The sequence below is a fragment of the Vibrio sp. ABG19 genome (genome assembly GCF_029962385.1).
Classification (GTDB): domain Bacteria; phylum Pseudomonadota; class Gammaproteobacteria; order Enterobacterales; family Vibrionaceae; genus Vibrio; species Vibrio ostreae.
The window spans coordinates 575,074-632,744 of sequence record NZ_CP071708.1 but is presented as its reverse complement, the minus strand read 5'-3'; the positions used below and the strand labels follow the sequence as shown (position 1 = coordinate 632,744).

At 50.6% G+C, this 57,671-nt stretch carries 45 protein-coding genes, 3 tRNA genes, 3 rRNA genes and 1 other annotated feature (2 of these 52 only partly in view); of the genes, 34 read left to right on the top strand and 17 right to left on the bottom strand.

Going from position 1 to position 57,671, the window contains the following annotated elements:
- The 6 genes from murJ to ispH form a co-directional block, all read left to right on the top strand.
- On the top strand, window positions 1-1,231 hold the 3' portion of the coding sequence (gene murJ / locus J0X00_RS09085; RefSeq protein WP_348984823.1) for a murein biosynthesis integral membrane protein MurJ. Its footprint begins 332 nt before the window's first position; only the last 1,231 of its 1,563 coding nucleotides appear in the window; its start codon lies off the left edge, out of view; the stop codon is at window positions 1,229-1,231.
- A 71-nt stretch (window positions 1,232-1,302) separates the two neighbouring features.
- Window positions 1,303-2,238 (top strand): bifunctional riboflavin kinase/FAD synthetase, encoded by a 936-nt coding sequence (gene ribF, locus J0X00_RS09080; protein WP_282477943.1) that lies wholly within the window; start codon window positions 1,303-1,305, stop codon window positions 2,236-2,238.
- Between the two features lie 63 nt (window positions 2,239-2,301).
- Window positions 2,302-5,148: an isoleucine--tRNA ligase gene (gene ileS, locus J0X00_RS09075; protein ID WP_136486270.1), complete on the top strand. Its 2,847-nt coding sequence runs from the start codon at window positions 2,302-2,304 to the stop codon at window positions 5,146-5,148.
- Between the two features lie 15 nt (window positions 5,149-5,163).
- Complete coding sequence (gene lspA, locus J0X00_RS09070; RefSeq protein ID WP_282477942.1) at window positions 5,164-5,667, top strand: signal peptidase II; 504 nt, start codon at window positions 5,164-5,166, stop codon at window positions 5,665-5,667.
- A gap of 342 nt (window positions 5,668-6,009) precedes the next feature.
- Complete coding sequence (gene fkpB, locus J0X00_RS09065) at window positions 6,010-6,441, top strand: FKBP-type peptidyl-prolyl cis-trans isomerase (protein WP_136486274.1); 432 nt, start codon at window positions 6,010-6,012, stop codon at window positions 6,439-6,441.
- Between the two features lie 28 nt (window positions 6,442-6,469).
- Window positions 6,470-7,432, top strand: coding sequence for a 4-hydroxy-3-methylbut-2-enyl diphosphate reductase (ispH, locus tag J0X00_RS09060; RefSeq protein ID WP_168797033.1), 963 nt, complete (start codon window positions 6,470-6,472; stop codon window positions 7,430-7,432).
- Between the two features lie 235 nt (window positions 7,433-7,667).
- On the opposite strand, the gene J0X00_RS09055 is transcribed toward ispH, so the two are convergent.
- Window positions 7,668-9,155 (bottom strand): carbon starvation protein A, encoded by a 1,488-nt coding sequence (locus J0X00_RS09055; protein ID WP_282477941.1) that lies wholly within the window; start codon window positions 9,153-9,155, stop codon window positions 7,668-7,670.
- A gap of 427 nt (window positions 9,156-9,582) precedes the next feature.
- Here J0X00_RS09055 and J0X00_RS09050 point away from each other — a divergent pair, with 427 nt between their 5' ends.
- Window positions 9,583-9,924 carry a DUF2799 domain-containing protein gene (locus J0X00_RS09050; RefSeq protein WP_218562737.1) on the top strand — a complete coding sequence of 114 codons (342 nt, stop codon included), beginning with the start codon at window positions 9,583-9,585 and terminating at the stop codon, window positions 9,922-9,924.
- Between the two features lie 22 nt (window positions 9,925-9,946).
- The gene (locus tag J0X00_RS09045) at window positions 9,947-11,737 is read left to right on the top strand and encodes a sodium:proton antiporter (RefSeq protein ID WP_282477940.1); all 1,791 of its coding nucleotides are present in this window, start codon (window positions 9,947-9,949) and stop codon (window positions 11,735-11,737) included.
- On the opposite strand, the gene murQ is transcribed toward J0X00_RS09045, so the two are convergent.
- Both murQ and J0X00_RS09035 read right to left on the bottom strand, forming a co-directional pair.
- On the bottom strand, window positions 11,734-12,675 hold the full coding sequence (murQ, locus tag J0X00_RS09040; protein ID WP_282477939.1) for an N-acetylmuramic acid 6-phosphate etherase: 942 nt from the start codon (window positions 12,673-12,675) through the stop codon (window positions 11,734-11,736). The genes J0X00_RS09045 and murQ overlap by 4 nt on opposite strands.
- Window positions 12,676-12,773: 98 nt before the next feature.
- Window positions 12,774-13,886 (bottom strand): anhydro-N-acetylmuramic acid kinase, encoded by a 1,113-nt coding sequence (locus tag J0X00_RS09035; protein ID WP_282477938.1) that lies wholly within the window; start codon window positions 13,884-13,886, stop codon window positions 12,774-12,776.
- Between the two features lie 136 nt (window positions 13,887-14,022).
- Here J0X00_RS09035 and nagZ point away from each other — a divergent pair, with 136 nt between their 5' ends.
- Window positions 14,023-15,012 (top strand): beta-N-acetylhexosaminidase, encoded by a 990-nt coding sequence (gene nagZ, locus J0X00_RS09030; protein WP_282477937.1) that lies wholly within the window; start codon window positions 14,023-14,025, stop codon window positions 15,010-15,012.
- 48 nt (window positions 15,013-15,060) lie between these two features.
- On the opposite strand, the gene btsR is transcribed toward nagZ, so the two are convergent.
- A complete protein-coding gene (gene btsR, locus J0X00_RS09025; RefSeq protein ID WP_136486290.1) occupies window positions 15,061-15,777 on the bottom strand; it encodes a two-component system response regulator BtsR in 717 nt (238 codons plus the stop codon).
- A 9-nt stretch (window positions 15,778-15,786) separates the two neighbouring features.
- On the bottom strand, window positions 15,787-17,463 hold the full coding sequence (locus J0X00_RS09020; protein ID WP_282477936.1) for a sensor histidine kinase: 1,677 nt from the start codon (window positions 17,461-17,463) through the stop codon (window positions 15,787-15,789).
- Window positions 17,464-17,703: 240 nt separating this feature from the next.
- On the opposite strand from J0X00_RS09020, the gene J0X00_RS09015 reads away from it, so the two are divergent.
- Window positions 17,704-18,777 (top strand): 3-deoxy-7-phosphoheptulonate synthase, encoded by a 1,074-nt coding sequence (locus J0X00_RS09015; RefSeq protein ID WP_136486294.1) that lies wholly within the window; start codon window positions 17,704-17,706, stop codon window positions 18,775-18,777.
- Between the two features lie 14 nt (window positions 18,778-18,791).
- A complete protein-coding gene (gene tyrA / locus J0X00_RS09010) occupies window positions 18,792-19,919 on the top strand; it encodes a bifunctional chorismate mutase/prephenate dehydrogenase (RefSeq protein WP_282477935.1) in 1,128 nt (375 codons plus the stop codon).
- Between the two features lie 122 nt (window positions 19,920-20,041).
- Here tyrA and J0X00_RS09005 read toward each other — a convergent pair whose 3' ends face one another.
- A complete protein-coding gene (locus J0X00_RS09005; RefSeq protein WP_136486298.1) occupies window positions 20,042-20,419 on the bottom strand; it encodes a PilZ domain-containing protein in 378 nt (125 codons plus the stop codon).
- Between the two features lie 148 nt (window positions 20,420-20,567).
- The gene (gene ettA, locus J0X00_RS09000; protein ID WP_136486300.1) at window positions 20,568-22,235 is read right to left on the bottom strand and encodes an energy-dependent translational throttle protein EttA; all 1,668 of its coding nucleotides are present in this window, start codon (window positions 22,233-22,235) and stop codon (window positions 20,568-20,570) included.
- A 363-nt stretch (window positions 22,236-22,598) separates the two neighbouring features.
- On the opposite strand from ettA, the gene sltY reads away from it, so the two are divergent.
- Together sltY and trpR are read left to right on the top strand one after the other, a co-directional pair.
- The gene (gene sltY, locus J0X00_RS08995) at window positions 22,599-24,545 is read left to right on the top strand and encodes a murein transglycosylase (protein ID WP_282477934.1); all 1,947 of its coding nucleotides are present in this window, start codon (window positions 22,599-22,601) and stop codon (window positions 24,543-24,545) included.
- Window positions 24,546-24,600: 55 nt separating this feature from the next.
- Complete coding sequence (gene trpR, locus J0X00_RS08990) at window positions 24,601-24,894, top strand: trp operon repressor (protein ID WP_218562744.1); 294 nt, start codon at window positions 24,601-24,603, stop codon at window positions 24,892-24,894.
- 91 nt (window positions 24,895-24,985) lie between these two features.
- Here the strand turns inward: trpR and yjjX are convergent, their stop codons facing one another.
- From yjjX to raiA, 5 genes are all read right to left on the bottom strand, one after another.
- Window positions 24,986-25,516, bottom strand: a complete 531-nt coding sequence (gene yjjX, locus J0X00_RS08985; RefSeq protein WP_136486306.1) for an inosine/xanthosine triphosphatase — start codon at window positions 25,514-25,516, stop codon at window positions 24,986-24,988.
- The gene (locus tag J0X00_RS08980; RefSeq protein WP_282477933.1) at window positions 25,488-27,833 is read right to left on the bottom strand and encodes an EAL domain-containing protein; all 2,346 of its coding nucleotides are present in this window, start codon (window positions 27,831-27,833) and stop codon (window positions 25,488-25,490) included. Before J0X00_RS08980 ends, yjjX begins: the two co-directional genes overlap by 29 nt.
- Window positions 27,817-28,851: a spermidine/putrescine ABC transporter substrate-binding protein gene (locus tag J0X00_RS08975; RefSeq protein ID WP_282477932.1), complete on the bottom strand. Its 1,035-nt coding sequence runs from the start codon at window positions 28,849-28,851 to the stop codon at window positions 27,817-27,819. The genes J0X00_RS08980 and J0X00_RS08975 overlap by 17 nt, the downstream gene beginning before the upstream one ends.
- A 177-nt stretch (window positions 28,852-29,028) precedes the next feature.
- Window positions 29,029-30,210, bottom strand: a complete 1,182-nt coding sequence (gene pheA, locus J0X00_RS08970) for a prephenate dehydratase (RefSeq protein WP_282477931.1) — start codon at window positions 30,208-30,210, stop codon at window positions 29,029-29,031.
- 13 nt (window positions 30,211-30,223) lie between these two features.
- Window positions 30,224-30,346, bottom strand: a sequence feature (Phe leader region).
- Window positions 30,347-30,452: 106 nt separating this feature from the next.
- Window positions 30,453-30,782, bottom strand: coding sequence for a ribosome-associated translation inhibitor RaiA (gene raiA, locus J0X00_RS08965; RefSeq protein WP_136486314.1), 330 nt, complete (start codon window positions 30,780-30,782; stop codon window positions 30,453-30,455).
- Window positions 30,783-31,123: 341 nt separating this feature from the next.
- Here raiA and J0X00_RS08960 point away from each other — a divergent pair, with 341 nt between their 5' ends.
- Window positions 31,124-32,317: an ISL3 family transposase gene (locus tag J0X00_RS08960; RefSeq protein WP_282476786.1), complete on the top strand. Its 1,194-nt coding sequence runs from the start codon at window positions 31,124-31,126 to the stop codon at window positions 32,315-32,317.
- A gap of 209 nt (window positions 32,318-32,526) precedes the next feature.
- Here J0X00_RS08960 and J0X00_RS08955 read toward each other — a convergent pair whose 3' ends face one another.
- Window positions 32,527-33,255, bottom strand: a complete 729-nt coding sequence (locus tag J0X00_RS08955; RefSeq protein WP_136486316.1) for an outer membrane protein assembly factor BamD — start codon at window positions 33,253-33,255, stop codon at window positions 32,527-32,529.
- Window positions 33,256-33,410: 155 nt separating this feature from the next.
- Between J0X00_RS08955 and rluD the strand changes: the two genes are divergently transcribed.
- The 12 genes from rluD to nfsA all read left to right on the top strand — a co-directional run bounded on the left by rluD (window position 33,411) and on the right by nfsA (window position 46,349).
- Window positions 33,411-34,385: a 23S rRNA pseudouridine(1911/1915/1917) synthase RluD gene (rluD, locus tag J0X00_RS08950; RefSeq protein WP_282477930.1), complete on the top strand. Its 975-nt coding sequence runs from the start codon at window positions 33,411-33,413 to the stop codon at window positions 34,383-34,385.
- A 2-nt stretch (window positions 34,386-34,387) separates the two neighbouring features.
- Window positions 34,388-35,122 (top strand): peptidoglycan editing factor PgeF, encoded by a 735-nt coding sequence (gene pgeF, locus J0X00_RS08945; protein ID WP_282477929.1) that lies wholly within the window; start codon window positions 34,388-34,390, stop codon window positions 35,120-35,122.
- Window positions 35,123-35,221: 99 nt separating this feature from the next.
- The gene (gene clpB, locus J0X00_RS08940; protein ID WP_282477928.1) at window positions 35,222-37,795 is read left to right on the top strand and encodes an ATP-dependent chaperone ClpB; all 2,574 of its coding nucleotides are present in this window, start codon (window positions 35,222-35,224) and stop codon (window positions 37,793-37,795) included.
- Between the two features lie 611 nt (window positions 37,796-38,406).
- Window positions 38,407-39,959, top strand: a 16S ribosomal RNA gene (locus J0X00_RS08935).
- Between the two features lie 60 nt (window positions 39,960-40,019).
- Window positions 40,020-40,095, top strand: a tRNA-Ala gene (locus J0X00_RS08930).
- Between the two features lie 329 nt (window positions 40,096-40,424).
- A 23S ribosomal RNA gene (locus J0X00_RS08925) occupies window positions 40,425-43,314 on the top strand.
- A 167-nt stretch (window positions 43,315-43,481) separates the two neighbouring features.
- Window positions 43,482-43,597 (top strand): 5S ribosomal RNA (gene rrf / locus J0X00_RS08920).
- Together the 16S, 23S and 5S rRNA genes with 3 tRNA genes alongside form the textbook arrangement of a ribosomal RNA operon.
- Window positions 43,598-43,676: 79 nt before the next feature.
- Window positions 43,677-43,753, top strand: a tRNA-Asp gene (locus J0X00_RS08915).
- 225 nt (window positions 43,754-43,978) lie between these two features.
- Window positions 43,979-44,055: transfer RNA gene (locus tag J0X00_RS08910), tRNA-Trp, on the top strand.
- 207 nt (window positions 44,056-44,262) lie between these two features.
- Window positions 44,263-45,180, top strand: a complete 918-nt coding sequence (locus J0X00_RS08905) for a dienelactone hydrolase family protein (RefSeq protein ID WP_282477927.1) — start codon at window positions 44,263-44,265, stop codon at window positions 45,178-45,180.
- A gap of 96 nt (window positions 45,181-45,276) precedes the next feature.
- Window positions 45,277-45,609 carry a DUF1904 domain-containing protein gene (locus J0X00_RS08900; protein ID WP_282477926.1) on the top strand — a complete coding sequence of 111 codons (333 nt, stop codon included), beginning with the start codon at window positions 45,277-45,279 and terminating at the stop codon, window positions 45,607-45,609.
- 17 nt (window positions 45,610-45,626) lie between these two features.
- Window positions 45,627-46,349, top strand: coding sequence for an oxygen-insensitive NADPH nitroreductase (gene nfsA, locus J0X00_RS08895; protein WP_136482157.1), 723 nt, complete (start codon window positions 45,627-45,629; stop codon window positions 46,347-46,349).
- Between the two features lie 59 nt (window positions 46,350-46,408).
- On the opposite strand, the gene J0X00_RS08890 is transcribed toward nfsA, so the two are convergent.
- The 4 genes from J0X00_RS08890 to J0X00_RS08875 are packed head-to-tail and all read right to left on the bottom strand — an operon-like array spanning window position 46,409 to window position 50,133.
- A complete protein-coding gene (locus J0X00_RS08890; RefSeq protein WP_218562752.1) occupies window positions 46,409-47,794 on the bottom strand; it encodes an MFS transporter in 1,386 nt (461 codons plus the stop codon).
- A gap of 51 nt (window positions 47,795-47,845) precedes the next feature.
- On the bottom strand, window positions 47,846-48,394 hold the full coding sequence (locus J0X00_RS08885) for a peptidylprolyl isomerase (protein WP_136482161.1): 549 nt from the start codon (window positions 48,392-48,394) through the stop codon (window positions 47,846-47,848).
- Window positions 48,387-48,962 carry a YajG family lipoprotein gene (locus tag J0X00_RS08880; RefSeq protein ID WP_136482163.1) on the bottom strand — a complete coding sequence of 192 codons (576 nt, stop codon included), beginning with the start codon at window positions 48,960-48,962 and terminating at the stop codon, window positions 48,387-48,389. The genes J0X00_RS08885 and J0X00_RS08880 overlap by 8 nt, the downstream gene beginning before the upstream one ends.
- Before the next feature lie 37 nt (window positions 48,963-48,999).
- A complete protein-coding gene (locus tag J0X00_RS08875; RefSeq protein ID WP_282477925.1) occupies window positions 49,000-50,133 on the bottom strand; it encodes a methyltransferase in 1,134 nt (377 codons plus the stop codon).
- A gap of 213 nt (window positions 50,134-50,346) precedes the next feature.
- Here J0X00_RS08875 and bolA point away from each other — a divergent pair, with 213 nt between their 5' ends.
- The 8 genes from bolA to J0X00_RS08835 form a co-directional block, all read left to right on the top strand.
- Complete coding sequence (gene bolA / locus J0X00_RS08870) at window positions 50,347-50,655, top strand: transcriptional regulator BolA (protein WP_136482167.1); 309 nt, start codon at window positions 50,347-50,349, stop codon at window positions 50,653-50,655.
- A 480-nt stretch (window positions 50,656-51,135) separates the two neighbouring features.
- Entirely contained in the window at window positions 51,136-52,476 is a 1,341-nt protein-coding gene (locus tag J0X00_RS08865; RefSeq protein WP_136482168.1) for a Na(+)-translocating NADH-quinone reductase subunit A, read from the top strand.
- Between the two features lie 5 nt (window positions 52,477-52,481).
- Window positions 52,482-53,726 (top strand): NADH:ubiquinone reductase (Na(+)-transporting) subunit B, encoded by a 1,245-nt coding sequence (locus J0X00_RS08860; protein ID WP_218562756.1) that lies wholly within the window; start codon window positions 52,482-52,484, stop codon window positions 53,724-53,726.
- Window positions 53,716-54,483, top strand: a complete 768-nt coding sequence (locus J0X00_RS08855) for a Na(+)-translocating NADH-quinone reductase subunit C (protein WP_136482173.1) — start codon at window positions 53,716-53,718, stop codon at window positions 54,481-54,483. Before J0X00_RS08860 ends, J0X00_RS08855 begins: the two co-directional genes overlap by 11 nt.
- On the top strand, window positions 54,483-55,115 hold the full coding sequence (locus J0X00_RS08850; RefSeq protein ID WP_136482175.1) for an NADH:ubiquinone reductase (Na(+)-transporting) subunit D: 633 nt from the start codon (window positions 54,483-54,485) through the stop codon (window positions 55,113-55,115). The genes J0X00_RS08855 and J0X00_RS08850 overlap by 1 nt, the downstream gene beginning before the upstream one ends.
- Before the next feature lie 7 nt (window positions 55,116-55,122).
- Entirely contained in the window at window positions 55,123-55,719 is a 597-nt protein-coding gene (gene nqrE, locus J0X00_RS08845; RefSeq protein WP_136482177.1) for an NADH:ubiquinone reductase (Na(+)-transporting) subunit E, read from the top strand.
- 33 nt (window positions 55,720-55,752) lie between these two features.
- On the top strand, window positions 55,753-56,976 hold the full coding sequence (gene nqrF, locus J0X00_RS08840; protein WP_136482179.1) for an NADH:ubiquinone reductase (Na(+)-transporting) subunit F: 1,224 nt from the start codon (window positions 55,753-55,755) through the stop codon (window positions 56,974-56,976).
- A gap of 191 nt (window positions 56,977-57,167) precedes the next feature.
- Window positions 57,168-57,671: the beginning of an FAD:protein FMN transferase gene (locus J0X00_RS08835; protein WP_136482181.1), read on the top strand. It continues 504 nt past the right edge of the window; the window shows 504 of its 1,008 coding nt (coding positions 1-504); the start codon lies at window positions 57,168-57,170; its stop codon lies beyond the right edge, outside the window.

Here is a 57,671-nt window from a genome sequence, read left to right as displayed (position 1 = left end):
GACGGCTCTGTTTGGGGCGGGCTGGTTTCTGGACTGGCTCAATGACGGCCCGGCAGCTCCCAAATTCGAGCTGGCCAGTTTTCTGCTTAAGATTACCTTTCCTTATCTGTGGTTCATCACCTTTGTTGCGCTGTCTGGGGCGGTATTGAATACCCTGGGCAAATTTGCCGTGTCGTCTTTTACGCCAGTGTTTCTCAATGTCATGATGATCTTGTGTGCCTGGTTTGTTTCGCCAAACCTTGAGCAACCAGAAGTCGGCCTGGCAATAGGGGTGTTTTTAGGCGGTCTGGTTCAGTTTTTGTTTCAATTGCCGTTTTTAATCAAGGCCGGTGTGCTGGTGAAACCCAAATGGGGCTGGAAAGATCCCGGAGTGGTTAAAATTCGCACATTGATGATTCCGGCTTTATTTGGTGTTTCAGTCAGTCAGATCAACTTGTTGTTCGACTCTTTTGTGGCCAGTTTTCTGCATACCGGCTCGATCAGCTGGTTGTACTATTCGGATCGCCTGCTTGAGTTTCCGCTTGGTTTGTTCGGTATCGCGATCGCGACCGTTATTCTGCCGGCGCTATCGCGTAACCACGTCGATGCACACAGCGATGGCTTTGCCCATACCATGGACTGGGGGGTGCGAATGGTTATTCTGCTGGGGATCCCGGCGATGCTGGGTCTGATGGTGTTAGCCAAGCCGATGCTGATGGTGCTGTTTATGCGTGGTGAGTTTACGCCGCAAGATGTGCAGATGGCATCGGCGTCACTGCTGGCCTATTCAGCTGGCCTGCTGAACTTTATGCTGATTAAAGTTCTGGCACCGGGTTACTACTCTCGCCAGGATACGCGAACCCCGGTCCGTTACGGCATCATTGCGATGCTGAGCAACATAGTGTTCAATGCCATCTTCGCCTGGTTTTACGGCTATGTCGGCCTGGCGGCGGCAACGGCTTTGTCTGCCTTCATCAATATGGCGCTGCTGTACCGTGGTCTGCATCTGCAAGGGGTATATCGGGTTTCGGCACAGACCATGCGCTTTATTATCCGTCTCGCGCTGGCCGGGGGCGCTATGGTCGCGGCCATTCTGTGGCAGATGCAAGCCATGTCTGTCTGGCTGGATTGGGGACTGATGCAGCGCGGCCTGATGTTAACAGCTCTGATCGCACTGGGGGCAATTGTTTATTTCCTCACCGCGTTAGTGCTGGGGATCCGGTTAAAAGATTTAAAAGCGGCGACAGATTAACGCTGATTAGGTTATAATCCGTCGGTTTCACACCAATATAACTGAGAACTATAGGTTTTAAGCGTATTCCAATGGAATTGATTCGCGGTATTCATAACATCAAAGCACAGCATAACGGCTGTGTACTGACTATAGGAAACTTTGATGGTGTCCATTTCGGTCATCAACAGGTATTAAATCAGGTTGCTGAGCGGGCAAAGCTGTTTGATCTGCCCTCGGTAGTGATGACGTTTGAACCGCAACCTATGGAGCTGTTCCTGAAAGACAAAGCTCCTGCCCGGTTAACAAGATTGAGAGATAAGTTTGTCCATATCGGCAAGCTGGGTATCGATCGTCTATTGTGTGTGAACTTCAACCACCACTTTGCCAACATCGAAGCGGAGGCATTTATCCGTGACTTGTTGGTGGCCCGATTGGGTGTTAAGTTTCTGGTGGTTGGCGATGACTTCCGCTTCGGCCGTGGCCGTAAAGGTAACTTTGCCATGCTTGAGCAGGCAGGCTTACGTTATGGTTTTGAAGTGGTCAGTACTCAGAGCTTCTGTTTACAGCAGATGCGGGTCAGCAGTACTGCGATTCGTGAAGCTTTGGCCAGTGATGAGCTGGAGAGTGCGGCACACATGCTGGGGCGTCACTATAGTATCAGTGGGCGCGTTTCGCATGGTCGCAAACTTGGCCGGACGATAGGCTTTCCTACGGCTAATATTCCGCTCAAGCGCTGCGTATCGCCGGTTTCTGGTGTGTATGTGGTGCAAGCGTACGGCTTGGGCGAACAGCCGCTTGGCGGTGTGGCCAATATTGGCCAACGCCCGACAGTCAACGGGGTTCGTCAGCAGTTAGAAGTGCATTTATTCGACTTTCAGGGCAATTTATATGGCAAGCAGCTGGAAGTCGCGCTTTTACACAAGCTGCGTAATGAACACAAATTTGAGTCTTTTGAGGCTCTGAAACAGCAAATAGAATTGGATGCTGAGGCAGCAAGGGTGTGGCTGCGTCAGCTTAAGGGTTAACCGGTTGATTCCACCGGATACCATAATGTCTAACTTCGCCCAATATAACGGAATTAAGAATCGATGAGTGAGTATAAAGATACCCTGAACCTACCTGAAACAGGGTTTCCGATGCGCGGTAATCTGGCCAATCGTGAGCCAGAAATGCTTGAGCGTTGGTACAAAGAAGATCTGTACGGTGAAATCCGTAAAGCTAAAAAAGGCAAAAAATCTTTCGTATTACACGATGGCCCTCCGTACGCCAACGGTGATATTCACATTGGTCACGCACTGAACAAGATTCTTAAAGACATTATTATTAAATCCAAAACACTTTCAGGTTTTGACGCACCTTACATCCCGGGCTGGGACTGCCATGGTCTGCCAATCGAACTGATGGTTGAGAAGAAAGTGGGCAAGCCGGGCCAGAAAGTGACCGCGGCTGAATTCCGTGAAAAATGTCGTGAATACGCAGCCGGTCAGGTTGAAGGCCAGAAAGAGGGCTTCAAGCGTCTGGGTATCCTGGGTGAGTGGGATAAACCATATCGTACGATGGATTTTGCTACCGAAGCGAACATCATCCGCGCGCTGGGCAAGATTGCTGACAACGGCCACCTGCTGAAAGGTTTCAAACCGGTTCACTGGTGTACGGATTGTGGTAGTGCACTGGCAGAAGCGGAAGTGGAGTACAAAGATAAGGTTTCTCCTTCTATCGATGTGCGCTTCAAAGCTGCGGATCAGGCAGCGGTACTGTCTAAATTCAGCCTGAGCGAAGGCCATGAAGGTCAGGGCGATATCTCAATCGTTATCTGGACCACTACGCCTTGGACACTGCCGGCGAACCGCGCAGTCTGTCTGCGTGATGATCTGGAATACGTTCTGATCCAAACCGAAGGCGAACAGCCTGAGCGTATTATTGTGGCGTCTGAGCTGGCGAAATCTGTGATGGATCGCGCCGGTATCGAGCATTTCCACTTCCTTGGTTTTACTAAAGGTGCGGATCTGGAACTGAGCCAGTTCAACCACCCGTTCTACGATTTCACTGTACCGGCGATTCTGGGCGACCACGTGACGACGGATTCTGGTACTGGTGTGGTTCACACTGCGCCTGGCCACGGTCAGGAAGACTTTGCGGTGGGTCAGCATTACGGTCTGGAAGTCGCCAACCCGGTGGGTTCAAACGGTGTCTATCTGTCCGATACCGAACTATTCGCCGGTCAGCACGTATTTAAAGCCAACGATTCAGTGATTGAAGTACTGAAAGAGCATGGTGCGCTGCTGCATCACCATGCCTACGAGCACAGCTACCCGCACTGCTGGCGCCATAAAACGCCAATCATTTTCCGCGCCACGCCGCAGTGGTTCGTGTCTATGGATCAAGCCGGTCTGCGTGAGCAGGCACTGAGCGCAATCAAAGGCGTTAAATGGATGCCGGACTGGGGTCAAAGCCGTATTCAGGGCATGGTGGAAGGCCGTCCTGAGTGGTGTATCTCTCGTCAGCGCACCTGGGGTGTGCCAATTGCCCTGTTCGTGCATAAAGAGACGGCTGAACTGCATCCAAACAGCGCGGCTCTGATTGAGCAGGTCGCACAACTGGTTGAGCAAAAAGGTATCCAGGCATGGTGGGATGTGGATTCTGCTGAACTGCTGGGCGCTGATGCTGACAACTATGAAAAAGTACTTGATACGCTGGATGTATGGTTTGACTCAGGTGTGACACACTACGCTGTGGTGGATAACCGTCCGGAGTTTAACGGCGCAGAAGCAGACATGTACCTGGAAGGTTCAGACCAACACCGTGGTTGGTTCCAGTCATCACTGATCTCATCAGTGGCGATGAAAGGTAAAGCCCCTTACAAAGAAGTGCTGACCCACGGTTTCGTGGTTGATGGTCAGGGCCGTAAGATGTCGAAATCGATTGGTAACGTGGTTGCTCCAAAAGATGTCACCAATAAACTGGGTGCAGATATTCTGCGTCTGTGGGTGGCTTCAACCGACTATACCGGTGAAGTTGCGGTATCGGATGAGATCCTGAAACGCAGCGCGGACTCTTACCGTCGTATCCGTAACACGGCGCGTTTCTTCCTGGCCAACCTGAATGGTTTTGATCCGGCAACGGACATGGTGGCACCACAAGAGATGGTGGCACTGGATCGCTGGGCCGTTGCTCGCGCTCTGGCGGCGCAACAAGAGATTGTCAAAGCGTACCAGGATTACAACACCCACGCGGTGGTGCAACGTCTGATGCACTTCTGTTCTATCGAAATGGGCTCATTCTACCTGGATGTGATCAAAGACCGTCAGTACACCGCGAAACGGGGCAGTAATGCCCAGCGCAGCTGTCAGACGGCGCTGTACTACATCGTCGAAGCCCTGGTTCGCTGGATGGCACCTATCATGTCGTTTACCGCAGATGAGATCTGGAATGACATGCCGGTTAACCAGCCAAACGGTCAAGCACGCGATAAATTCGTGTTTGTCAGCGAATGGTATGAAGGCCTGTTTGGTCTGAACGATGGTGAAGAGCTGAACAACGAATTCTGGACTGAAATCCAGAAAGTTCGTGGCGCTGTAAACAAGTTGCTGGAAAGCGCGCGTAATGAGAAAACCATCGGTGGCTCTCTGCAGGCGGAAGTGACTCTGTTCGCCAGCGATGAACTGGCGGCGATCATCAACAAACTGGATGACGAACTGCGCTTTGTTCTGCTGACCTCGCAAGCGAGCGTAAAACCGCTGGCTGAGAAGAGCGATGCGGCTCAGGCGACCGACATTGACGGCCTGTTCGTTCAGGTAAGCAAAACTGAAGCTGAGAAGTGTGATCGTTGCTGGCACCACACTCCGGAAGTTGGCACCATCAAAGGTCATGAAACTATTTGTGGTCGTTGCGTGTCCAACGTGGAAGGTGACGGCGAAATCCGTAAATTTGCTTAATCAAAGATAGGTTGCATGACGCAAGTACTTACACTTAAACAATCGGGAGTCCGCTGGCTGTGGTTGGCGCTCCTTGTCTTCGTTGCGGATATCGGCATTAAGCTGGTAGTCATGAACAGTATGGGGTTTGGCTGGGAGAACCGAATTGAAGTTCTGCCATTCTTTAACCTGCTGTACGTCCACAACTACGGTGCGGCATTCAGTTTTCTGAGTGACCAGGCCGGTTGGCAGCGCTGGTTATTTACCGCTATCGCCTTTGTGGTGGTGGGTATGCTGGCGTTCTGGATGCGACGCCTGCCAGCCAGCGACAAGTGGAACAACGTTGCTTACGCGCTGATTATTGGTGGTGCGGTCGGCAACGTGTTCGACCGGGTAGTGCACGGTTTTGTGGTCGATTATCTCGACTTCTTCTGGGGCACCTACCACTGGCCGGCATTCAACCTGGCTGACAGCGCAATCTGTATTGGTGCGGTCATGATCATTGCGGATGGTTTCCGCCCTAATAAACAGACTGCCTAGATGACGAAGTCATAATAACCCTAAGCGCCGCCCGTTGATTCGGGGGGCGCTTTTTGTTATCTAACACTACACAGTTATCTAACACTACACAGTGATCTGATAACTATATCTGGCAGTGCCGTTGATCTGTGCGCTGAACAGTTGCTGCGGATTGGCGACCGCAGCGGACTGCCCGCAGCCTGGGTAGCATGGCAAGCCAGTGAGAGATAGAGTCACACCCGCCATCACACCTCATCAGCATGAAATGAGGTAATTGGCGTGCCGTCAGCCGCGTTACCTGAGCTGACAGACACCTCTGTAACGGCAAACGACTCCAATAACCCAACTTAAGGAAGCCTGAACGTGACTACGATTAGCCAAGACTCGGCAGTAACTCTGCATTTTACTATCAAACTTAAAGACGGTTCAGTGGCCGACAGCACCCACAATTTTGGCAAACCGGCCAAACTGGTCATCGGTGACGGTAGCCTGAGTGATAACTTTGAACAGTGTCTGCTGGGGCTGCAGGCTGGCGATAGCCAGTCCATTGAACTGGCGGCGGCTGATGCTTTCGGCGCCCCTAATCCGGACAACATTCACTACATGGATCGCAGCAAATTTGTCGGTGACGCGGAAGTGGAAGTTGGCACTATCATGGCCTTCAGCGGCCCCGATGGTATGGAAATTCCGGGTATTATTACCGACATTGCCGGTGATTCGGTCACTGTCGATTTTAACCACCCGCTCGCGGGCCAGGATGTCATTTTTGATGTTGAGATTTTGTCGGTCGAATAACGTAGAATAGCCAGCTTAAAAGAGAACCATGAGCAATCCCATGAAAATACTGTTAGCGAACCCGCGCGGCTTTTGTGCCGGCGTTGACCGTGCCATCAGCATTGTTGAGCGTGCACTTGAAATGTATCAGCCACCGATTTATGTCCGTCACGAAGTGGTGCATAACCGTTTTGTGGTCGAGGGGCTGAAGCAGCGCGGTGCCATCTTTGTTGAAGAGCTGAGTGAAGTACCGGATGACAATATCGTCATTTTCTCTGCTCATGGGGTATCGCAGGCGGTGCGTCTGGAAGCCAAAGAGCGTGATCTGACTGTATTTGACGCGACCTGTCCGTTGGTGACTAAAGTGCATATGGAAGTGGCACGCGCCAGCCGCCGTAATATGGAAGTGGTACTGATTGGTCATGCCGGTCACCCGGAAGTGGAAGGGACCATGGGGCAGTATGCCAGCGTGACCGGAGGCATGTATCTGGTGGAAAAACCAGACGATGTGGTGGCTCTGCAGGCCAAGGTCAAAGACCCGTCTCATCTGCACTATGTCAGCCAGACTACATTGTCAGTCGATGAAACCGCTGATGTGATCGACAAGCTGCGTGAAGTGTTCCCGCAGATTCAGGGCCCGCGTAAAGACGATATCTGTTATGCAACCCAGAACCGTCAGGACGCCGTACGAATTCTGGCAGAGCAGGTGGATGTGATGATTGTGGTCGGCTCAAAAAATTCCTCCAACTCAACCCGTCTCAAAGAGCTGGCCGAAAAACTGGGTACGCCGGGCTATCTGACTGATTGTCCGGAGGATATTGATGCAGCCTGGTTACAGGGGGCAAGCCTGATTGGTGTCACCGCAGGGGCTTCTGCACCGGAAGAGCTGGTTAACCAGATCTTAGATCGGATTCAGGAACTCGGTGCGACTGCCGTGGAAGAAGTGCTGGGCCGCGAAGAAAATATGTTCTTTGAAGTGCCGAAAGAGCTGCAGATTAAACAGGTTGATTAAGTGACAGGCTGGCGAGATGCCAGCCTGTTTTCTTTGTGTCGCTGACGCCTGCTGTTGATATCGGAATTGGCATAGCTTTTGATTGCAATCGGTTTATCGCGCGAAGAGGTTGGGTGGCTTAACAGGCAAGATTCGCCTTAACAGACGAGGTGTAGCAAAGACCGGCTGCGGCATAACAACAAAGGGCTCCTTGCGGAGCCCTTTGTTGTTGCAGCATTATCGGTGAGCGTCTGCTTTACGCAGTCTCGGTCGCACCGGCTGCTGGCTTGGCTTCGTCAGCCAGGTCAGTTTCGCCTTTGCCTTTCGAAATCTTAATCACGTACACAGTGATAGCCAGGGTTGCCACCAGACCAATGATGGTCGAGATTTGCATTGGCATGCCAAAGCCCAGTGTACTGTTGTTGAGGATGAAGGTGATACATACCGCAGTCATGAACATGGCAGGGATAGTCGTGATCCAGTGCAGTTTATTGTGACGTAGTAGGTAAGCAGACGCTGTCCACAGCATCATCACGGCTGTTGTCTGGTTGGCAAAGCCGAAGTAACGCCAGATGATACCGAAATCAACCTGAGTCAGAATGCCGCCAATCACGAATAGAGGCATAGCCATCAGCAGGCGGTTACGCAGGGTCTTCTGTTCCATGTTGAAGTATTCAGCCAGGATCAGGCGGCTGGAGCGGAATGCGGTGTCACCAGAGGTGATCGGCAGAATAACCACACCCAGGAAGGCAATGATACCGCCGAATACGCCCAGCAGACCAAATGATGAACTGTACACGACGTTGCCCGGACCACCGTCTTTGATTGCAGCCGACAGTGCATCCAGTGAGCCGAAGAATGACAGGGCAATCGCACACCAAATCAGCGCAATCACGCCTTCACCGATCATCGCTCCGAAGAACACAAAGCGTCCGTTCTTTTCGTTTTCCAGACAGCGTGCCATCAGTGGGGACTGAGTCGCGTGGAAACCTGAGATAGCACCACATGCGATGGTGATAAACAGCGCAGGCCATAGTGGCATATCGTTCGGGTTCATGTTGTGCAGCATGTCGCTGACTTCAAAACCGCCCAGAATCTGGTGCTCGCTTGAGAAAGCGATGGCTGTGATCAGGCCAACTGACATGAAGATCAGCAGGGCGCCAAACAGTGGGTAGAAGCGGCCGATAATTTTATCGACCGGCACAATCGTTGCTACGATGTAGTAAGCAAAGATGATGACAACCATGGTGGTCATGTTGACGGTCAGGTCAGTTTGCTCGTTGATCAGGTTAGTGATCATACCGGCGGGGGCCGAAACGAAGACCACTCCGACCAGCAGCAGCAGCACAATGGCAAAAATATTCATAAAATGTTTGGCGCCATTGCCAAGATAACGACCAGACAGTGACGGTACTGAAGCGCCACCATTGCGGATTGACAGCATGCCTGAGAAATAGTCGTGGGTGGCCCCGGCAAAGATACAGCCGATAACAATCCACAGCATGGCGGCAGGACCATACAACGCGCCCATGATTGGACCAAAGATAGGACCAACACCGGCAATATTCAGCAGTTGAACAAGGTAAACTTTCGGAGTGGACATAGGTACATAGTCGACACCGTCAGTTTGAGTATGCGCGGGAGTCTGGCGCTTTTCGTTGATGCCGAAAACTTTTTCTACGAATGTGCCGTAGATGAAGTAGCCGCCGATCAGGGCTGCGACACAGGTTAGAAACCACAACATAGCGATTGTCCTTTATGATTGAAGTAGGGTGTTATTGAATTAATCTCAGGATGGATACTAAATGATCGATAATCGAGCTTCACCGGGTTTACCGCTCAGTGGTCGTCTGGCGAATTAAGTGGTTTCTGGCACGTATTAGTGGTTTTTAACGGCCGCTCAGCGGCAGCGACACACAGTAAACGGCCGGTGTGGCAGACAAAGGCTGAAACAGCGAATTAGCGCTGTCGGTCACGAATTAACGGCCATGATACGCATTCAATAGCCGTGTGGTCTGGTCGGTGGCACTATAGATTTCAAGCTAAGTTCAGTTGTGCATAGCCGTGCCGATTTCAATAGCAGTACAGGTGATGGTTGGCGGCCCCAAGGGGGGGCTTGACAGCCGTGGTAAGGTAACCGATTCGCAGTTAACCGGGTATAAAGGCAAAAAATGAAAACAATACTATTAATGTTGGTGACAATAGGGCTTTGGGGTTGCGCTGCAACAGAAAGCGAACTGGCAGCACAGGGAAACTGGTATCAGATTGGTTATAACGATGGTATTGCCGGACATACCCAGCGTGCATACAAAAAACTGGCTGAACTCGGCTCTGCCAGTCAGTCCGATTACCATCAGGGCTATCTGGATGGCGTGAGTGAGTATTGTAATCCGGACTTTGCCTATCAAATGGGCGTGAACGGACAATATTACGAAGGTGTGTGTGAAGGTACCAAGCAGGCGCAGCGATTCCGTATGGAATGGCAGCGTGGCTGGAACGAATACAACAAATAATCAGGGTTAGGCAATTACCAACATGCATGAAGAGTATATCGCTCTGGCGTTAGCCATGATCGGGGTCGTGGGTTTGGCGTGTCAGTGGCTGGCGTGGAAACTGCGCCTGCCTGCCATTCTGTTTCTGTTAATCGCCGGTATTGTTGCTGGCCCAATCACAGGTATGCTGCAGCCCCAGCAGTTACTGGGGGAGTTACTGTTTCCGCTCATCTCTCTGGCGGTGGCGGTGATTCTGTTCGAAGGCAGTTTGACCCTCAACTTCAAAGATATCCGCGGCGTCAGCAAAACGGTGTGGAGTATTGTCTCGCTGGGAGCGCTGGTCTCCTGGGGGATTACATCTTACGCCACCCACTGGCTGCTCGGCTTTGACTGGCCGTTGGCTCTGCTGTTCGGCAGCCTGACCGTGGTGACCGGGCCGACGGTGATCGTGCCTTTGCTGCGCACGGTACGCCCCAACACCCGCCTGTCGAACATATTGCGCTGGGAAGGGATTCTGATTGACCCGCTTGGCGCACTGTTTGTGGTTATGGTGTACGAGTTTATTGTCTCGAGCAGTGAAGCGCACAGTTTGCAGGTGTTTGGCCTGATTCTGCTGGTCGGGGTCGGGATTGGCGTTATGTCCGGCGCTGCTGTTGCGTATGTGCTGCGTCATGGCGGATTGCCGGAATACCTGCAGCCATTTGCGGTGTTAAGCGTGGTACTGGGGGTGTTTGCCGCCTCTAACGCGATTGAATCGGAATCCGGGCTGCTGACCGTAACTGTGATGGGGATGTGGCTCGCCAATAGCCGCGATGTCAATATCCAGCATATTCTGCACTTTAAAGAGCACCTGACCATACTGCTTATCACCGGTTTGTTTATCCTGCTGGCGGCGCGGATTGAGATCAGTGACTTTACTGTCCTGGGCTGGAGCTCACTGGCGCTGTTTGTGGTGATGCAACTGGTGTCGCGCCCGGTGTCGATAGTGCTGGCAACCCTGCGCAGTAATCTTAAATGGCGTGAAATCGGTTTTTTGGCCTGGGTTGCGCCGCGCGGGATTGTTGCAGCGTCTATCTCGTCACTGTTTGCTATCAAACTCGACTCGTTCGGGATGAGCGAAGCCAATCTGCTCGTGCCGCTCACCTTTATGGTGATTATCGGCACCGTGGTGTTGCAGAGTGTTACTGCTCGGCCGATGGCGGTGGCGCTTAAAGTGGCCGAGCCGGCGCCGAAAGGATTTTTGATCCTCGGTGCCAATGAAGTGGCGCGTGAAGTCGGTAAAGCGATCGCTAAGTATGATTGTCGCGTGGTGGTCACCGATTCTAACTGGGATTATATCCGTCAGGCGCGGATGGCAGGGCTGGAGCACTATTATGGCAATCCGATTTCCAGCCATGCGGATGAGTATCTCAACCTGATTGGGGTCGGGCACATGCTGGCGCTCAGTTCGGATAAGCATTTTAATATCATGGCGTGTATGCAGTTTTTATCATACTTTGGTGAGAAACGGGTGTTCTGCCTGCACGATAACGGTAATGGCAATCAGCAGGATAAACACGCTGTTGCGGAGGAGTACCATGGCTTGTCGTTTTTGGGCGGGACGGTCAGCTATAAAAAACTCGCCAGCCTGATAAGTCAGGGAGGGGAAATCAAACACACCAAACTGAGCGAGAATTTTACTTTTGCGGATTACCAACAGAAGCATAAAGCCAGTTTCTGGCTACCGCTGTTTGTGGTCGATCAGCGCGGCCGGGTACAGATGTGTGCAGACCCGGTCAACTTTACTGCTAAAGAGGGCGAAACCGTCGTCTCGCTGATTAAGAAAACAGTCTAAGCGTTCGGGCTCTGGGCGTCGGCTTCGTCGTCCATTGCCCGGCGCAGGAAACCATCGGAGTCAGACAAGCGCGCCAGGGCCTGCTCGGCAGTCACGCCGGTCAGATGCATCAGAATGGCCACTTTGGCGTTGTTGTCGCTTTTGGCCAGTAGCGCTTCGGCGACGTCGCGTTCGCAGTCGGTGGCCTGCATCACGATCCGTACTGCACGGGCCACCAGTTTTTTGTTGGTGGCTTTGACATCCACCATCAGATTCTGATAGCTCTTACCTAAGCGGATCATGCTGGCGGTGGTCAGCATATTCAGTACCAGCTTCTGCGCCGTCCCTGATTTGAGGCGGGTGGAGCCGGTCAGGGCTTCCGGACCGACGACCGGGCTGATGGCGATCTGGGCCAGATCGGCAATCGGTGAATCGGGGTTGCATGACAAAGCCACCGTTACCGCGCCGAGATCATTGGCGTAGTCCAGCGCACCAATCACGTAGGGCGTGCGGCCGCTGGCGGCGATTCCAACCACGACATCCTGTTGGTTAAAACCGATAGCCTTAAGGTCATCCACGCCAAGCGTCGCTGAGTCTTCCGCGCCCTCACGCGCTGTAAACATCGCATCCCGGCCCCCGGCGATCAGGCCGATCACCATCTGGTCAGAGACCCCAAACGTTGGTGGGCATTCCGAGGCATCGAGAACACCAAGCCGGCCACTGGTGCCAGCGCCCAGATAAATCAGGCGACCACCTTGCTTGAATGCGGCGGTGATTTTATCCACGGCGGCGGCAATATTGGGCAGCTCTTTTTCGACCGCCAGCGGGACCAGTTTGTCCTGCTGGTTGATGCGCTCGACGATTTCCAGTGAAGAGAGCAAGTCAATATCCATGGTATCCGGGTTGCGCCCTTCAGAAACCAGGTGGGAAAGGGCAGCCAGCAGAGCATCATTTGTCATTGTTATGGTCCACGTTGTCAGTTAATTAAGATCGGGTTGGTTTGCGCCTTGTGTTCTATTAAACCAGCGGGGCGTTTTCGCGACTAACGTTTTCGCGACTAATTAGGCGGATAAATCACTCCGAGTGACGCCAGTTGGCGCGCACCGGTGACGCTGGGCAGATTACTCGCCAAACCGTGTATGCGTCGCTGCGCCAGCCAGGCAAACGCCATCGCTTCCATGTAATCGCCATTGACCCCTTTGAGGGTGGTCGGGGCAACCTGCCAGCCGGGCAGCAGAGTCTGTAACCGTTCCATCAGCAGGCCATTCTGCGCGCCGCCGCCGCATACCAGTAATTCGGGGGCCGGACCTTGTGCATACTGGCGTACCTGGTCTGCGATAGTTTCAGCACTTAGTTCGCATAAAGTGCGCTGCACGTCGGCAGGCGCAGGATGATGCCCGGCCAGTTGTTGATCGAGCCAGTCGAGATTGAACAGCTCGCGGCCGGTGCTTTTCGGCGCCGGTTGGCTGAAATAGCTCGCTTGCTTAAGCTGCAGCAGCAGAGAGGTGATCACTTTGCCCCGGCGCGCCCAGTCTCCATTCATGTCGTAGCTCTGGCCTGTGTGGCGCTGACACCAGCCATCCATCAGTACATTACCCGGTCCCGAATCATAACCAATCACGCTGGCGTCCGGACTGAGCACTGAAATATTGGCGATCCCGCCGATATTCAGCACCACAACACTGGAGTCGGTGACGGCAAATACGGCGCGGTGGAATGCCGGTACTAACGGCGCTCCCTGACCGCCGAGTGCCATGTCTTTACGGCGAAAGTCGGCCACGGTAGTGATGCCGGTGCGCGCGGCAATGACGTTGGCATCGCCGAGCTGGATGGTAAACGGTGTCGCTCCGGTGGGCTGGTGAAACACGGTCTGGCCATGATTACCGATCGCGCGGATCTGCTCTGGTTTGGTGCCGCTGGTGGTCAGCAATTGTTCGACGGCATCGGCATACAGGTGGCCAAGCAGATGATCCAGTGTGCCGATTTCAGCCAGGTTGGTTGGCTGACCAAGGCAGACGGCCAGCAAGCGCTGTTTGAGTTGTTCAGGCATGGGCAGAAAGCCATGCGCCATTAATTCAATATGATCGCCACTCAGGGCAACCAGCGCAGTATCGACGCCGTCCAGGCTGGTGCCGGACATAATGCCGATGTACAGCTCACGTTGATCCATTATGTTATCCGCTTGTCAGATTATTCGCTTTGGAGAGAGTAACTCGCTAAAAGCCATTGTAATTGAAAAACAAACTGAATAACCTCCTTTGCAATGACAAATTTTTATCATCCCACAGGGTGAATGAGAGGCAATAATGGGTCCGTTGTGGCTTGATGTGGAAGGCTGTGAACTGACAGCAGAAGATCGCGAAATATTGGCGCATCCGACGGTCGGTGGTGTGATTCTTTTTGCACGTAATTACCACGATAACCAGCAACTGCTGGCGCTCAACCAGGCCATCCGTCAGGCAGCCAAGCGTCCGATTCTGATTGGGGTCGATCAGGAGGGCGGGCGGGTCCAGCGTTTTCGTGACGGTTTCAGCCGTATTCCGGCCGCGCAAAGTTATGCCCGCTCTGCACTGGGTGAGCAACTGGCCGAGCAGGGGGGGTGGTTGATGGCAGCGGAGCTGGTTGCGCATGATATCGATCTCAGTTTTGCTCCGGTACTGGATAAAGGGTTTGAATGCCGGGCCATTGGCAGCCGCGCGTTTGGTGACGATGTGGCGACGGTACTGACCCACAGCAGCGCTTACCTGCGCGGGATGAAATCGGTCGGCATGGCGACGGCGGGCAAACATTTTCCCGGTCATGGCGCTGTGATTGCCGATTCACATCTTGAGACGCCGTTTGATGAGCGCGACAGTATTGCCGCAGATATGCAGATTTTTGAGACACAAATTAAGGCGGGTCTGCTCGATGCCATGATGCCGGCGCACGTGGTTTACCCCCATTATGATGATCAGCCTGCCAGTGGCTCACCTTACTGGCTCAAGCGTGTTCTGCGCGAGCAGCTCGGCTTTGCCGGCATCGTGTTTTCTGACGATCTCAGTATGGAAGGCGCTGCCGTGATGGGCGGTCCGGCGCAGCGCGCCAAGCAGTCATTGCAGGCAGGCTGTGATATGGTGCTGATGTGCAATAAGCGTGAGTCGGCCGTCGCGGTGCTGGATGACCTGCCCATCAGCGAAGTGCCGCAAGCGCTGCAACTGCTTAAACAGCGTAACTTCAGTTACCGCGAGTTACAGAGCTCAGTACAGTGGAAACAAGCCAGTCTGGCGATGCAGCGTCTGGTGGAACAGTTTGGATAACGCAAAAGGCTCCCTCGGGAGCCTTTTGTCTACCTGATGGGTAGACAATTAATGGAAACCGAGTTTCTCTTTCAGTTCTTTAAGATAGCGGCGGCTGACCGGAACCTGATGGTCTGAGCGGGTAATGATTTCCGCCAGACCATTCTCCAGCAACTTAATCTCTTTGATTGCTTTGGTATTGACCAGATACTGGCGATGACAGCGCACCAGCGGGGTTTTTTCTTCCAGAATTTTCAGGGTCAGCTGGCTGGTGGCGCGCTGGTGTGACGTCTGGACATGCACGCCGCTGATATCGCTGAAGGCAAATTCGACCTCGGTAGTCGGAACAATCACGATACGGTTTAAACCGATGCAGGGCACCTGGTCCAGATTGTGCGGTGCCAGGATGGAATAATCCTGTGGTTTGCTGATACTGCGTACCAGGCGGGCGATGGTTTTTTCCAGCCGTGCCGGGTCAATCGGCTTAAGCAGATAGTCAAAGGCATTATCTTCAAAGGCCTGCAGAGCGTATTGGTCATAGGCGGTGACAAAGACCACCTTGGGCATGGTTTCCGGATCGAGCATGCCGAGCAGTTCAATGCCGGTAATTTGTGGCATCTGTATGTCGAGAAACACGACGTCAGGCCGTAGCTGGTTGATTTTTTTCAGCCCTTCGATGGCATTGTTGGCCTCGCCAATCACATCAATCTGGCCGCTTTCCGCCAGTAAATCCATCAGCTCTTCACGGGCGAAATGCTCGTCGTCTATTACCAGTGCAGATAACATTCTGATTCCTCAATAGGTTCCTTCGTCGGGGATGAGAAAGCTCATTCGGGTATATTGGTTATGTTCGACCTCGATATTGAGGCCGCAATCGGCACCGAACTTATAGCTCAGGCGTTTAGCGACGATCTGCATCCCCAGGCCATCGTGATCCTCACTCGGAGCCTGATAACTGCCGGCATTGTCTTCGACTACGATACGATAGCCGTGCATTTCTTTAATACTGTAGATGCGTACCTTACCGCCTTCCAGCAGGTTGGAAGTCCCATGCTTGATGGCGTTTTCCACCAGAGGTTGCAGGGTGAAGCTTGGCACGTTGCGCTCCAGCAAAGATTCATCAATCGCAATGTCCACATCCAGCCGGTCACTAAAGCGTGCCTTCTCGATAGTCAGATACGCGTTGACGTGCGCCAGCTCCTCTTTCAGAGTCACTACGCCGATATTCTGCTTCAGATTACTACGGAAGAACTGCGACAAATGCTGGATCAGTTCACGGGCTTTATTGGGATCACGCCGGATCACCGCGCTAATGGTATTGAGGGCGTTAAACAGAAAATGCGGGTTGACCTGGGCCTGCAGTAGTTTGATTTCTGCCCGCGACAGCAGAATCTGTTTCTGCTGGTATTCACCGTACAGGATCTGACTCGACAACATCTGGGCAATCCCTTCCGCCATCGACATATTGATGGTCGAAAACAGCTTACGCTTCGGCTCGTACAGTTTTATGGTTCCAATGACCCGATCTCCTGCACGCAGCGGGATAATCAGCGCCGATCCGAGACGGCAACTGGGCGAGATCGAACACTGATAAGGCCGCTCCTTGCCGTCGAGATAGATGATGGCGTTGCGGGCAATCGCATCCAGGGTACTTGGTGAGGAAATCGGTGTGTTGGGCTTGTGGTGGTCGTCACCAATGCCGACAAAGGCGAGAATTTTATCCCGGTCGGTGATGGAGACTGCGCCGACATTGGTCTGTTCATAGACGATGCGAGCAATTTTTTCTGCGTTTTGTGGGTTAAAACCGTTGGCGAGGATGCCTACTGAGCGCTCGGCGATATTCAGCGCGCGGCGTGAAAACGTCGCGGAATACTCTTCGAAAATAGTTTTGCGATCCTGCAGGATACTCATAAACAGCGCCGCACCGACCGAGTTGGCAATGATCATCGGTGCCGCAATGGTCGAGACCAGGGCATAGGCCTCTTCATAGGGATCGGCAATCAGCAGGATCAGCAGCATCTGGACAATTTCGGCAAACAGGGTGACGGCAAACACCACGCTCGGACTAAATAGCAACCGGCCTTTGCTTTTGCGCATCAGATAAGTGTGCAGCAAACCGCCGATAATCCCTTCTGCTGTGGTCGAGACCGCACAAGCCAGGTCGGTAAAGCCACCGAGGGAATAGCGGTGGATACCGCCGGTCAGCCCAACCGCAAAGCCAACCACAGGACCGCCAAACAGGCCCCCCATCACCGCGCCGATCGCTCGGGTATTGGCGATGGCATCATTAATCTGCAGACCAAAATAGGTGCCCATAATACAGAACAGCGAGAACAGCACATACACACTGAGTCGGTGATTGAAGCGGCGTGAAATGTTCAGTAATGGCAAAAAAATGGGGGTTTTACTCAGCATGTAGGCCAGCACAAGGTAGACACACATCTGCTGCAGTAACGAGAGAATTAAATCCATAAACCTGTTTCATCGCGGGTGGAAAGGGGGCTATTTTAGGGGAGAGTAAGGCAAGAAAACACGCCTCAGGCGGCACTTTGTGGTGAAAATAGCATAACTGCTAATTGTAAATATAAATTTACAGTAAATGTTTTTTAAAATTTACACTTGCATTGTTTTTAAACCCTGTTAATTTGTGTTTTATACAACTTGAACACCCTTATTATCAAAGTGTGTAAATAAAAGATTACAGGTGACGCGATGAAAAAAAGTGAATTAAGCGATATCAACATTGTTGATGAACAGATACTGATTACTCCAGATGCACTGAAAGACAAGCTGCCTTTGAGTGACAATGCCCGTCGTTTTATTCGCCAGTCGCGTCAGGAAATCGCCGACATCATCCACAAGCGCGATCATCGTCTGCTGGTGGTGTGCGGCCCGTGTTCTATCCACGATATTGCAGCGGCGAAAGAGTACGCCAAGCGTCTTAAAGCGTTATCGGAAGAGCTTAAAGATCAACTCTACATTGTGATGCGCGTCTACTTCGAAAAGCCGCGTACCACTGTGGGCTGGAAAGGTCTGATTAACGACCCGCACCTGGACGGTACCTTTGATATTGAGCACGGTCTGCATGTCGGTCGCCAGTTGCTGGTGGATCTGGCCGAGATGGAAATCCCGCTCGCAACTGAAGCCTTGGATCCGATCAGTCCGCAATACCTGGCTGACACCTTCAGCTGGGCTGCGATTGGCGCGCGGACCACTGAATCACAAACGCACCGTGAAATGGCCAGTGGCCTGTCGATGCCGATCGGTTTTAAAAACGGTACTGACGGCAGCCTGTCGACGGCGATCAATGCGATGCAGGCCGCGTCTTCCAGCCACCGCTTTATGGGGATCAGCCGTGACGGACAGGTTGCATTGCTGACCACGCAAGGTAACAGCAACGGTCACGTTATTCTGCGTGGCGGTAAGCAGACCAACTACGATTCAGTTTCTGTCGCGGAGTGTGAAGAAGATCTGGCTAAAGTCGGCCTGGATGCGGCGCTGATGGTGGATTGCAGCCACGCGAACTCACGCAAAGATTACCGTCGTCAGCCTCTGGTGGCAGAAGATGTGATTCACCAGATCCGTGAAGGCAACCGCTCTATTATCGGTCTGATGATTGAGAGCCATATCAACGAAGGCAACCAGTCTTCAGACCTGCCTTTCGATAAGATGGCTTACGGCGTTTCCATCACGGATGCCTGTATTAATTGGGATACAACTGAGGCATTATTACGCCACGCTCATCAGGAGCTGATTCCGTTTTTGCAAGATCGCCTTAAAGGTTAATTAAAGGATTATTCATGGCCGTAGAATTAAATGAATTGCGTGATCAGATTGATGCCGTTGACAAGCAGATGGTGGAACTGCTGGCTCGTCGTCTGGCATTGGTCGAGAAAGTTGGTGAAGTAAAAAGTCAGCATGGCTTACCGATTTATGCTCCGGACCGCGAGGCCGCGATGCTCGCGTCCCGTCGTGAAGAAGCGGAGCGTAAAGGGGTACCACCGCAACTCATCGAAGATATTCTGCGTCGTACCATGCGTGAGTCCTACGCCAGTGAAAAGGATTCCGGCTTTAAGTGTCTGAATCCGGAACTGCGCTCTGTGGTGATCATCGGTGGTCACGGTCAGCTTGGCGGCTTGTTTGCGCGGATGTTCAAACTGTCGGGCTACCCGGTCAAAATACTGGGCAGTAAAGACTGGGAGCGTGCCGATGAAATGCTCAGTGATGCCGGCATGGTGGTGGTCACAGTTCCGATTCACCTCACGCTGGGCGTGATAGAAAAACTGAACAATCTGCCAGCCGACTGTATTTTGTGTGACCTGACCTCGGTCAAGAGCAAACCGCTCAAAGCCATGCTTGCGGCGCACCAGGGGCCAGTGGTGGGTCTGCACCCGATGTTCGGCCCGGATGTGCCTAGCCTCGCTAAGCAGGTGATTGTGTACTGTGATGGTCGCGGCGAAGAGCATTACCAATGGCTGCTCAAACAGTTCTCCATCTGGGGCGCGAGTTTGTGTCAGATTGATGCCGCTGAGCATGATCATGGGATGACCTTGATTCAGGCGCTGCGCCACTTTACCTCGTTCGCTTACGGCCTGCATTTGTCGAAAGTGAATCCTAACCTGGCGCAGCTGTTGCAGCTCAGTTCACCGATTTATCGCCTTGAACTGGCGATGGTGGGGCGTTTATTTGGTCAGGATCCTAATCTGTACGGCGATATTATTTTGTCATCGGAAGAGAACATCAGCATGATCGAGGACTTCTACCGTAACTTTGGTGAAGCGGTCAAACTGATTACTGACCGTGACAAGCAGGGCTTCATCACCCATTTTGACAAAGTCAGCCAATGGTTTGGCGACTACTCCCAGCAATTTATGCTGGAGAGCCAGAATTTATTAAAACAAGCAAATGACTCGATTCATCGAGGCTAACTCTCCCCCGGTAATTAGCGCTGCTTCGGCAGCGTTTTTTTTATCCCGTTTAGGGGCAGGTATAGCGATGTTCAGTTTTCGGCCTTACCAGGTCGTGCGCAAACCACGAACTGCAAAGCGGACTAGTCGGCGGCGCAATCACCAAGATCAGCCAGGTATTCCATCTCGCGGTGCAGCAGAGTGTCGTTGCCGACATTGAGTTCGACCAGGCGTTTTAAGTGGCTGATACTCTCGATATCGATGTGATCGATGGTCAGACGCAGGATACGCTCATCCTGGCTGACTAATTGGGCACTCAGGGTGATGTTGATATCACTGTCCGGTAACATAAAAGAGACGTCAACCAGACGTGAAGGATCAATATCCGGCTCATCAACCGCCCACAATAAAAGTCCATGCAGAGACAGGTCCTGGATGCAGGTGGCAAGCTGATAATCTCCCTGAATAATGGTCGCGGGAGCCTGGTAAATGATACGGCTGAAGTGGCGGCGTTCTATCATGGTCGTTTTCCTTTTGAACTGAGCTCTTCAAGCATAGCAAAGAGTGGCACTCTCCACTGTTTAACCGTGCTCAACACGAGTTTAACCGTGCGCAATATAATAAAAAAGGCCGCATAAAGCGGCCTTTGGCGTGAAATCTGACAGCAGATTACTTGGTGATACGTTTGTACTTGATACGGTGCGGTTCTGCCGCTTCCGGACCGAGGGTTTTCTTCAGCCAATCCATGTATTCGCTGTAGTTACCTTCGTAGTAGTTCACCTGACCTTCATCACGGTAGTCGATGATATGGGTCGCAATACGGTCGAGGAACCAGCGGTCGTGCGAGATAACCATGGCACAGCCAGGAAACTCGAGCAGTGCTTCTTCCAGGGCACGCAGGGTTTCTACGTCCAGGTCGTTGGTCGGTTCATCGAGCAGCAGTACGTTACCGCCCGCTTTAAGCAGTTTGGCCAGGTGCACACGGTTACGTTCACCACCAGACAGTTCACCAATGACTTTCTGTTGATCTGAGCCTTTGAAGTTAAAGCGTGAGCAGTAAGCGCGCGCCGGAATTTCAAAGTTATTGATCTTGATGATGTCCGCGCCTTCCGAGATCTCCTGGAATACCGTGTTGTTGTCATTCATTGAATCACGGAACTGATCCACAGAAGCCAGTTTCACAGTATCACCCATTTCTATGCTGCCTGAATCAGGTTGCTCGGTGCCGCTCAGCATCTTGAACAGGGTTGATTTACCGGCACCGTTGGCACCGATGATGCCGACGATCGCGCCTTTTGGCATATTGAATGACAAGTCATCGATCAGCACGCGGCCATCAAATGATTTGCTCAGATTCTTCACTTCGATCACTTTATCGCCTAAACGCTCACCTGGCGGAATGAACAGTTCGTTCGTTTCATTACGCTTCTGGTGATCGCCGCTTTGCAGTTCTTCAAAGCGAGCCATACGAGCTTTCGATTTTGCCTGACGGCCTTTTGGATTCTGACGAACCCATTCCAGTTCTTTCTCAATCGTCTTCTGACGAGCTTTTTCCTGCGATGCTTCTTGTTGCAGACGCGCGTCTTTTTGTTCCAGCCATGAGGTGTAGTTACCCTGCCATGGAATACCTTCACCACGGTCCAGTTCCAGAATCCAGCCAGCCGCGTTGTCCAGGAAGTAACGGTCGTGGGTAATCGCGACCACAGTGCCTGTGTAGTCCACCAGGAAACGTTCCAGCCAGGCTACAGATTCGGCATCCAGGTGGTTGGTCGGCTCGTCCAGTAGCAGCATGTCTGGTTTTTCCAGCAGCAGGCGACAGATCGCCACACGGCGGCGCTCACCACCCGATAGGTGGGCGATTTTCTGATCCCATTCCGGCAGACGCAGTGCGTTGGCTGCACGTTCCAGCGCGTTTTCCAGATTATGGCCGTCTTTCGCCTGAATCAGTGCTTCCAGCTCGCCTTGTTCTTTCGCCAGCGCATCGAAGTCTGCATCCGGTTCTGCGTACGCGGCGTACACCTCATCCAGACGCTTAAGAGCACCGGCCACATCAGAGACCGCTTCTTCAACGATTTCACGTACTGTTTTGGACTCATCCAGCACCGGTTCCTGAGGCAGATAGCCGACATTCAGACCTGGTTGTGGGCGTGCTTCACCATCGATATCAGTATCGATGCCCGCCATGATACGCAGCAGAGTCGATTTACCTGCACCGTTGAGACCCAAAACACCGATCTTGGCTCCCGGAAAGAAGCTCAGCGAGATGTCTTTAAGAATTTGACGTTTAGGTGGCACAATTTTGCTCACCCGTGACATGGTATAGACGTATTCAGCCATTGCCGATCATTCCTAAACTTTCAAACACAATAAAGCCAATATTCTATACTAAAGCAGCGCCGTTTGTTACTAGCGGCGCCTGATCTTTAACGCTGATTTTTCACGACTGTGGCCTGCGTGGCACATCGTCAGGCTGAGGTGGCGGATGACCTGTTGTGTCATCGGATGCGTTCATGTAAGGGATAACTGATGAAGCGCCCAAATAGGTTGGCAAGGATACGTAACCTGCCACACACTTTGACTCGCTGAACTGGCACTGTCGTATTATTTACATCAACTTTACATCTCGCACCTTTACAATCAGCGTTACGATCAGCGTAATGTTCATATAGAAATGACTCGTTTTTTAAAGGAATAAGAGCCATGACGCTTTGGTGTTTTTCTCGGCCGCCTCGTCTTGTGTCATCAGTGCTGGTATGCAGCACATTGATGAGCGGCGCAGCGTTCTCAAGCTCGGCAGAAACAGACGCGCAGCGTGCGCTGTATGATCAGGCCCAGCAGTGGCTGGATGACGGTAACGTGGACGCGTTTAAGCAAGTGCGTTCTAAGCTGGCTGATTATCCGCTGACGCCTTATCTTGATTACCGTAGTTTTCTGATTGATATGGGCAGCAAGCCGCCGATTGCGGTACGTGCTTTTATCGATTCCCATCAGGAATTTCCGTTCTCCGCCCGCATTAGTGCACCCTATATCAGCGCATTGGCGCGCGATAAGAAATGGGGGGCGCTGCTGCAGTTTTCTCCCAATGAACCCAACGGTGAGACTTATCGTTGTCACTATTACAACGCGAAGTTGCAAACAGGTAAGCGTGATGAAGCTTACCGCGGGGCCGAATCACTGTGGCTGAGCGGAGCCAGTGTATCTGATGCCTGCGATCCTCTGTTTGACAGCTGGGATAAACAGGGCGGTCTGAGTGATGACCTTATCCTGCAGCGCATGGTGCTGGCATTTGAAGGTCGTAACCGTTCCTTGTTGCGTTATCTGGCTAAGAAAGTCAAGGGCAAGAATGCTCAGCAAAGCGCCCAGGCGATGCTGGCGCTGTTTGATAAGCCGGACACCGTAGAGAGCTTTGCCCGTCAGTACAGCAGTGGTGAGCTGGCGCAGCGTCAGGCGGTGTTGGCGTTGGAGAAACTGGCCCGGATTGATGAGCTGAAAGCGCAACCGCTGCTGGCACCGGTTGCCAAGGCACAAAACTGGTCTGCACAACAAATCGCGCGGGTTGGTCAGTATATTGCGCGGCGTATGATGGATGTCAAACCGACGGATTTACGGCAGTGGCGCGACAACATGATTGTCGGCAGCCACAACAGCGATCTGATTGAAGCGCGTATCCGCCTGGCACTGGTTAATCTCGACTGGCAAGGCGTCGAAGATTGGATAAAGCAGTTCCCGGAGGATGAACAGCAAGCGACCCGCTGGCAGTACTGGCTGGGGCGCAGTGAAATCGCGCTCGGTAAGCAGGAGCAGGGTAACCAGCGGCTGCGTGCTATTTTAGGTCAGCGTAACTTCTACAGTGTGGCGGCGGCAAAAGCGCTGCAACAGTCGATCAAATACCCGATCTCGACCGTTGAGCTGGATACGGCACAGGTTAAGCCTTATCACACCAGTCTGGTGCGAATTCAGGAATTGATTGAACGGGATAAAATTGCGGCTGCGAAAAGTGAGTGGTACTGGCTACTGAGCAGGGTCAAGCAGCCGCAAAAAGAGATGCTGGCTGCCTATGCTGCCAGCCAGCACTGGCATCATCTGACGGTGACGGCGTCGATATCGGCGCGGATGTGGGATAATATGCAACTGCGTTTTCCGTTGGCGCATCAATGGTGGTTTGATTTCTATGCCGATAAGCACGGCCTGGACCCGATAATGCTGATGTCTCTGGCTCGTCAGGAGAGTGCAATGGACTCGGAAGCACGCTCGCCAGTGGGCGCGCGCGGTATCATGCAAATTATGCCGGCGACGGCCAGTTACACCGCGAAAAAGTATCAGATTAGCTATAACGGTGCAGACGATCTGTTTGAGGTCGGTAAAAATATCGAGATAGGCAGCCACTATCTTAACGGGTTGTTGGAGAGGTACGATAATAACCGTATTTTCGCTTTTGCGGCTTATAATGCCGGTCCGCATCGGGTCGACCGTTGGCGGGAAGAGAGTGGTGGTAAACTGGATGCGTTCGCCTTTATCGAAGCAATCCCGTTTCGTGAGACGCGCGGCTATGTGCAAAACATTCTGATGTTTGAAACTTATTACCGCGACCTGAAAGGGGTTGATGGCGCCTTTCTCAATTCACAGGAGATCGCGACAAAATATTGATTCCGTTTGAGTGTTCACTACAATAGAGTTCATGTATCACTCAACGAGTACAATCATGTCACAACAACCTGAGTACGACGACTGGTCACAATTAATGTCAGTGGTGAAAGAGGCCGCTGATAACGATCAGCATGCAATGCTGCTGACGATGTTAATGACCCCGGATGAACGTGAGTCCTTGGTCGCGCGGGTCAATATTCTGTGTGAGCTGCTCAAAGGTGAAATGTCTCAGCGTCAGGTCAGCCAGATGCTCGGAGTGGGAATTGCAACCATTACCCGTGGGTCGAACGAGCTAAAATCCCGCACCGATACAGAGCGGGATAGTTTGGCTAAGTTGATATTGAAATAACCACAACCCGGATAAACAGCGCCAGCCCCAGGCTGGCGTTTTTGTTTTTGTTACACCCCCGGCTCACTGTGAATGACGGCTATGGTCTGGCTTATATCGCCCCGGCAGGGAAATGGTCCGGATTGATAAACGGGATCAAAGCCAGAATGAGAGCCTGATGATAGACCGAACTGCGAGTCAGCTGGTGTTGGGTCAGCAAGCCAATCGCACCGCCTTGCTGTTTGATATTCTGTGTGCCGAATACCTCATCCATCACATCGCCCAGTTCATTGGCGTCAGCCAGTTTTGCCAACACCTGCGGCGGAAGCATCAAACTGGCTGAACGTGACTCACCGCGTCGCGATCCGGATTCGATAATCATCCAGGCGAAGGTCACACCGCCCTCAATCCCCGCCTCCAGGCCGACATAATAATCGCCGTCATTGACTGCCTGCCGGGCATTTCGGACCCGGTTCAGCGCGCCGAGTTTGGTTTCGGCGTCACTCATCGGTTGATCGGCGACCTCGCTGGCAACGCTGACACCGGTAAAACTGAATGCCTGGGCGGGAAACACGCTGCTGAATGCGCTTTCTACGGCACTGATCTTGGCCGGATTAAGTGAAGCAATGATCACTTTGTGCATAAAACTGATTACTCTCGTTGTATTGTTGCCAGTTACGTATCTCTATCAGCGTCATCGGCTGACCAAAAAGGTAGCCTTGCATAAAATCACACCGATATTCGGTCAGCCAGTGAAGCATTTCCACACTTTCTATCCCTTCGGCGGTCACTTCAATGCCTTGTGAGTGACACAACTCAATCAGTGGTTTAATGACTTGCTGCTTATTGCTGCTGAGCAGAGTATCCAGAAACTGGCGATCAAATTTTATTTTTTGTACCGGGTATTGTACCAGTTGTGCTATCGAGGTGTAACCTGAACCAAAATCATCAATGGTAAGGCCAAATCCCTGCTTGGACAGTTCATCCAGCAGCGGATAGCTTTGTGAATTGGCGGCAAAGGTTTCGGTAATTTCAAACTCTATCCGATACGGCTCCAGATCGTAATAACGGGCATGTTGTTCGATAAACTGAGCCAGATTTTTTGAGTCCAGCTCGGCTGAGGAGAGGTTGATCGACAGCTGTACCGGCTGGGAAAATTCCCGGCTCAGGGTGTTAAAGTCGGCGAAAGCGGACTGGATAACCCAGCGATCAATGATTCCAAACAGGCCGGTCTGCTCGGCGATGGGGATAAATTCGTCCGCAGCCACTTCGCCCAGTTGCGGAGAGAACCAGCGCAACAGAACCTCAAATCCGGCGACGTTATGCCCGGAACAGGTGAAATAGGGTTGATAGACCAGACTGAATTCCTGATCAAAATTTTGCTCTCGCAAAGCTCGTTCAATGTCATTACGCCGTTTGACGATATCATCCAGTTGCTGTGAGTAGTGAGCAATCTGATTTTTACCGGCGTTTTTGGCCTGATACATCGCGGTATCCGAGTTAAGCAGCAATTTTTCCACCCGAACGCCATCTTGCGGATAGGTGGCAATCCCGATACTGGCGGTAATCGGAAAGTGACTCAGAGGGGAGTGGTCACGGTTTTGAATCGGGTCGAGCAGACGCTGGGCAAAATCATCGGCGTAATGAGCGCCGTGAGCTGGCGCGGAGAGTAAAATCGCGAACTCATCACCCGACAGACGGGCAGCCAGGCTGGAGACCTGATAAAGTTCGAATTCCTCGCACACCAGCCGGACATGAGAGGCGAAGTTAACCAGCAGAGAATCACCCACCTGATGGCCGTATTTGTCGTTGACGTATTTAAAGTTATCCAGGTCGATATACAGCACCCAGAGGTGGTGGTTACCCGGGATATCCAGCAGGATTTGCTCGGCTTTGTGATGAAACTGGCGTCGGTTTGCCAGCTTGGTCAGATGATCGTATTCGGCCAGCGTTTTGGTTTGCTGATAAGAGCTGTCGAGCTCGGCATACATGGCATAGAAACGGGCTGACAGACGGCCGATTTCATCATCCGAGTCGCGCAGTTCAATATTCTGACGCTGTTTATTCTCTACCTCCTGCAACTGCTCATCCAGACGCAGGATCGGATTAATCATATGTTTATATAGCAGCATCAGAAGGAGGATCACCGTGATTAACGCCGATAAACCAAACGAAATCATCAGCTCTTTCTGAATGCTGTTGAGGTGCTGGCGCAGCAGCAGCGGGGCCGGGTCGAGAATGGCGTACATATCTGGTTGCAGTTCGACACTCTGGGTCAGTTGCTGCGGATTTTGCGGTGGCTGGGGCTGGAAAAACAACGGGCTTTGGTTATCAAACTCGATTTGTCTGCGCAGCGCGTTGAATTTATCAAGCGTGACGTATACCACCACAAAAAAGATTTCATCGCGGTTGTAACTTAGCGGGGTCTGCAGGGTTTGGGTATCTAATACATCATAACGGACCAGGACGCCTTCACCGGCAGAGTTTTCGGTGTAGCTGACATTGGAAGTGTTATGGCTCTGCTTAAATTGCTGCTCGACAAAGTTTTTGACTTTGGGGTCAAAGCGCGCGAAAGGATCATTACTGTTCTCGGCATAATAGAGCTCATTGTGCTGTTCATCCAAAATAGACAGCGCGACAAAATCGACATCGCTGGGCTGGAGAATATCGATGGTCTGATTGAGATTATCCACCAGTTCCAGTTCACGATAGGGATTGCTTTCATGCTCAAAGTAATGCCGGAGAATGTCGCTCTTGGCTAACGTAAACGAGTAGCTGTTGAGCAGGGCACGCGTCTGTTTGAAATGGCTGGCCAGCTTTTCCATATTGAGCTGCAAATAACTGTCAGTACGTTTAAGCAGAGCATCTTTCTGGCTACTGTAGATGATGTAGCTTGATGCGGCGGCACTGAGCAGGATAACGGGTGCAATCAGCAGCAGGATTCTATGGTTTAGCTTCATGAAGGTCGATTACATTATTGATGATTTTTGCTCTGACGCTGAGATTTCGCGGTGAGAGCTCATGGTCGATGATGGCTTGGTCCAGTTGTGCATCGGACAAATAAAGGCTGCTGTCATGAACATCTTGCTGCGGCAAAAGTGCCATCGCGGCGCGGTTCGGGGTGGCACTCTGCATATCCTGAGCATTCATTGCTGCGATATCGGGGCGCATCAAAAACTCAAGAAACGCACGCGCCTCGGCTTTTTGCTGCGAATTGCTGTTGATAGCCAGACAGTCAATCCAGATATAAGGCTTGCCTTGCGGCAGAGTAAAGGCCCAGTCGTCATTATTGAAAAAACGATTCAGTGCGTAATGGTCACCGCTGTAGGCCAGTGCCATAAATAAGTCGTCGTTTTGAGTATGACTGCGCACATAGCTTAATGCGTATTCATAGGTCAACACCTTTGGGGTCGCGGCTTCCATGACCTGATAGGCTTCTTTCAACTCTGGCAGGGAATCGGTGATCGGTGAGTAAGCGAGGCTGTACAGTGCAGGTAAAAGAGTCTCGACACTGTCGTAAATCAGTCCGACATGCCCCTTTAACTCATCACTGATATTGACCAACTGGGACCAATGCGTTGGTGGCGCCGCAACTTTACTTTTACGATAAGCGATACCGACATAGCCCCAGAAGTAGGGGATAGCATGGGTACCACAGGCCTGATTCCAGCGCGGGAAGTTATTGTCTCGCCCCGATAGTTCAGAGAGATCTTCAAACTCATTCTGGCGCGAAAAGATATGGGCAGAGACATTGTCGAGAATAACGACATCAAATGGCAACTGGACGCTGTTGAGCATCAGCAGGCTACGCTCATCATCGTTGTCAAAATGATAAAGGTGCAGAGGTGTATCGTGAGTCTGATTCCAGGCGTCGATGACCCGTGGTGACAGGGTGTCTTCCCACAGATAGATATTGAGCTCTTGTCCCATTACTGGCATGGAGAGCCCGAGTAAAGCAAAAAGGAGCGTTTTGGTCATCCGTATTTGAGCGAGTCCGGCAGTCACCGGGCATCTGTCCTTGTGTTGGTCCTTACTCACATGCCTGGTAGTATGAAACCGCCAGTAGTGCATCCATTGTCACTAATCAAAATAGCGTGCTTATTATAGGGACAGAATATGCAACTACCAGCGTTTACAGTGAAATATATGATTCAGTTATCGTTCAGCTAGCTTTACCTGGGTCGGTTTAACATTTTCCGTTGGATAACAACCTAATACCTTGAGGTGTTTGGTTAAGCGGGTCAGTTCAAGCAGCGCTTTTTGCATGCTCTCGGAATCGAGATGGGCTTCCAGATCGACATAGAACATCTCTTCCCACGGATTGCCCATAATCGGACGTGATTCCAGCTTGGTCATATTGATACCGTAACGCTGCAGTACCAGCAGGGTAGAGACCAGCGATCCCGCTTCCTGTGAGGTTGACATAATCAGCGTGGTTTTGGCCGGGATCTGCGCCGACACTTCAACCGGTTTGCGCGCCACGATAATAAAACGGGTATGGTTTTCGGTCTGGTTGGCAATATTGCCCTGGATAGGTTGCAGGCCATACAGTTTACCACTCGACGCATTGCCGATAGCGGCGACATCATTGCGGCCCAGTTCCTGAACTTTTTTCATTGCATCGGCGGTGCTGGCACAGGTTTCCAGTTTTACCCCGTTAAGGCGGCTGATAAATTCGCTGCATTGCTGGTGCGGCTGCGGATGAGAGTACAGGACCTGGATATCTTCCAGGCGGATATCCTGGGTTGCCACCAGGCAGTGTTCAATCGGCTGGGTAATCTCACCCACAATATATAGCGTGGTGTGCTGCAACAAATCGTACACTTCATTGATCGAGCCAGAACTGGTGTTTTCGATCGGCAGCACGCCGTAGTCGGCATGGCCGGATTCAACCGTGGTCGTGATCTCTTTGAACTGTTCACAGTTTAATTCAATCAGTTCGGTATTTTTACGGCTGAAATATTCCCGAGTGGCAAGGTGGGAATACGAGCCTTTTGAACCCAGAAAAGCGACTCGTGCCAAAGGTTTACGGCTTTGCGGATTGGCCAGGTTTTGCAGGTAAGTTTGCTGCAGCAGCACAGAGTCTTCGATGATGGTATGGAAAATTTTGGTAATGTAGGGGGCATCGAGCTGATATTTGTCTTTGCCTGCATGGATCAGTTTGACAAGCAGTTGCTGCTCTCGTGCGGCATCACGTACCGGCTTAGATGTTTCAACTTTACTTTTCGCTACTTCGATACTGAGGCTGCGACGCTCAGAAAGCAGGCTGAGAAGTTGATCATCGAGTTCATTGAGGCGCAGTCGAATCTCTTCGAGTGAATACTGTCTGTCTGTCATACTTATTGTCCTTATAAAAAAAGCCCCCCGTATGGGAGGCTTTCTGTTCGTTTTTGACTTATCTTTCGCGAACGAGCGTGCCTCCAACTAGTTTTGGAGAAAAAAGAAGTCAAAAAAGAACAGTGAGTGCAGAGTCATGTTTGTCCGTACAAAGGGGTGAAGAGAACACACAATAAGCAAGCGGGCTGGGAGCGTCAAGCAAAAAAATAGCGCCCGCAGGCGCTATCTCTAAAACCGTTTCCTTATTCTTCCACTTCTTCTTCCAACTCCGGTTTGTCAGTACGACGAGCTTCCGGCTTATGACGCAGTTTATTCAGTTGACGTTCGAGTTTTTGTTCTACCTCGTTGATGGCTGCGTAAAGATCTTCATGGACTGCTGAGGCGTTGATTTGTCCTTTTGGAATGCTGATGGTTGCCTCAAACTTTTTCTGTTTGTTAGGTTCTTCGCTAAAGCTAGCCTGGCAGCCGATGATGTCTACTTGCCATTTTTCCAGCTTTTTGAATTTACTCTCAATGTGCGCACGGATTGCAGAGGTGATTTCAATGTTTTTACCAGTGATATTCATTTGCATAGTGACTTTTCCTCTGTTGCATCCCTTATGGGTTGAGTTCAGATTGCCGTTTTCATATCAAAAAAAATGTGATCAATATCACTTTTGTGCCTGGTGTTTCTGCGAGTGAAAACAAACGTGATCTTAAGCAAAGAGTACCATCATGAGGGAGGAAAAAAGCTTGAGATTCACAATGAACGGGCTACAGTGGGGAGTGTTGTTACTAAAAAATCTCTGCTTTTTAGTGGCTTGCTTCGGCCTGAAAAAAGGTTCATCGCGGATTAGCGGGAACTTAAAACAAAAACGGTAGTAAGTGATAAGGTTACATCGCCAAACACAACCTTACACAAACTACCGTTTTCATGCCGAATCATACTTTCCTATCATCGTTCTGGGAAGGCTTTCATGTCGTAAAGTCTGTACAAACGTCTTCTCTCATCACGATTACTCTCCAACCCAGCACAACTGCTCGATGTTCATGTGGGCAACATGTTCAAGCCATACATGATTATCAGTGGCGCACGATTAAGGAAGCGATGATTCTCGGCGTACCCGTCGAGCTATCCCTACAAACAAGGCGTATCAAGTGCCCTGACTGCGGTATCAAAACCGAATCTATTTCTTGGCTTGAACCTTTTGCTCGCCTGACTAACCGCTTAAGAAGTTACATTGAGCAGTTGTTGCCTCTTCTTCCTATCAAACATATTGCCCAGATGACGGGGGTTCATTGGCATACGATTAAGGCGATAGATAAGCGTCGGCTGCAACATGTGGTGCCAGAGGTTAACTGGGCAGAGCTGAGACAACTGGTCATGGATGAGTTTGCTCTCTTCAAGGGACATCGTTATGCCACTGTTATCGCGGATGCTAAGACGCATCAAGTGCTTTGGATAGGCGTCGGACGCAGCCGAAAAGATATCCGTCCCTTCTTTGAATTACTCGGTGAGCATAGCCAGAACATAGAAGCGGTTGCAATGGATATGAATACGGCTTTCGACTTTGAAGTGCAGCAACATTGTCCTAACGCCCGCATTGTGTACGACTTATTCCACGTGGTCGCCAAATTTGGCCGGGAAGTGATGGATAGAGTCAGAGTTGACCAAGCTAATCAACTCAAACAGGACAAGAAAACGCGCCAATGGGTGAAACGTTCACGCTGGGTTCTCCTCAAAAACAGAGCTAATTTAGACGGTAAGCAGGAGAGCTATCTGAGTGAGATACTGAGCATGAACAAGGACTTAATGGTGACGTATTTACTTGGCTCTCAGCTTAAAGAGTTATGGAGGTGTCAGTCGGAAAGAGAAGCGGAAGACTTATGGGACGTATGGTGGGAGCAAGTTCAAGAAAGCGGGATCAAGCCGCTTATGGACTTCGCGAGAAAGCTCAAACCGTATCTTCATGGCATCGTTGCTTCTGCAAGCTACCCACTCAATACCTGTACGCTCGAAGGGATAAACAACAAGATAAAGTTAATCAAACGAATGGGCTACGGTTACCGAGATATCGATTACTTTTTTTTAAAGATAAAAGCGGCTTTCCCCGGAAAGCCGCGATGAACCTGAAAAAACTCGGTGCTTAATTTGTGTACACCACCTCTGGTGAGGTGGTTCACCTTGCGCCTTGCTAACCTGATTCCGAATGCCGTTACAGCGGATAATTTCTGACCTTCTTTTCTTATCTCGTCATCTAGCTGAATCAAAAAAGCCACTTCCGAAGAAGTGGCTTTCAGTCATTACAAGCCGATAAGCATAAGGCTATCGGCTGCTCACTGCTCCGGGTTGAGTTGCATCAACTGGCGGGTACGCTCAACCGAGTCTTTCAGGCCCAGTTGTTGATAGGCTTCCAGTTGAATCTCCAGCGACTTGCGCGCGGCTTCGGTATCCGGATAAGTTTTTTGCAGCTCTTGAGTACGATTAATGGCGGCAATCCAGGCTTCGCGGCGCAGATAGAAATCCGCGGTCGCCAGGTCGTAATCCGCCAGGCGGTTTTTCAGTGCAAACATGCGGCGCTGGGCATCTTCTGCGTAGGGGCTGGCCGGGTAGCGTTGCAGCAGCTTTTTGAAGTCGGCAAATGCGGCTTTTACCGGTTCCGGATCGCGGTCACTGCGATCAACATTAAACAGGTCATGCATAAAGTTGCGATCCTGAGCCATATGGGTCAGGCCACGCATGTAAAGTACCCAATCCATTTTTTCATGGGTCGGGTTTAAGCGGATAAAGCGTTCAATGGTCGCCAGACCTAACGCCAGATCGTCGTTCTTATAGTAGGCGTAAATCAGATCCAGTTGTACTTGCTCGGAGTACGCCCCGAACGGGTAGCGTGAATCCAGCGCTTCAAGCTTTTCAATCGCTGTCATCCAATTGCCGCCCTGCAGTGAAGTTTGTGCTTCAGTGTACAGCTGAGCGGGGGGGACATCCGGCACTACTTCTTTAGTGCTCGAACAGCCGGCCAGAAGAGATAACGCGAGTAAGCCTGATAAAGTTTGGTATTTCATGTCAGGAGTGAGTTCCTTGCAATTAAAGCTTATACACTTGGAGCATCGGCGCTCCGCAAAACGGTTCGTTACTTTCTTGGCAGTAACAGATACAATGGCGTCATATTTTTCCATACTAGTGACTATTAGTCTCACGGTTTTTAAAAAAGTTCGATATGGCTCAGCAGATTGAATTAACTCAAACAGTAAAAGATAGCCAGCTAGGTCAGCGTTTAGACCAGGCTGTGGCTGAATTATTCACCGATTTTTCCCGTTCGCGCCTCAAAGAGTGGTTGCTGGAAGGGAAAGTAACCGTTGACGGCAGTGTGGTGACTAAACCACGGACTAAAGTCATGGGTGGTGAAGAGATAACAGTTCAGGCAGAACTGGAAGATGAACAGCGCTGGGAAGCTCAGGATATTCCGCTCGATATCGTCTACGAAGATGACGACATTATCGTTATCAACAAACCGCGTGATTTTGTAGTCCACCCGGGGGCGGGAACGCCGGACGGTACTGTGCTGAACGCTTTACTGTTCCATTATCCGGCTATCGCGGAAGTACCGCGTGCCGGTATTGTGCATCGTCTGGATAAAGACACTACCGGTCTGATGGTGGTCGCGAAAACCGTTCCGGCCCAGACGCGTCTGGTACGCGAACTGCAAAAGCGGAACATCACCCGGGAATACGAGGCGATCGCGATCGGTAAAATGACCGCTGGTGGCATGATTGATAAGCCGATTGGCCGTCATTCCACCAAACGTACTCTGATGGCAGTCAGCCCACTGGGTAAACCGGCTGTGACTCACTACCGGGTTGCGGAGCATTTCCGTGAACACACCCGTATCCGTCTGCGTCTGGAAACTGGCCGTACTCACCAGATTCGTGTCCACATGTCTTACCTGCAGCATCCGCTGCTGGGCGACAGTGCATACGGTGGCCGCGCGCGTATCCCCAAAGGCGCCACCGAAGAACTGACCGCAATGATTCGTGGTTTTGACCGTCAGGCGCTGCATGCTGTCATGCTGCGTTTTGCACACCCGATTACAGGTGAAGAGCTGGAATTCCATGCTCCGGTACCGGATGATATGGTGGCGATGAGCGAAGCACTGCGTGAAGATGCCAAACTAAACCACTCGGAAGAGTATTAAGTATGAGCTGGATTATCCCTAACTGGCCGGCACCGACAAAGGTGCGAGCTCTGTCTTCAACCCGGACTGGCGGAGTTTCACCTGCGCCATATGCCGGATTGAATCTTGGTATGCATGTTGGGGATGATCCACTATTAGTACAGCGTAACCGCGACTGGCTGCAGCAGCAGTCAGGTATGCCGGTTGCGCCACTTTGGCTTAATCAGACTCATTCCACCCGGGTGATACAAGTCAGTGAGCCAACCAAGCAGGTACTGGACGCCGACGGAGTTTGGACTGACAGCACCAATGTGGTGTGCAGTGCCATGACCGCCGATTGTCTGCCTGTGCTCATCACCAACACTCAGGGCTCTCAGGTAGCGGCTGTGCATGCCGGCTGGCGCGGATTAGCCGGTGGCATTATCGAAAATGCACTGGTCAATTTTGCCGGTCAGGACGTCCTGTTGTGGCTGGGGCCGGCCATCGGTCCGCAGGCATTTGAAGTCGGAGAGGATGTGGTGACGGCATTTTGCGCTGTACACCCCGAGGCCGCGCAGGCTTTCATACCTGGTCGTCAAACCGGCAAGTGGTGGGCTGACATAAATCAACTGGTGCGACTGCGTCTGAAGCGTCTGGGTATTGATGCCATATTCGACAACGGGCTGTGCACCTATCAGGATGCAGAGCGTTTTTATTCCTACCGTCGTGATGGTGTGACCGGCCGTCAGGCCACGTTTATCTGGATTGGTGAAAATTAAACCTGATAAAGTTAGTGGTCTTGCCTTGAAAATTCCCTCTTACGTAACCATCTTTCTAAACGTTAATAGTTTATCTCAGACGAGGTTAGGAAGGTTGTTATGCGTCTTGATAGGTTTACCAGCAAATTCCAAATAGCGATTTCTGACGCTCAGTCACTGGCACTTGGGCGGGATCATCAGTATATCGAACCTGTACACCTAATGGTGGCACTCCTGGATCAAAATGGCAGTCCGATTCGTCCATTGCTGACGATGTTGGATGTCGATGCCATGCAACTGCGCTCTAAATTAGGTGAAATGCTTGATCGTGTTCCGAAAGTCAGCGGTATCGGCGGAGATGTTCAGCTCTCAAGTGGCTTGGGCAATCTGTTTAACCTGTGCGATAAAGTGGCGCAAAAGCGTCAGGATGCCTACATCTCCTCTGAAATTTACCTGTTGGCAGCGTTGCAGGATCATGGCCCGCTCGGCAAGTTACTTAAAGAGTTTGGTTTGACCGAGAAAAAGGTTACCGATGCGATAGAGAAAATTCGTGGCGGTCAGAAGGTCAATGATCAGAATGCAGAAGAACTGCGCCAGGCGCTGGAAAAATACACCATCGATCTCACCGAGCGTGCCGAGCAGGGCAAGCTTGACCCTGTGATTGGCCGTGATGACGAAATCCGCCGCACCATTCAGGTACTGCAGCGCCGAACCAAGAACAATCCGGTACTGATCGGTGAACCCGGGGTTGGTAAAACGGCTATTGTCGAAGGTTTGGCCCAGCGCATCATCAATAATGAGGTGCCGGAAGGGCTGCGCGGTCGTCGTGTGCTATCGCTCGATATGGGCGCGCTGGTGGCGGGTGCTAAATATCGCGGTGAATTTGAAGAACGCCTGAAATCGGTTCTGAATGAGTTGGCCAAAGAAGAGGGCAACGTCATTCTGTTTATTGACGAGCTGCATACCATGGTGGGAGCCGGTAAAGGTGAAGGCTCGATGGATGCCGGTAATATGCTCAAGCCGGCATTAGCTCGTGGTGAGCTGCATTGTGTCGGTGCCACTACGCTGGATGAATACCGTCAATATATCGAAAAAGATCCGGCGTTGGAACGTCGCTTCCAGAAAGTGCTGGTCGATGAGCCGAGTGTGGAAGATACCGTGGCGATTCTGCGTGGATTGAAAGAGCGTTACGAGCTGCATCACCATGTGGAAATTACCGACCCGGCGATAGTGGCGGCGGCCAGTTTATCCCACCGTTACGTCTCGGACCGTCAGTTGCCGGATAAAGCGATTGACCTGATCGATGAAGCCGCATCCAGCATCCGGATGCAAATTGACTCCAAGCCAGAAGCTTTGGATAAGCTGGAGCGTAAAATTATCCAGCTTAAAATTGAGCAGCAGGCACTGAGCAACGAGCACGATGATGCCAGTGAAAAACGTCTCAATATTCTCAACGACGAGCTTGAGGAAAAAGAGCGGGATTACGCTGAGCTGGAAGAAGTGTGGAATGCGGAAAAAGCAGCCTTGTCTGGTACCCAGCATATTAAAAGTGAACTGGAGCAGGCTCGTCTTGATCTGGAAGTCGCTCGCCGCGCTGGTGATTTGAGCCGTATGTCGGAGTTGCAATATGGCCGTATCCCTGAACTGGAGAAACAGCTTGATCTGGCAGCCCAGGCTGAAATGCAGGAGATGACTCTGCTGCGCAACAAAGTGACCGATGCCGAAATCGCCGAAGTGCTCTCGAAGCAGACCGGTATTCCGGTGGCGAAAATGCTTGAAGCAGAAAAAGAGAAACTGCTGCGCATGGAAGAGGTATTGCATCAGCGTGTCATCGGTCAGGCTGAAGCGGTCGAAGTGGTCGCAAATGCGATTCGTCGTAGCCGTGCGGGACTGTCGGATCCAAATCGTCCAATTGGTTCGTTCCTGTTTTTAGGTCCAACCGGTGTGGGTAAAACCGAGCTGTGTAAAACCCTCGCCAACTTCATGTTCGACAGTGAAGACGCCATGGTGCGGATTGATATGTCGGAGTTCATGGAGAAACACTCTGTGGCTCGTCTGGTGGGGGCACCTCCAGGTTATGTCGGCTATGAAGAGGGCGGCTATCTGACTGAAGCAGTACGCCGCAAACCTTATTCCGTCATTTTGCTGGATGAAGTCGAAAAGGCTCATCCGGATGTGTTCAACATTCTGTTGCAGGTTTTGGACGACGGACGTCTGACTGATGGTCAGGGACGTACGGTTGATTTCCGCAATACAGTGGTGATTATGACTTCGAACCTGGGTTCGTCACGGATTCAGGAAAACTTTGCTCAGCTCGACTACCAGGGCATTAAAGAGCAGGTGATGGAAGTGGTCAGTCATCATTTCCGTCCTGAGTTCCTAAACCGGGTGGATGAGAGCGTGGTGTTCCATCCTCTGGGACGGGATCAGATTAAGTCGATTGCTTCTATTCAGATTGAGCGTCTGCGTAAACGCTTAGTGGAACGAGACTACGAGCTTATAGTCAGCGATGAAGCTTTGGATATGGTTGCTCAGGTCGGTTTCGATCCTGTATATGGTGCGCGGCCACTTAAACGCGCTATCCAGCAGAACGTCGAAAACCCGTTGGCGAAATCAATCCTGGCCGGAGAGTTTCTTCCCGGAACGCCGATCAAGCTGGAAATCAAAGATGGTCGTATAAGTGCCAGTCAGTAAAACAGTAAAAGCCATGCCCAGCATGGCTTTTGTTTTTTTGTTCCTCTGTGTGATCCGAAAGCCAGGCCTGATAGCGTTGAAAAAGTGGCTTTTTTAGATGTCCGGGGCAGGATTTGTTGGTTTAAGAATCAATGTGGTGCTTATTTGTCCGCTTGGTTGCAAAAGGTCATTTTTTTCTTAAATTACTCTTGCCAAGCGTTTATTCCTCCCTATAATGCGCTTCCGTTGTCAGGCAAAACTGCTTAAGCAGGCAAGGCAGCAAAGACGGAAAATTAAGTTTCTTAAGTTAAAGAAATTTAAAATAAAAAAATGGTTGACTCGCTAAATTAAGTCGCTAAAATGGCCGTCCGCTTTGAGAAGAAACTTCGAAAAAGCAACGCTCTTTAACAATATAAACCTATCAATCTGTGTGGGCACTCGTTGATGATAATCGAAGATGATTCTAAAGAATCAACTTAGGTATCAATGAACTGAGTGACCAATCGATACTTCGGTATCGGCACAGTCAATTCATTACCATTCTGTTGGAATGGTAATAGCTTTGAATTACTAAGGTAATTTGAAGTCAGTATTCATTGAGCCTCTCCTAATTATTTAGGGAATCAAATCTTAAATTGAAGAGTTTGATCATGGCTCAGATTGAACGCTGGCGGCAGGCCTAACACATGCAAGTCGAGCGGCAGCGACTTAACTGAACCTTCGGGGAACGTTAAGGGCGGCGAGCGGCGGACGGGTGAGTAATGCCTGGGAAATTGCCCTGATGTGGGGGATAACCATTGGAAACGATGGCTAATACCGCATAATGCCTTCGGGCCAAAGAGGGGGACCTTCGGGCCTCTCGCGTCAGGATATGCCCAGGTGGGATTAGCTAGTTGGTGAGGTAAGGGCTCACCAAGGCAACGATCCCTAGCTGGTCTGAGAGGATGATCAGCCACACTGGAACTGAGACACGGTCCAGACTCCTACGGGAGGCAGCAGTGGGGAATATTGCACAATGGGCGCAAGCCTGATGCAGCCATGCCGCGTGTATGAAGAAGGCCTTCGGGTTGTAAAGTACTTTCAGCAGTGAGGAAGGCGGGTGTGTTAATAGCGCATTCGTTTGACGTTAGCTGCAGAAGAAGCACCGGCTAACTCCGTGCCAGCAGCCGCGGTAATACGGAGGGTGCGAGCGTTAATCGGAATTACTGGGCGTAAAGCGCATGCAGGTGGTTTGTTAAGTCAGATGTGAAAGCCCGGGGCTCAACCTCGGAATTGCATTTGAAACTGGCAGGCTAGAGTACTGTAGAGGGGGGTAGAATTTCAGGTGTAGCGGTGAAATGCGTAGAGATCTGAAGGAATACCGGTGGCGAAGGCGGCCCCCTGGACAGATACTGACACTCAGATGCGAAAGCGTGGGGAGCAAACAGGATTAGATACCCTGGTAGTCCACGCCGTCAACGATGTCTACTTGGAGGTTGTGGCCTTGAGCCGTGGCTTTCGGAGCTAACGCGTTAAGTAGACCGCCTGGGGAGTACGGTCGCAAGATTAAAACTCAAATGAATTGACGGGGGCCCGCACAAGCGGTGGAGCATGTGGTTTAATTCGATGCAACGCGAAGAACCTTACCTACTCTTGACATCCTCAGAAGAGACTGGAGACAGTCTTGTGCCTTCGGGAACTGAGAGACAGGTGCTGCATGGCTGTCGTCAGCTCGTGTTGTGAAATGTTGGGTTAAGTCCCGCAACGAGCGCAACCCTTATCCTTGTTTGCCAGCGAGTAAAGTCGGGAACTCCAGGGAGACTGCCGGTGATAAACCGGAGGAAGGTGGGGACGACGTCAAGTCATCATGGCCCTTACGAGTAGGGCTACACACGTGCTACAATGGCGCATACAGAGGGCGGCCAACTTGCGAGAGTGAGCGAATCCCAAAAAGTGCGTCGTAGTCCGGATTGGAGTCTGCAACTCGACTCCATGAAGTCGGAATCGCTAGTAATCGTGGATCAGAATGCCACGGTGAATACGTTCCCGGGCCTTGTACACACCGCCCGTCACACCATGGGAGTGGGCTGCAAAAGAAGCAGGTAGTTTAACCTTCGGGAGGACGCTTGCCACTTTGTGGTTCATGACTGGGGTGAAGTCGTAACAAGGTAGCGCTAGGGGAACCTGGCGCTGGATCACCTCCTTATACGAATGATTATTGCGATGAGTGTTCACACAGATTGATGGTTTATTTAAAGAGATTCGTGGGGCTATAGCTCAGCTGGGAGAGCGCCTGCATGGCATGCAGGAGGTCAGCGGTTCGATCCCGCTTAGCTCCACCACTTTTAAGCACATTTCTCCATGTGAAGAGATAAGTGTTCTTAAACATGGTTCATCTCATTAGAGATACGAATCTTGCTCTTTAACAATTTGGAAAGCTGACAAAATAATCTTTTGTTTATTCGTAAACGAAATATTATTTGTAAAGTTCTCAATGTATTCCGAAATGGAATACACCAACAACACATTCAAGTGTGCTTGGTAGAAACTTGTTTTCAAGTTTCAAAATTGAGTCCGGCAAAATCGACATGTCTCTCGCTCATTCAAATAATGAGAGACAACGAAACCTTGGTGACTTGGTTCATCAACTCGAAACTCCTTCGGGTTGTATGGTTAAGTGACTAAGCGTACACGGTGGATGCCTTGGCAGTCAGAGGCGATGAAGGACGTACTAACTTGCGATAAGCGTAGATGAGGCAGTAAGAGCCACTTGAGTCTACGATTTCCGAATGGGGAAACCCACCTGCATAAGCAGGTATCATTAACTGAATACATAGGTTAATGAAGCGAACCGGGGGAACTGAAACATCTAAGTACCCCGAGGAAAAGAAATCAATTGAGATTCCGAAAGTAGCGGCGAGCGAAATTGGATTAGCCCTTAAGCTTTACATGCGTCAGGTGAAGGTTCTGGAAAGGACCGCGAAACAGGGTGATAGCCCCGTAGCCGACAGCGTATGTTCAGTGAAATCGAGTAGGGCGGGACACGTGTTATCCTGTCTGAACATGGGGGGACCATCCTCCAAGGCTAAATACTCCTGACTGACCGATAGTGAACCAGTACCGTGAGGGAAAGGCGAAAAGAACCCCTGTGAGGGGAGTGAAATAGAACCTGAAACCGTGTACGTACAAGCAGTAGGAGCACCTTCGTGGTGTGACTGCGTACCTTTTGTATAATGGGTCAGCGACTTATATTCAGTGGCAAGGTTAACCATTTAGGGGAGCCGTAGGGAAACCGAGTCTTAACTGGGCGTTCAGTCTCTGGATATAGACCCGAAACCGAGTGATCTAGCCATGGGCAGGTTGAAGATTGAGTAACATCAATTGGAGGACCGAACCGACTAATGTTGAAAAATTAGCGGATGACTTGTGGCTAGGGGTGAAAGGCCAATCAAACTCGGAGATAGCTGGTTCTCCCCGAAAGCTATTTAGGTAGCGCCTCGGACGAATACTACTGGGGGTAGAGCACTGTTAAGGCTAGGGGGTCATCCCGACTTACCAACCCTTTGCAAACTCCGAATACCAGTAAGTACTATCCGGGAGACACACGGCGGGTGCTAACGTCCGTCGTGGAGAGGGAAACAACCCAGACCGCCAGCTAAGGTCCCAAATTACAGCTAAGTGGGAAACGATGTGGGAAGGCTCAGACAGCTAGGATGTTGGCTTAGAAGCAGCCATCATTTAAAGAAAGCGTAATAGCTCACTAGTCGAGTCGGCCTGCGCGGAAGATGTAACGGGGCTAAGCTGTAAACCGAAGCTGCGGCAATGCGATTTATCGTATTGGGTAGGGGAGCGTTCTGTAAGCCGTTGAAGGTGTGCTGTAAGGCATGCTGGAGGTATCAGAAGTGCGAATGCTGACATGAGTAACGATAAAGGGGGTGAAAAACCTCCTCGCCGGAAGACCAAGGGTTCCTGTCCAACGTTAATCGGGGCAGGGTAAGTCGACCCCTAAGGCGAGGCCGAAAGGCGTAGTCGATGGGAAACGGGTTAATATTCCCGTACTTCTTACAATTGCGATGGGGGGACGGAGAAGGCTAGGTGGGCCTGGCGACGGTTGTCCAGGTTCAAGTGCGTAGGCTTGAGAGTTAGGTAAATCCGGCTCTCTGTAAGGCTGAGACACGATGTCGAGTCACTACGGTGATGAAGTCATTGATGCCATGCTTCCAGGAAAAGCCTCTAAGCTTCAGATTGTAAGGAATCGTACCCCAAACCGACACAGGTGGTCGGGTAGAGAATACCAAGGCGCTTGAGAGAACTCGGGTGAAGGAACTAGGCAAAATGGTACCGTAACTTCGGGAGAAGGTACGCTTCTGACGGTGAAGTCCCTTGCGGATGGAGCTATTGGAAGTCGCAGATACCAGGTGGCTGCAACTGTTTATTAAAAACACAGCACTGTGCAAAATCGTAAGATGACGTATACGGTGTGACGCCTGCCCGGTGCCGGAAGGTTAATTGATGGGGTTAGACTTCGGTCGACGCTCTTGATCGAAGCCCCGGTAAACGGCGGCCGTAACTATAACGGTCCTAAGGTAGCGAAATTCCTTGTCGGGTAAGTTCCGACCTGCACGAATGGCGTAATGATGGCCACGCTGTCTCCACCCGAGACTCAGTGAAATTGAAATCGCTGTGAAGATGCAGTGTACCCGCGGCTAGACGGAAAGACCCCGTGAACCTTTACTACAGCTTGGCACTGAACATTGAACCTACATGTGTAGGATAGGTGGGAGGCTTTGAAGACGTGACGCCAGTTGCGTTGGAGCCGTCCTTGAAATACCACCCTTGTATGTTTGATGTTCTAACTCTGGACCGTTATCCGGTTCGAGGACAGTGCCTGGTGGGTAGTTTGACTGGGGCGGTCTCCTCCCAAAGAGTAACGGAGGAGCACGAAGGTGGGCTAATCACGGTTGGACATCGTGAGGTTAGTGCAATGGCATAAGCCCGCTTGACTGCGAGAATGACAATTCGAGCAGGTGCGAAAGCAGGTCATAGTGATCCGGTGGTTCTGAATGGAAGGGCCATCGCTCAACGGATAAAAGGTACTCCGGGGATAACAGGCTGATACCGCCCAAGAGTTCATATCGACGGCGGTGTTTGGCACCTCGATGTCGGCTCATCACATCCTGGGGCTGAAGTCGGTCCCAAGGGTATGGCTGTTCGCCATTTAAAGTGGTACGCGAGCTGGGTTTAGAACGTCGTGAGACAGTTCGGTCCCTATCTGCCGTGGGCGTTGGAAGATTGAAGGGGGCTGCTCCTAGTACGAGAGGACCGGAGTGGACGAACCTCTGGTGTTCGGGTTGTGTCGCCAGACGCATTGCCCGGTAGCTAAGTTCGGAATCGATAACCGCTGAAAGCATCTAAGCGGGAAGCGAGCCCTGAGATGAGTCTTCCCTGACACTTTAAGTGTCCTAAAGGGTTGTTCGAGACTAGAACGTTGATAGGCAGGGTGTGTAAGCGTTGTGAGGCGTTGAGCTAACCTGTACTAATTGCCCGTGAGGCTTAACCATACAACACCCAAGGGGTTTTGATGGACTCAATGACCAGTACATTGAATGTGTAAAGAGAACGAAAACAGCTTTCCGAATTTTGGAATTGAATTTATTAACTACATCCATGTAGTTAACCCTCCGGGCCGCACTAAAGTGCGTTAAATTTTGTTCCTGACAAAATTTTGCTTGGCGACCATAGCGTTTTGGACCCACCTGATTCCATTCCGAACTCAGAAGTGAAACGAAACAGCGTCGATGGTAGTGTGGGGCCTCCCCATGTGAGAGTAGAACATCGCCAGGCTTTAACTTCTTGTTTTCAGCTTTTTTAAGCAAAAGCTCAAAGCAAAAAATGAAAAAGACTTTTATAGTCTGACCAATGCGGAGCGGTAGTTCAGTTGGTTAGAATACCGGCCTGTCACGCCGGGGGTCGCGGGTTCGAGTCCCGTCCGCTCCGCCACTTATTTATAGGGTTCGCCCTATGGTTGAACAAGTCCCGCTTGAACGCAAGCCCGGCCGTTCCACCACTTTATTCTGAGTGTCGACTCATTAAAAACGAACTACAGGAGTGTAGCTCCAATTGGCAGAGCAGAAGATTCCCCTGATTTTGCGAATTGGCGTGTGTTGGGAGTTTGAATTTCTTCAAGACCCAAAGTATCCAGATACAATTTGATGACCTATTTCTAGGGGTGTAGCTCCAATTGGCAGAGCAGCGGATTCCAAATCCGCGTGTTGGGAGTTCGAATCTCTCCACCCCTGCCATATTAAGAAGCCTCAGCAGTAATGCTGGGGCTTTTTTACGCCTGAATATTGGTGAAGTTTAGCTCCAATTGACAGAGCTGTGGATTATCTTGCTGAGCTTACTTCCCCCCCGATAGTAAATTTTACCTTGTCGATTCGGGCAATTTGTCTTATTTCATCTAAGCTTTTTGGTACTGGATTATGCATCTGTATGACAAGGATATTGCTATGCGCAGCACCACTTCTTCTCAATCTCAACCGGTCCTGGAGTCTCATGACATTCCTCAGGAAGCGTTTGACTGGTATGACGAATATGCCCACGGCATCATTGACCGGCGTGAGTTCATCAAGCGCTTGTCTGGTCTGGCCGTCGTCGGGCTGACTGTTTCGAGTTTAACCTCAGTATTGATGCCTAACTATGCTTTGGCGGAGCAGGTTTCGTTTAATGACCCCAAAATCAAAGCGACTTATACCGAGTTCGATTCACCTCTCGGACATGGTAAAGGTCGTGGCTACCTGGTGATGCCGAAAGAGATGTCCAAACCGCTGCCGGTGGTTTTAGTTGTGCATGAAAATCGCGGTTTGAATCCCTATATCGAAGATGTCGCCCGTCGTCTGGCTATGAACGGCTTCATTGCTTTTGCTCCTGATGCGCTCTATCCACTCGGCGGTTATCCTGGCAATGATGATGATGGTCGTGCAATGCAAAGCAGTCTGGATCGTGAAAAAGTTGAACAAGACTTCATCGCTGCGGCGCGTTTTATCAAGTCTTATCCTGGATCCTCTGGCAAATTAGGCGCGGTCGGATTCTGTTTTGGTGGATATATCGTCAATATGCTGGCTGCTGTTATACCGGATGAATTGAATGCAGGGGTGCCATTTTATGGCACGCCAGCGGCTGAGAGTTTGCGTGCTCAGGTTAAGGGCCCACTACTGATTCATTTCGCTGAGCTGGACAAGCGCGTTAATGATACATGGCCGCAGTATCAACAGGTCTTACAAGGTAATCAGGTGCCTTATGAGGCGGTGATTTATCCGGGTGTGAACCATGGTTTCCATAATGATTCGACTGCTCGTTACAACGAAGAAGCTGCAGAATCGGCCTGGGGGAAAACGTTGATCTTTTTTGATACACACCTGATTTGATGGTGTGTGGGATATCAATGAAACAAATTGAGTGGCATAAGGTCGAACCTCCATTTTTAAGCTGTTATTATGCTTTGAAAAAGAGGAAGTAAATTTATGCCACATTTTCGTTTTCGCGCGGTAGAGCCGCAGACGGTACAAGTCTTATCAAAAAGTCTGATTGATGAACTAGAGTCAATCATGCAGTCGCCACGTGCTGATTTTACCTTTGAATATATCTACACAACGTTTTTCTTTGAGGAAGAAGTCTCCCCGGCTTATCCGTTTGTCGAAGTCCTCTGGTTCGATCGGGGCCAGGAAAAGCAGGATAAGGTTGCCGAGATCATTACCCGTCAGGTGCGCGATGTGATCGGCGAAGAGCTTAACGTCGCGGTTATTTTTACCGCGCTGAAGCCAGAACAGTACTACGACAACGGCAAACATTATTAATTACGGGAGAGCTGGATATGAACAGTGTCATTGAAACGATTCAGGGCCATCGCTCGATTCGGTCTTTTACCGATACACCGGTATCCAAAGAGCAGTTGGATACCATTATTGCATCAGGCATTTCTGCCTCCTCTTCCAGCTTGTTACAAGTTGTTTCTATCATCCGGGTTACCGATCAGGAGAAGCGGGCTAAGCTCGCTCAACTGGCGGGTAATCAGGCGTATGTCGAGAGCGCGGCGGAGTTTCTGGTGTTCTGTATCGACTATCAGCGTCATTACGCGATGAACCCGAATGTCAAACCTGAGTTTATGGAACTGACTTTAATCGGTGCGGTTGACTCAGGTATTATGGCGCAGAACTGTTTGCTAGCTGCAGAATCTATCGGTCTGGGCGGCGTCTACATCGGTGGGTTGCGTAACGCGCCGGATGAGGTTGATGCACTGCTTGACCTGCCTCCTTATACTGCGGTGCTGTTTGGTATGTGCCTTGGAGAACCGGATCAGGATCCCCAGCTCAAGCCTCGTCTCAGCCCGCAGGTAATCGTGCATGAGAACAGCTATCAGCCACTCGATCATGCTTTGATCGAACAATACGATCAGACCATGCTCGAATACTACCGCTCCCGCTCAAGTAACGCTAAGCAGCAGGGCTGGTCTGAGCAAATCACCACTAAGCTCAGTCAGGAGTCCCGACCTTACATGCTGGATTATTTGCAGCGGAAAGGGCTGGCCAAGCGTTAAGCTAATAAAAAACCGCCGGCAGGCGGTTTTTTATTTAACCATTCAGACGGTCTGGGAGATTAATCGCTTTGCTTGACCGATGAGACGTCGTCTTGATGTTTTTGCTGGGCATTGCGCAGCATATCTGTGAAGTAGTGACGCAGCGAATAAAGCATAATCAGGCTCGGAATTACCATGACAGCAGTCAGGATAAAGAACAGCGACCAGTTATCGAGTATCTCGGCCAGATTACCACTGAACGATGCCAATACCGTACGGCCAAAGTTACCCAAAGATGCTAATAAAGCGTACTGGGTGGCGGAAAAGGCCTGGCCGGTGACTACGGTCAGGAAGGAAACAAATGCCACGGTAGAGAAAGCGGTGGTGAAGTTGTCGACAAAAATAGTTGCTAGCAACAGATGCTCATTTGGTCCGACTTCGGCAATCCACGAGAACATCAAATTACTGGCCGACATTGCAATGCCGCCAATCATCAGGCCACGCACAATACCAAACCGCACGTTAAACATGCTGCCGATAAAGGTAAACAGCATGGTCATTCCCCAGCCAATCAGTTTGGAGTAATAGCCAATTTGTTCATTACTAAAACCGATTTCCTTATAGAAGGCGATCGACATCCGGCCTAAGAACGCTTCCCCTATCTTAAACAAGAATACGAACAGCAACAGGGTCAGGGCCACCTGAGTGCCGTTACGGCGAAAGAAGTCAACGAAGGGCTCAATCAGGGTGACACTCAGCCAGCGGCCGAGCTTTGAATGGACATACTTGCTATGGCGACTCTCTGCTTGTTGTTGCAGTTGATCGCGCAGGGTTTTGGGCTCACCCACTAACAGGGTAAAAACCATCAGCAGTACCACAATGGCGGCCATCCCGAGGTAAACCTGATTCCAGCCGACCTGGTCTGCGTTGACAAAGGCCAGATAACCCGGCAGCGAATAGCCGGTCCACCAGCCGATGACGGCCATAGCTGAAGCCTGGGGCAGTTTGGAGGGCTCTGATTTAGGAAAGCTGTCAATACGAAACGCATCAATGGCGATGTCTTGGGTAGCTGAAGCGGTGGCAATGGCCAGTGCCAGCATGGAAGTGAGCAACAGGTTACTAGCCGGGTCGACCTTGGCAATCGCCAGTGTACAGAGTAGAACCAGGCTTTGGCAGAAAAATATCCAGCTACGGCGCTGACCGAGCAAGGGTTGCAGCAGCGGTAGTTTTACCCGGTCAACCAGAGGTGCCCAGAGGAAATTAATCGCGTAGACCGAGAACACACTGCCAAAGTAGCCGATGGCAGATAAGGTTAACCCGGCATCTGCCAGCCAACCGGACATACTGGATCCAATCAGCACCCAAGGGAAACCACTTGAACAGCCGAGCATGAAAACCCAAAGTAAGCGGCGGTCAAAGTAACTAAGCACGGTTTCTTTCCAGGTATAAGACTGGTCGCTCTGCATGAATGATTCCTTAAAACCAGGGCCCTGATAATTGTCAGAGCCCTGATGAGATTACTTGATGAGGGTGGCTTTGGTGATGACGATAGGAGTTTGCGGTACATCGCCCATGCGACCAACCGAGTGAGTCGGCTGTTTCGCCATCGTCTGAATGACACTAAAACCTTCAACCACCTGGCCGAATACCGCGTAACCCGGTGGACGTTGATTGTAATCGAGGAAATTATTGTCAGTCAGGTTGATGAAGAACTGGCGTGTCGCAGAATTCGGATTCGCGGTACGTGCCATAGCGATGGTCGCAGTATTATTGGCCAGGCCATTGCTTGCTTCATTTTTGATCGGTGCGTAGGTCTTGAGCTGATTCATGTCTTTATCATAGCCACCGCCCTGAGCCATAAAGCCCGGGATGATACGGTGGAACTGACTACCGACATAACTGCCGTCTTCGACATATTTGAGGAAGTTCGCACTGCTGATCGGTGCTTTTTCATCATTTAACTCGACAGTGAAATTACCCAGCGTCGTTTCAAATTCTACTTTCGGTCCGGCCCATACAGCGCTGCTGCTGAGCAGCGCCAGTGCCGTTAGCCACAGTTTAGCCACGGAAACGGTCCTTCATGTAAGTTTGTAATTCTTTATCGTTAGAGATCTCTTTGAGCACTAAGTTCACCACATCGTTAAGAACGTTCTCGATGTCTTCGTCAGATGCGCTCAGTGCAGCCGTACGTTTTGCTGTGCCGTTGTAGCTTTTCACCAGTTTGCCTTGTGGTGTTTCTGCGGTCAGTTCTAGGGTTACTTTTGCATCCATCTGGTTTTCAAAAATGGAGTGGGTGACGTTAACCAGAGCTTCCTGAACTTCCAGTGTCACTGTGTTTTCACTGTTCACGGTCAGCTGGAAGCCTTGAGAAGCGAACTGTTCAGACAGGGCATTTTCCAGTGCGATACGTACGTTTTGCTTGGCATGGACCGGTTCAATATTGTTACGGCCACTGTCAACCAAAGCGACATACTGCGCAGAGCGAACATCTTTACTGACCAGAGTAAAGGTGCTGTTTTTGACAATGTCACTGCGGCTCAGCACTGGCTGAGGCATAAAGTTAAGCTGTGGCTGCTGAGGGGCTGAACACGCCGTCAACAGAGCGATAGACGCCGCGAGAACCAGTTTCTTCATGGTCAATTCCTTTCGTTTAGTGAGCATGCTTAAATGCTTATTTCTTAATAGCCTGTAAGATAACAAATTTCTTATTGCTGGCGACAGTCTTTACTTGAGAGCGGCCAAATAATCTCGTCAGTTTTACATCGTAGCCGAGGTGACGATTGCCGATCACTAATAATTTGCCACCCTTACTGAGAACATGCTTTGAGTCACAGAACATTTGCCACGCAATATGGTCGGTAATCGCCTGCTGTTGGTGAAAGGGCGGATTGCACACCACCAGTTGAGTGCTGTTGGCCTCGAAACCATCCAGGCAGTTGTTGGTAATACAGGACACATTTCGCTCGCCCTGCAGGTTGCTCTGCAGGTTTTGCCGTGCCGATTCGGTCGCCATAAAGCTTTCATCCACGCAAGTAATGCGCGCCTGTGGATTAAGTTGACCCATTCGTACCGATAACACGCCGTTACCACAACCAAGATCAATAAAATGTTCCAGCTTTTCATCACTCGGCAGGTGAGGTAATAAAAATCTTGCCCCTTGATCCAGGCTTTCTCCGGAGTAAACGTTCGGCAGATTATTCAGCGTGATGTCACTGTTTTCCACTTGCCAGCGTGTATCCGGACCGACGTCAAGTATGACCTGGCTATTTGGCTGGCTGGACACTAAACGATGTTTTTTCCAAGCCAGAGAGGTGGCGGTGCTACCCAGGTACTTCTCAAACAGCTTAAGCGTCGAGGTATGGATCTCTTTCGCTTTGTTGACGGCGATAACCTGACACGATGTTGGCAGGTGCTGCCTTAACTGACTAAGTTGCCATACTAAGTGACGGTTATTACGCGGTATTTGCATGATGACCAGATCGACATCGTCAGGTATATCATCCAACGTGGTCAGTAATGTCACCGGGGCGCAATGGTTGTGTTGTAAGTTATTCAGCGCGGCCTGATGGGCGATATACGAGTCGCTCATCATAGTGACCCGATGCTGGTCAGCGAACCAGCAGCTCAGCGCTCCAAAGCTGTCGTTGAGGACCAGGATGTGGCTGTCAGCCGGCAAGCCCGACTCTTCAACATGATTAATCAGATACTCGTCACCGGCGTCCCAGGCTTGCAGCGTCTCATTGTTACGCGGCGGGAAACGGTTTAGCGTGAGATGGCGTTCGTGAAGTGAAAGCTCAGTTTTCATATTTGCAATGTAGTTAATGACAAGTCGCGGCCATTGTCTCAAATGGACATGGATGTTGAAACCAAAACCTTTCTCTTCCCGTCATGCACGAGTAAACTAAGCCACGTATTTAAAGGCCGACAGCCTTACATGACTCTTTTTACGTTAAGCCGCTATGCTGGTGTTGAGCCATCCGGTTTACGTTTATCCGCGTTCGCGTGACAAGGAATACCTATGATTCAAGAAGTGATTGAAACTAAATTACATAATGCTTTTCAGCCAGAGTATCTTAAAGTTATAAATGAGAGTTATATGCATAATGTTGCGCCTGGTTCGGAAAGCCATTTCAAAGTGATTGTGGTCAGTGACAGCTTTGCCGGACAGCGTTTACTGGCGCGTCATCGTCAGGTCAATCAGGCATTGATGGAAGAGCTATCAAATCATATCCATGCGCTGGCGATTCACACTTATACGCCACAAGAATGGAATGAGAAGGAAAACAGCGCCCCGGACAGTCCGATGTGTGTCGGTGGTGGCCATTAAGTGTAAACATTACGCAATCGGGTGCAAGAGTGTGCAAGTGCTTAACACCTTTTCAACAAGTGGCGTTAATAAAATTAAAATTAAGCATTGTTTTAGTCAATAAATGTGTGACCCAGTGCGCGAAAACCGTCGCACTAGTTAAGTGTGCGGTGCTTCAAATTTATGGTCAATACATCGGTCTGCTTCTTCATTTAACCCCAAATAAAGCGACTGATGAGGGGATTGATCATGGCATCAAGTTCCGAAAAGGTGCTAGAATATCGCACCTGATAAATCTCACTCTGACTAGGTGCTGAGATTTTTAATAGGATGTTGCGGTTTTGGCTTTTTACAGCCAGAAGCGGACACTGAAAATGTCGTGTCTAGAGACAGTCCACTTCTGCAGTCGCTTCTATTCATGCAAGCTCGCAGAGTTCAGTGCGTCTCGAATTTACGCAATTAAAGAATCTTTTTCCCGATAAAAAAGTAGTGCAAGTGCGTATGATTACAATAAAAAAGGGTTTGGACCTTCCTATCGCAGGAACTCCATCCCAGGTGATTAGTGATGGCAAAGCCATCAACAAAGTCGCCTTGCTTGGCGAAGAGTACGTTGGCATGCGTCCTACGATGCATGTTCGCGTAGGTGATGAAGTAAAGAAAGCTCAAGTTCTTTTTGAAGATAAGAAGAATCCAGGGGTTCTGTTTACTTCACCAGTCAGCGGTAAAGTTGTTGAAATCAACCGTGGTGCAAGACGTGTTCTTCAATCCGTAGTGATTGAAGTAGCAGGTGATGACCAGGTAACTTTCAACAAGTTTGAAGCCAATCAGCTAGCTAGTCTTGACCGTGAAGCGGTGAAAACTCAACTGGTTGAATCTGGTCTTTGGACATCGCTGCGTACTCGTCCGTTCAGCAAGGTTCCCGCTATTGATTCCACCACGAAGGCAATCTTTGTTACGGCAATGGATACCAATCCATTGGCAGCAGAGCCGACGGTGATCATCAATGAGCAATCCGAAGCCTTCGTTGCTGGCTTGGATGTGCTGTCTGCCCTGACTGAAGGCAAAGTTTACGTGTGTAAGAAAGGCAACAGCCTGCCACGTTCTTCTCAGTCTAACGTAGAAGAGCACGTCTTTGACGGTCCTCACCCTGCCGGTTTGCCTGGCACTCACATGCATTTCCTGTACCCGGTAAATGCAGAAACAGTGGCTTGGAGCATCAACTATCAAGACGTTATCGCGATTGGTAAGCTGTTCCTGACTGGCGAACTGTTCAGTGAGCGTGTGGTGTCACTGGCTGGCCCTGTCGTAAACAAACCACGTCTTATCCGTACCGTTTTAGGTGCAAGCCTTGACCAACTGACCAGCAATGAAATCATGCCTGGTGAAGTACGTGTTATTTCTGGCTCTGTGCTGTCTGGTGTAAAAGCATCTGGTCCTCATGCTTACCTTGGTCGCTACCATCTGCAAGTCTCTGTACTGCGTGAAGGTCGCGAGAAGGACTTCCTGGGCTGGGCTATGCCGGGTAAGAACAAATTCTCAGTCACCCGTGCCTTCTTGGGTCACCTGTTCAAAGGTCAGCTGTTCAACATGACCACAACAACGAACGGTAGTGATCGATCAATGGTACCAATCGGTAACTATGAAAAAGTATTGCCGCTGGACATGGAGCCGACTCTGTTGCTTCGTGATCTGTGTGCCGGTGACTCCGACAGTGCGCAAGCACTGGGCGCACTGGAACTGGACGAAGAAGATCTGGCGCTGTGTACCTTTGTATGTCCGGGTAAGTACGAGTACGGTCAGCTTCTGCGTGAGTGCTTGGACAAGATTGAGAAGGAAGGGTAATTTTCATGGGCCTCAAAAAGTTTCTTGAAGATATCGAGCCTCACTTTGAACCAGGTGGCAAACACGAAAAATGGTTTGCTCTGTACGAAGCTGTTGCGACAGTTTTCTACACCCCTGGCTTGGTGACGAAAAAAAGCTCACACGTTCGTGATAGCGTTGATTTAAAACGTATCATGATCATGGTTTGGCTAGCAGTATTCCCGGCCATGTTCTGGGGTATGTACAACGCTGGTGGTCAGGCTATCGCAGCACTAAACCACATGTATGCGGGTGCGCAACTGACCTCTATCATCGATGGCAACTGGCATTACTGGTTGACAGAGATGCTGGGTGGCACGCTTGCGTCTGACGCGGGGTGGGGCAGCAAAATGCTGCTGGGTGCGACTTACTTCCTGCCTATCTACGCGACAGTCTTTATTGTCGGTGGTTTCTGGGAAGTGCTGTTCTGTATGGTGCGTAAGCACGAAGTTAACGAAGGTTTCTTTGTTACTTCTATCCTGTTCGCATTGATCGTTCCGCCAACGCTGCCACTATGGCAAGCGGCTCTGGGTATTACCTTTGGTGTCGTGGTTGCTAAAGAGGTGTTCGGTGGTACAGGTCGTAACTTCCTGAACCCTGCTCTGGCAGGCCGTGCATTCCTGTTCTTTGCATACCCGGCGCAAATCTCTGGTGACCTGGTTTGGACTGCGGCAGATGGCTTCTCTGGTGCAACAGCACTGAGCCAGTGGGCACAAGGCGGTAACGGTGCTCTGGTGAACTCGGCAACTGGCCAGGCAATTACCTGGATGGACGCTTTCATCGGTAATGTTCCTGGTTCTATTGGTGAAGTATCGACGTTGGCTCTGGCTATCGGCGCTGCATTTATCGTTTACATGGGGATTGCTTCATGGCGCATCATCGCAGGTGTGATGATCGGTATGATTGCGCTGTCGACCCTGTTTAATGTGATTGGTTCAGATACCAACGCAATGTTCAGCATGCCTTGGCACTGGCACCTGGTTTTGGGTGGTTTTGCATTCGGTATGTTCTTCATGGCGACTGACCCTGTTTCCGCTTCATTTACCAATAAAGCGAAGTGGGCATACGGTATTCTGATTGGCCTAATGTGTGTGCTTATCCGCGTGATTAACCCGGCTTACCCTGAGGGTATGATGCTGGCGATTCTGTTCGCGAACCTATTTGCACCGCTGTTCGACCACATTGTGATTGAGAAAAACATCAAACGGAGACTAGCGCGCTATGGCAAGTAAGAACGATAGCATTAAAAAGACGCTGTTTGTTGTTATTGCATTGAGCCTGGTGTGCTCAATCATCGTATCGACAGCGGCAGTGGGTCTGCGTAGTAAACAGCAACGTAACGCCCTGTTAGACAAGCAAAGCAAAATCATCGAAGTGGCTGGCATTCAAGAGTCAGGTTCAGTTCCTGAGCTGTTCGCTCAGTACATTGAACCGCGTCTGATTGACTTCAAGACAGGTAATTTTGTCGAAGGTAACGCAGCGCAATTTGATCAGCGCGCAGCAGCGAAAGATCCTGCTGAGTCAATCAAACTGCCAGCGGATGAAGACTTCGGTAAGATCATTCGCCGTTCAAACACCGGTGTTGTTTACTTGGTCAAAGACGGCGACAAAGTATCGAAAGTGATTCTGCCGATTCACGGTAACGGCCTGTGGTCTATGATGTACGCTTTTGTTGCAGTAGAAACAGACGGCAACACTGTTGCGGGTATTACTTACTACGAACAGGGTGAAACTCCTGGACTGGGTGGCGAAGTTGAAAACCCATCTTGGCGTGCCCAGTGGCCTGGTAAGAAGCTGTATGACGAAAACCACAAACCAGCGATTAAAATCGTGAAAGGTGGCGCGCCAGCAGGTTCTGAGCACGGTGTTGATGCTCTGTCGGGTGCAACACTGACCAGTAATGGTGTTCAACATCAATTCGACTTTTGGTTGGGTGACATGGGCTTTGGTCCGTTCCTGACAAAAGTTCGTGACGGAGGTCTGAACTAATGGCTAGCGCAAAAGATCTTAAAAAGAGCATTGTCGCGCCGGTATTGGATAACAACCCAATCGCGCTGCAAGTTCTTGGTGTCTGTTCTGCTCTGGCAGTAACGACTAAGCTGGAAACAGCATTCGTTATGACTCTGGCGGTAATGTTTGTTACTGCTCTGTCTAACTTTTTCGTGTCTTTGATCCGTAACCACATTCCGAGCAGTGTTCGCATCATCGTGCAGATGGCGATCATCGCATCACTGGTTATCGTGGTAGACCAAATCCTGAAAGCATACCTGTACGACATCTCTAAACAGCTGTCGGTATTCGTGGGCCTGATCATTACTAACTGTATTGTAATGGGTCGCGCAGAAGCATTCGCGATGAAGTCAGCACCGGTTCCGTCGTTCATCGATGGTATCGCTAACGGTCTGGGTTACGGTTTTGTACTGATCACTGTGGGCTTCTTCCGTGAGCTGCTGGGTTCAGGCAAAGTGTTCGGATTAGAAGTACTGCCTCTGATCAGCAAAGGTGGCTGGTACCAGCCAAATGGTCTGATGCTGCTGGCACCTTCAGCGTTCTTCTTAATCGGTTTCCTGATTTGGACGATCCGTACCTTCAAACCTGAACAAGTAGAAGCGAAGGAGTAAGGGCGTCATGGAACATTATATTAGTTTGCTGGTTAAATCGATTTTCATCGAGAACATGGCACTGTCTTTCTTCCTGGGTATGTGTACCTTCCTGGCGGTATCTAAGAAAGTTAAGACATCATTTGGTCTGGGCATCGCGGTAACTGTCGTACTGACTATCTCTGTACCCGTTAACAACCTGGTTTATAACCTGGTTCTGAGACCTGATGCGCTGGCTCCGGGAGTCGATCTTAGCTTCCTGAACTTTATTACCTTTATCGGTGTTATTGCGGCGCTGGTACAGATTCTGGAAATGATCCTCGATCGTTTCTTCCCGCCTCTGTACAACGCGCTGGGCATCTTCCTGCCGCTGATCACAGTAAACTGTGCGATCTTCGGTGGTGTATCTTTCATGGTACAACGTGACTACAACTTCGGTGAATCTGTGGTTTACGGATTCGGTTCTGGTCTGGGTTGGATGCTGGCTATCGTCGCTCTTGCAGGTATCCGTGAGAAGATGAAATATTCTGACGTGCCTCCTGGTCTGCGTGGTCTGGGTATTACCTTTATCACAGCGGGTCTGATGGCGCTGGGCTTTATGTCTTTCTCTGGTGTTCAACTGTAAGTCGGGTAAACCGCAACAATAAAGGAATAGTCAATGGACATTATTCTTGGTGTAGTGATGTTTACTCTGATTGTTCTGGCTCTGGTTCTGGTGATTCTGTTCGCCAAATCTAAGCTGGTACCAACAGGTGACATTACAATCTCTATCAATGGCGATCCTGAAAAAGCGATCGTGACCCAACCAGGCGGTAAGTTGCTGAGTGCCCTGGCGGGCTCTGGCGTATTCGTTTCGTCTGCTTGTGGTGGTGGTGGCTCTTGTGGTCAGTGCCGTGTGAAAATTAAATCTGGCGGTGGCGACATTCTGCCTACCGAGCTTGACCATATTACTAAAGGTGAAGCGCGTGAAGGTGAGCGTCTGGCGTGTCAGGTTGCAGTGAAAAATGATCTTGAGCTGGAACTGCCAGAAGATATCTTTGGTGTTAAGAAGTGGGAATGTACTGTTATCTCTAACGATAACAAAGCCACTTTCATCAAAGAACTGAAACTGCAGATCCCGGATGGCGAATCAGTCCCATTCCGTGCTGGTGGTTACATTCAGATTGAAGCACCTGCTCACCATGTTAAGTACGCCGATTACGACGTACCGGAAAAATTCCGTGGTGACTGGGATAAATTCAACCTGTTCCGCTACGAGTCTAAAGTGGATGAGCCAATCATCCGTGCATACTCAATGGCGAACTACCCGGAAGAGTTTGGCATCATCATGCTGAACGTGCGTATCGCGACTCCGCCGCCAAACAACCCAGACGTACCACCAGGCCAAATGTCTTCTTACATCTGGTCACTGAAAGAAGGTGATAAGTGTACAATTTCTGGTCCGTTCGGTGAGTTCTTCGCTAAAGATACTGACGCAGAAATGGTCTTTATCGGCGGTGGTGCTGGTATGGCTCCGATGCGTTCACATATCTTCGACCAGCTGAAACGTCTGCAGTCTAAACGTAAGATGTCTTTCTGGTATGGTGCACGTTCACGTCGTGAAATGTTCTACGTAGAAGATTTCGACATGCTGCAAAGTGAGAACGATAACTTCGTTTGGCATTGTGCACTGTCTGATCCTACGCCGGAAGACAACTGGGATGGTTACACTGGCTTCATCCACAACGTACTGTACGAAAACTATCTGAAAGACCATGAGGCGCCTGAAGATTGTGAATACTACATGTGTGGTCCACCAATGATGAACGCAGCTGTTATCGGCATGCTGAAAGACCTTGGTGTTGAAGACGAAAACATCCTGCTGGATGACTTCGGTGGTTAATCCACAGTAAGTGATATCTTTATGGCTGGCTCGTTTGAGTCAGCCATTCTTTTTTGGCTCTCTGGTCTGGGTATCAATATATTCACACCGAGACATACCTGAGTAGATATAGGTAAATAAGGCGAGGAGCCTGCTGACCGTCGGGATTCGGATTTCCCTATATCTATTTACTGACCTCAAGGAGTAAACAAGTGAAAAACTGGCTTGTTGCATTCGCATCCTTATTGCTGTTGGCTGGTTGCGAGCAGCCACCTCAGCAAGTGCATTTAAGTGGCCCGACGATGGGCACGACCTACAACATCAAATACATAGTTCAGGATGGCCAGCCGTCCTCACAAGCTTTGCAAACCGAAGTGGATCGCTTGCTGGAGCAGGTCAACGATCAGATGTCGACCTACCGTAAAGATTCAGAACTGAGTCGTTTTAATCAGCATCAGAGTACTGAGCCGTATGAGGTTTCAGAGCAGACTGCCACTGTGGTTAAAGAGGCAATTCGTCTTAATCAGGTGACGCAAGGCGCACTGGATGTGACCGTTGGTCCGCTGGTCAATCTGTGGGGCTTTGGCCCGGAGGCGCGTCCGGAAGTGGTACCGAGTGATGAGGAACTGGCCGAGCGGAAGGCTAATGTCGGCATTCACCATCTGAGTGTGGATGGCCATAAGCTGAGTAAAGATCTGCCGCATCTGTATGTTGAC

Bases quoted from the DNA above. Each gene is read 5' to 3' on its own strand.
- J0X00_RS08905 (WP_282477927.1), top strand. From the start codon at position 44,263: ATGCGCAGCACCACTTCTTCTCAATCTCAACCGGTCCTGGAGTCTCAT.
- J0X00_RS08850 (WP_136482175.1), top strand. From the start codon at position 54,483: ATGGCTAGCGCAAAAGATCTTAAAAAGAGCATTGTCGCGCCGGTATTG.
- raiA (WP_136486314.1), bottom strand. From the start codon at position 30,782: ATGCAAATGAATATCACTGGTAAAAACATTGAAATCACCTCTGCAATC.
- sltY (WP_282477934.1), top strand. From the start codon at position 22,599: ATGACGCTTTGGTGTTTTTCTCGGCCGCCTCGTCTTGTGTCATCAGTG.
- trpR (WP_218562744.1), top strand. From the start codon at position 24,601: ATGTCACAACAACCTGAGTACGACGACTGGTCACAATTAATGTCAGTG.
- rluD (WP_282477930.1), top strand. From the start codon at position 33,411: ATGGCTCAGCAGATTGAATTAACTCAAACAGTAAAAGATAGCCAGCTA.
- J0X00_RS08900 (WP_282477926.1), top strand. From the start codon at position 45,277: ATGCCACATTTTCGTTTTCGCGCGGTAGAGCCGCAGACGGTACAAGTC.
- yjjX (WP_136486306.1), bottom strand. From the start codon at position 25,516: ATGCACAAAGTGATCATTGCTTCACTTAATCCGGCCAAGATCAGTGCC.
- nqrE (WP_136482177.1), top strand. From the start codon at position 55,123: ATGGAACATTATATTAGTTTGCTGGTTAAATCGATTTTCATCGAGAAC.
- ettA (WP_136486300.1), bottom strand. From the start codon at position 22,235: ATGGCTGAATACGTCTATACCATGTCACGGGTGAGCAAAATTGTGCCA.
- nfsA (WP_136482157.1), top strand. From the start codon at position 45,627: ATGAACAGTGTCATTGAAACGATTCAGGGCCATCGCTCGATTCGGTCT.
- J0X00_RS08865 (WP_136482168.1), top strand. From the start codon at position 51,136: ATGATTACAATAAAAAAGGGTTTGGACCTTCCTATCGCAGGAACTCCA.
- J0X00_RS09050 (WP_218562737.1), top strand. From the start codon at position 9,583: ATGAAAACAATACTATTAATGTTGGTGACAATAGGGCTTTGGGGTTGC.
- J0X00_RS09045 (WP_282477940.1), top strand. From the start codon at position 9,947: ATGCATGAAGAGTATATCGCTCTGGCGTTAGCCATGATCGGGGTCGTG.
- clpB (WP_282477928.1), top strand. From the start codon at position 35,222: ATGCGTCTTGATAGGTTTACCAGCAAATTCCAAATAGCGATTTCTGAC.
- J0X00_RS09005 (WP_136486298.1), bottom strand. From the start codon at position 20,419: ATGATAGAACGCCGCCACTTCAGCCGTATCATTTACCAGGCTCCCGCG.
- nagZ (WP_282477937.1), top strand. From the start codon at position 14,023: ATGGGTCCGTTGTGGCTTGATGTGGAAGGCTGTGAACTGACAGCAGAA.
- J0X00_RS08855 (WP_136482173.1), top strand. From the start codon at position 53,716: ATGGCAAGTAAGAACGATAGCATTAAAAAGACGCTGTTTGTTGTTATT.
- J0X00_RS08975 (WP_282477932.1), bottom strand. From the start codon at position 28,851: ATGACCAAAACGCTCCTTTTTGCTTTACTCGGGCTCTCCATGCCAGTA.
- pheA (WP_282477931.1), bottom strand. From the start codon at position 30,210: ATGACAGACAGACAGTATTCACTCGAAGAGATTCGACTGCGCCTCAAT.
- ispH (WP_168797033.1), top strand. From the start codon at position 6,470: ATGAGCAATCCCATGAAAATACTGTTAGCGAACCCGCGCGGCTTTTGT.
- murQ (WP_282477939.1), bottom strand. From the start codon at position 12,675: ATGACAAATGATGCTCTGCTGGCTGCCCTTTCCCACCTGGTTTCTGAA.
- J0X00_RS08955 (WP_136486316.1), bottom strand. From the start codon at position 33,255: ATGAAATACCAAACTTTATCAGGCTTACTCGCGTTATCTCTTCTGGCC.
- J0X00_RS08890 (WP_218562752.1), bottom strand. From the start codon at position 47,794: ATGCAGAGCGACCAGTCTTATACCTGGAAAGAAACCGTGCTTAGTTAC.
- J0X00_RS08880 (WP_136482163.1), bottom strand. From the start codon at position 48,962: ATGAAGAAACTGGTTCTCGCGGCGTCTATCGCTCTGTTGACGGCGTGT.
- ribF (WP_282477943.1), top strand. From the start codon at position 1,303: ATGGAATTGATTCGCGGTATTCATAACATCAAAGCACAGCATAACGGC.
- J0X00_RS09035 (WP_282477938.1), bottom strand. From the start codon at position 13,886: ATGGATCAACGTGAGCTGTACATCGGCATTATGTCCGGCACCAGCCTG.
- tyrA (WP_282477935.1), top strand. From the start codon at position 18,792: ATGGCCGTAGAATTAAATGAATTGCGTGATCAGATTGATGCCGTTGAC.
- btsR (WP_136486290.1), bottom strand. From the start codon at position 15,777: ATGTTATCTGCACTGGTAATAGACGACGAGCATTTCGCCCGTGAAGAG.
- nqrF (WP_136482179.1), top strand. From the start codon at position 55,753: ATGGACATTATTCTTGGTGTAGTGATGTTTACTCTGATTGTTCTGGCT.
- lspA (WP_282477942.1), top strand. From the start codon at position 5,164: ATGACGCAAGTACTTACACTTAAACAATCGGGAGTCCGCTGGCTGTGG.
- J0X00_RS08875 (WP_282477925.1), bottom strand. From the start codon at position 50,133: ATGAAAACTGAGCTTTCACTTCACGAACGCCATCTCACGCTAAACCGT.
- J0X00_RS09020 (WP_282477936.1), bottom strand. From the start codon at position 17,463: ATGGATTTAATTCTCTCGTTACTGCAGCAGATGTGTGTCTACCTTGTG.
- ileS (WP_136486270.1), top strand. From the start codon at position 2,302: ATGAGTGAGTATAAAGATACCCTGAACCTACCTGAAACAGGGTTTCCG.
- J0X00_RS08960 (WP_282476786.1), top strand. From the start codon at position 31,124: ATGCCGAATCATACTTTCCTATCATCGTTCTGGGAAGGCTTTCATGTC.
- J0X00_RS08980 (WP_282477933.1), bottom strand. From the start codon at position 27,833: ATGAAGCTAAACCATAGAATCCTGCTGCTGATTGCACCCGTTATCCTG.
- J0X00_RS09055 (WP_282477941.1), bottom strand. From the start codon at position 9,155: ATGTTGTGGTTTCTAACCTGTGTCGCAGCCCTGATCGGCGGCTACTTC.
- bolA (WP_136482167.1), top strand. From the start codon at position 50,347: ATGATTCAAGAAGTGATTGAAACTAAATTACATAATGCTTTTCAGCCA.
- J0X00_RS08860 (WP_218562756.1), top strand. From the start codon at position 52,482: ATGGGCCTCAAAAAGTTTCTTGAAGATATCGAGCCTCACTTTGAACCA.
- J0X00_RS09015 (WP_136486294.1), top strand. From the start codon at position 17,704: ATGAAAAAAAGTGAATTAAGCGATATCAACATTGTTGATGAACAGATA.
- pgeF (WP_282477929.1), top strand. From the start codon at position 34,388: ATGAGCTGGATTATCCCTAACTGGCCGGCACCGACAAAGGTGCGAGCT.